Annotated in this window: 51 protein-coding genes, 1 pseudogene and 1 riboswitch (1 of these 53 cut by a window edge); of the genes and pseudogenes, 19 read left to right on the forward strand and 33 right to left on the reverse strand. The window is 62.4% G+C overall.

All coding sequences use genetic code 11. From position 1 onward, the window contains the following. Positions 1-190 precede the first annotated feature (190 nt). The gene (locus PCOSP_RS27110) at positions 191-859 is read left to right on the forward strand and encodes a polysaccharide lyase family 7 protein (RefSeq protein WP_464709878.1); all 669 of its coding nucleotides are present in this window, start codon (positions 191-193) and stop codon (positions 857-859) included. Between the two features lie 144 nt (positions 860-1,003). Here PCOSP_RS27110 and fba read toward each other — a convergent pair whose 3' ends face one another. The 6 genes from fba to tkt all read right to left on the reverse strand — a co-directional run bounded on the left by fba (position 1,004) and on the right by tkt (position 7,369). Continuing rightward, positions 1,004-2,068 carry a class II fructose-bisphosphate aldolase gene (fba, locus tag PCOSP_RS27115; RefSeq protein ID WP_024778835.1) on the reverse strand — a complete coding sequence of 355 codons (1,065 nt, stop codon included), beginning with the start codon at positions 2,066-2,068 and terminating at the stop codon, positions 1,004-1,006. 243 nt (positions 2,069-2,311) lie between these two features. Beyond that, positions 2,312-2,644: an MliC family protein gene (locus PCOSP_RS27120; protein ID WP_139640788.1), complete on the reverse strand. Its 333-nt coding sequence runs from the start codon at positions 2,642-2,644 to the stop codon at positions 2,312-2,314. Positions 2,645-2,701: 57 nt separating this feature from the next. After that, positions 2,702-2,923 (reverse strand): hypothetical protein, encoded by a 222-nt coding sequence (locus PCOSP_RS27125; protein WP_041020081.1) that lies wholly within the window; start codon positions 2,921-2,923, stop codon positions 2,702-2,704. Between the two features lie 31 nt (positions 2,924-2,954). Then, positions 2,955-4,118, reverse strand: coding sequence for a phosphoglycerate kinase (locus PCOSP_RS27130; RefSeq protein ID WP_139640790.1), 1,164 nt, complete (start codon positions 4,116-4,118; stop codon positions 2,955-2,957). Positions 4,119-4,142: 24 nt separating this feature from the next. Then, complete coding sequence (gene epd / locus PCOSP_RS27135; RefSeq protein WP_175362352.1) at positions 4,143-5,207, reverse strand: erythrose-4-phosphate dehydrogenase; 1,065 nt, start codon at positions 5,205-5,207, stop codon at positions 4,143-4,145. Between the two features lie 164 nt (positions 5,208-5,371). Continuing rightward, entirely contained in the window at positions 5,372-7,369 is a 1,998-nt protein-coding gene (gene tkt / locus PCOSP_RS27140; protein ID WP_139640794.1) for a transketolase, read from the reverse strand. Positions 7,370-7,624: 255 nt separating this feature from the next. Between tkt and PCOSP_RS27145 the strand changes: the two genes are divergently transcribed. Both PCOSP_RS27145 and metK read left to right on the forward strand, forming a co-directional pair. Next, positions 7,625-8,620, forward strand: coding sequence for an ArsR/SmtB family transcription factor (locus PCOSP_RS27145; RefSeq protein WP_139640796.1), 996 nt, complete (start codon positions 7,625-7,627; stop codon positions 8,618-8,620). Positions 8,621-8,639: 19 nt separating this feature from the next. After that, positions 8,640-9,830 carry a methionine adenosyltransferase gene (metK, locus tag PCOSP_RS27150; protein ID WP_139640797.1) on the forward strand — a complete coding sequence of 397 codons (1,191 nt, stop codon included), beginning with the start codon at positions 8,640-8,642 and terminating at the stop codon, positions 9,828-9,830. A gap of 89 nt (positions 9,831-9,919) precedes the next feature. Here metK and PCOSP_RS27155 read toward each other — a convergent pair whose 3' ends face one another. Beyond that, positions 9,920-10,540, reverse strand: a complete 621-nt coding sequence (locus tag PCOSP_RS27155) for a LysE family translocator (protein WP_464709879.1) — start codon at positions 10,538-10,540, stop codon at positions 9,920-9,922. Between the two features lie 207 nt (positions 10,541-10,747). Here PCOSP_RS27155 and ligB point away from each other — a divergent pair, with 207 nt between their 5' ends. Both ligB and PCOSP_RS27165 read left to right on the forward strand, forming a co-directional pair. Next, positions 10,748-12,421: an NAD-dependent DNA ligase LigB gene (gene ligB / locus PCOSP_RS27160; protein ID WP_464709880.1), complete on the forward strand. Its 1,674-nt coding sequence runs from the start codon at positions 10,748-10,750 to the stop codon at positions 12,419-12,421. Between the two features lie 89 nt (positions 12,422-12,510). After that, positions 12,511-12,906: a DUF1090 domain-containing protein gene (locus tag PCOSP_RS27165; RefSeq protein WP_139640803.1), complete on the forward strand. Its 396-nt coding sequence runs from the start codon at positions 12,511-12,513 to the stop codon at positions 12,904-12,906. Between the two features lie 91 nt (positions 12,907-12,997). Here the strand turns inward: PCOSP_RS27165 and PCOSP_RS27170 are convergent, their stop codons facing one another. Then, entirely contained in the window at positions 12,998-13,447 is a 450-nt protein-coding gene (locus PCOSP_RS27170) for a c-type cytochrome (protein ID WP_139640805.1), read from the reverse strand. 125 nt (positions 13,448-13,572) lie between these two features. Between PCOSP_RS27170 and mltA the strand changes: the two genes are divergently transcribed. Continuing rightward, positions 13,573-14,760, forward strand: coding sequence for a murein transglycosylase A (gene mltA, locus PCOSP_RS27175; RefSeq protein WP_464709881.1), 1,188 nt, complete (start codon positions 13,573-13,575; stop codon positions 14,758-14,760). 152 nt (positions 14,761-14,912) lie between these two features. On the opposite strand, the gene PCOSP_RS27180 is transcribed toward mltA, so the two are convergent. Together PCOSP_RS27180 and PCOSP_RS27185 are read right to left on the reverse strand one after the other, a co-directional pair. Then, entirely contained in the window at positions 14,913-15,296 is a 384-nt protein-coding gene (locus tag PCOSP_RS27180; protein ID WP_139640808.1) for an MAPEG family protein, read from the reverse strand. Between the two features lie 50 nt (positions 15,297-15,346). Further along, positions 15,347-16,180: an EamA family transporter gene (locus tag PCOSP_RS27185; RefSeq protein WP_139640810.1), complete on the reverse strand. Its 834-nt coding sequence runs from the start codon at positions 16,178-16,180 to the stop codon at positions 15,347-15,349. A 204-nt stretch (positions 16,181-16,384) separates the two neighbouring features. On the opposite strand from PCOSP_RS27185, the gene PCOSP_RS27190 reads away from it, so the two are divergent. After that, a complete protein-coding gene (locus tag PCOSP_RS27190; protein ID WP_139640812.1) occupies positions 16,385-17,554 on the forward strand; it encodes an MFS transporter in 1,170 nt (389 codons plus the stop codon). On the opposite strand, the gene PCOSP_RS27195 is transcribed toward PCOSP_RS27190, so the two are convergent. Together PCOSP_RS27195 and PCOSP_RS27200 are read right to left on the reverse strand one after the other, a co-directional pair. After that, entirely contained in the window at positions 17,505-18,386 is an 882-nt protein-coding gene (locus PCOSP_RS27195) for a formate/nitrite transporter family protein (RefSeq protein ID WP_139640813.1), read from the reverse strand. The two genes, PCOSP_RS27190 and PCOSP_RS27195, sit on opposite strands and share 50 nt — an antisense overlap. 192 nt (positions 18,387-18,578) lie before the next feature. After that, positions 18,579-18,983, reverse strand: coding sequence for an acyl-CoA thioesterase (locus PCOSP_RS27200; RefSeq protein WP_024778852.1), 405 nt, complete (start codon positions 18,981-18,983; stop codon positions 18,579-18,581). A gap of 190 nt (positions 18,984-19,173) precedes the next feature. Then, a riboswitch (S-adenosyl-L-homocysteine riboswitch) is annotated at positions 19,174-19,279 on the forward strand. Between the two features lie 23 nt (positions 19,280-19,302). On the opposite strand from PCOSP_RS27200, the gene ahcY reads away from it, so the two are divergent. From ahcY to PCOSP_RS27220, 4 genes are all read left to right on the forward strand, one after another. Further along, a complete protein-coding gene (ahcY, locus tag PCOSP_RS27205) occupies positions 19,303-20,712 on the forward strand; it encodes an adenosylhomocysteinase (RefSeq protein WP_024778853.1) in 1,410 nt (469 codons plus the stop codon). A gap of 183 nt (positions 20,713-20,895) precedes the next feature. Beyond that, positions 20,896-21,741, forward strand: a complete 846-nt coding sequence (metF, locus tag PCOSP_RS27210) for a methylenetetrahydrofolate reductase [NAD(P)H] (protein ID WP_175384739.1) — start codon at positions 20,896-20,898, stop codon at positions 21,739-21,741. Positions 21,742-21,945: 204 nt separating this feature from the next. Next, positions 21,946-22,725 (forward strand): substrate-binding periplasmic protein, encoded by a 780-nt coding sequence (locus PCOSP_RS27215; protein ID WP_175384788.1) that lies wholly within the window; start codon positions 21,946-21,948, stop codon positions 22,723-22,725. 260 nt (positions 22,726-22,985) lie between these two features. Continuing rightward, positions 22,986-24,842, forward strand: coding sequence for a DEAD/DEAH box helicase (locus PCOSP_RS27220; RefSeq protein ID WP_139640817.1), 1,857 nt, complete (start codon positions 22,986-22,988; stop codon positions 24,840-24,842). Between the two features lie 241 nt (positions 24,843-25,083). On the opposite strand, the gene PCOSP_RS27225 is transcribed toward PCOSP_RS27220, so the two are convergent. The 3 genes from PCOSP_RS27225 to PCOSP_RS27235 form a co-directional block, all read right to left on the reverse strand. Beyond that, complete coding sequence (locus tag PCOSP_RS27225) at positions 25,084-25,680, reverse strand: YceI family protein (RefSeq protein ID WP_139640819.1); 597 nt, start codon at positions 25,678-25,680, stop codon at positions 25,084-25,086. A gap of 32 nt (positions 25,681-25,712) precedes the next feature. Next, complete coding sequence (locus PCOSP_RS27230; RefSeq protein WP_464709882.1) at positions 25,713-26,264, reverse strand: cytochrome b; 552 nt, start codon at positions 26,262-26,264, stop codon at positions 25,713-25,715. 568 nt (positions 26,265-26,832) lie between these two features. Continuing rightward, positions 26,833-28,602 carry a flavin monoamine oxidase family protein gene (locus tag PCOSP_RS27235; RefSeq protein ID WP_464709883.1) on the reverse strand — a complete coding sequence of 590 codons (1,770 nt, stop codon included), beginning with the start codon at positions 28,600-28,602 and terminating at the stop codon, positions 26,833-26,835. Between the two features lie 222 nt (positions 28,603-28,824). Here PCOSP_RS27235 and PCOSP_RS27240 point away from each other — a divergent pair, with 222 nt between their 5' ends. Next, positions 28,825-30,231 (forward strand): adenosylmethionine--8-amino-7-oxononanoate transaminase, encoded by a 1,407-nt coding sequence (locus PCOSP_RS27240; RefSeq protein WP_464709884.1) that lies wholly within the window; start codon positions 28,825-28,827, stop codon positions 30,229-30,231. 131 nt (positions 30,232-30,362) lie between these two features. Beyond that, positions 30,363-31,081: pseudogene (locus tag PCOSP_RS27245) on the forward strand (16S rRNA (uracil(1498)-N(3))-methyltransferase). Positions 31,082-31,208: 127 nt separating this feature from the next. On the opposite strand, the gene PCOSP_RS27250 reads toward PCOSP_RS27245, so the two are convergent. Both PCOSP_RS27250 and PCOSP_RS27255 read right to left on the reverse strand, forming a co-directional pair. After that, the gene (locus tag PCOSP_RS27250; protein ID WP_139640829.1) at positions 31,209-32,111 is read right to left on the reverse strand and encodes a transporter substrate-binding domain-containing protein; all 903 of its coding nucleotides are present in this window, start codon (positions 32,109-32,111) and stop codon (positions 31,209-31,211) included. Between the two features lie 24 nt (positions 32,112-32,135). Beyond that, complete coding sequence (locus tag PCOSP_RS27255; protein WP_139640831.1) at positions 32,136-33,377, reverse strand: D-amino acid dehydrogenase; 1,242 nt, start codon at positions 33,375-33,377, stop codon at positions 32,136-32,138. A 105-nt stretch (positions 33,378-33,482) separates the two neighbouring features. Here PCOSP_RS27255 and PCOSP_RS27260 point away from each other — a divergent pair, with 105 nt between their 5' ends. Beyond that, positions 33,483-34,400: a LysR family transcriptional regulator gene (locus PCOSP_RS27260; protein WP_175362338.1), complete on the forward strand. Its 918-nt coding sequence runs from the start codon at positions 33,483-33,485 to the stop codon at positions 34,398-34,400. Here PCOSP_RS27260 and trhA read toward each other — a convergent pair. Beyond that, complete coding sequence (trhA, locus tag PCOSP_RS27265) at positions 34,397-35,014, reverse strand: PAQR family membrane homeostasis protein TrhA (protein ID WP_139640835.1); 618 nt, start codon at positions 35,012-35,014, stop codon at positions 34,397-34,399. The genes PCOSP_RS27260 and trhA overlap by 4 nt on opposite strands. Positions 35,015-35,167: 153 nt before the next feature. Here trhA and PCOSP_RS27270 point away from each other — a divergent pair, with 153 nt between their 5' ends. Continuing rightward, entirely contained in the window at positions 35,168-36,088 is a 921-nt protein-coding gene (locus PCOSP_RS27270; RefSeq protein WP_024778866.1) for a LysR family transcriptional regulator, read from the forward strand. 124 nt (positions 36,089-36,212) lie between these two features. Here the strand turns inward: PCOSP_RS27270 and madM are convergent, their stop codons facing one another. The 15 genes from madM to PCOSP_RS27345 all read right to left on the reverse strand — a co-directional run bounded on the left by madM (position 36,213) and on the right by PCOSP_RS27345 (position 54,038). Beyond that, positions 36,213-36,977, reverse strand: a complete 765-nt coding sequence (gene madM / locus PCOSP_RS27275; protein ID WP_139640838.1) for a malonate transporter subunit MadM — start codon at positions 36,975-36,977, stop codon at positions 36,213-36,215. A gap of 5 nt (positions 36,978-36,982) precedes the next feature. Further along, positions 36,983-37,375, reverse strand: a complete 393-nt coding sequence (gene madL / locus PCOSP_RS27280; protein WP_139640840.1) for a malonate transporter subunit MadL — start codon at positions 37,373-37,375, stop codon at positions 36,983-36,985. A 67-nt stretch (positions 37,376-37,442) separates the two neighbouring features. Continuing rightward, positions 37,443-38,363: a malonate decarboxylase subunit epsilon gene (gene mdcH, locus PCOSP_RS27285; protein WP_464709885.1), complete on the reverse strand. Its 921-nt coding sequence runs from the start codon at positions 38,361-38,363 to the stop codon at positions 37,443-37,445. Then, the gene (locus PCOSP_RS27290; RefSeq protein WP_464709886.1) at positions 38,360-38,980 is read right to left on the reverse strand and encodes a malonate decarboxylase holo-ACP synthase; all 621 of its coding nucleotides are present in this window, start codon (positions 38,978-38,980) and stop codon (positions 38,360-38,362) included. The genes mdcH and PCOSP_RS27290 overlap by 4 nt, the downstream gene beginning before the upstream one ends. Then, positions 38,977-39,780, reverse strand: coding sequence for a biotin-independent malonate decarboxylase subunit gamma (gene mdcE, locus PCOSP_RS27295; protein ID WP_464709888.1), 804 nt, complete (start codon positions 39,778-39,780; stop codon positions 38,977-38,979). The genes PCOSP_RS27290 and mdcE overlap by 4 nt, the downstream gene beginning before the upstream one ends. Continuing rightward, on the reverse strand, positions 39,777-40,628 hold the full coding sequence (locus PCOSP_RS27300) for a biotin-independent malonate decarboxylase subunit beta (RefSeq protein ID WP_464709889.1): 852 nt from the start codon (positions 40,626-40,628) through the stop codon (positions 39,777-39,779). Before PCOSP_RS27300 ends, mdcE begins: the two co-directional genes overlap by 4 nt. Beyond that, on the reverse strand, positions 40,621-40,920 hold the full coding sequence (locus tag PCOSP_RS27305) for a malonate decarboxylase subunit delta (protein WP_024778873.1): 300 nt from the start codon (positions 40,918-40,920) through the stop codon (positions 40,621-40,623). The genes PCOSP_RS27300 and PCOSP_RS27305 overlap by 8 nt, the downstream gene beginning before the upstream one ends. After that, the gene (locus PCOSP_RS27310) at positions 40,920-41,795 is read right to left on the reverse strand and encodes a triphosphoribosyl-dephospho-CoA synthase (RefSeq protein ID WP_139640851.1); all 876 of its coding nucleotides are present in this window, start codon (positions 41,793-41,795) and stop codon (positions 40,920-40,922) included. The genes PCOSP_RS27305 and PCOSP_RS27310 overlap by 1 nt, the downstream gene beginning before the upstream one ends. Further along, a complete protein-coding gene (gene mdcA / locus PCOSP_RS27315) occupies positions 41,795-43,465 on the reverse strand; it encodes a malonate decarboxylase subunit alpha (protein WP_139640853.1) in 1,671 nt (556 codons plus the stop codon). Before mdcA ends, PCOSP_RS27310 begins: the two co-directional genes overlap by 1 nt. A 387-nt stretch (positions 43,466-43,852) precedes the next feature. Next, the gene (locus PCOSP_RS27320) at positions 43,853-44,314 is read right to left on the reverse strand and encodes a chemotaxis protein CheW (RefSeq protein ID WP_139640857.1); all 462 of its coding nucleotides are present in this window, start codon (positions 44,312-44,314) and stop codon (positions 43,853-43,855) included. Beyond that, positions 44,307-50,240, reverse strand: coding sequence for a hybrid sensor histidine kinase/response regulator (locus PCOSP_RS27325; RefSeq protein WP_464709890.1), 5,934 nt, complete (start codon positions 50,238-50,240; stop codon positions 44,307-44,309). The genes PCOSP_RS27320 and PCOSP_RS27325 overlap by 8 nt, the downstream gene beginning before the upstream one ends. A 171-nt stretch (positions 50,241-50,411) precedes the next feature. After that, positions 50,412-52,466, reverse strand: coding sequence for a methyl-accepting chemotaxis protein (locus PCOSP_RS27330; RefSeq protein ID WP_139640860.1), 2,055 nt, complete (start codon positions 52,464-52,466; stop codon positions 50,412-50,414). Between the two features lie 180 nt (positions 52,467-52,646). Beyond that, the gene (locus PCOSP_RS27335) at positions 52,647-53,186 is read right to left on the reverse strand and encodes a chemotaxis protein CheW (protein WP_139640862.1); all 540 of its coding nucleotides are present in this window, start codon (positions 53,184-53,186) and stop codon (positions 52,647-52,649) included. 10 nt (positions 53,187-53,196) lie between these two features. After that, a complete protein-coding gene (pilH, locus tag PCOSP_RS27340) occupies positions 53,197-53,562 on the reverse strand; it encodes a twitching motility response regulator PilH (RefSeq protein WP_139640864.1) in 366 nt (121 codons plus the stop codon). Between the two features lie 47 nt (positions 53,563-53,609). Beyond that, positions 53,610-54,038: a response regulator gene (locus tag PCOSP_RS27345; protein WP_041023967.1), complete on the reverse strand. Its 429-nt coding sequence runs from the start codon at positions 54,036-54,038 to the stop codon at positions 53,610-53,612. A 224-nt stretch (positions 54,039-54,262) separates the two neighbouring features. Between PCOSP_RS27345 and gshB the strand changes: the two genes are divergently transcribed. The 4 genes from gshB to ruvX all read left to right on the forward strand — a co-directional run. Further along, complete coding sequence (gshB, locus tag PCOSP_RS27350; RefSeq protein WP_139640867.1) at positions 54,263-55,216, forward strand: glutathione synthase; 954 nt, start codon at positions 54,263-54,265, stop codon at positions 55,214-55,216. Positions 55,217-55,292: 76 nt separating this feature from the next. Continuing rightward, the gene (locus PCOSP_RS27355; protein WP_041023969.1) at positions 55,293-56,189 is read left to right on the forward strand and encodes an energy transducer TonB; all 897 of its coding nucleotides are present in this window, start codon (positions 55,293-55,295) and stop codon (positions 56,187-56,189) included. Between the two features lie 212 nt (positions 56,190-56,401). After that, positions 56,402-56,971: a YqgE/AlgH family protein gene (locus PCOSP_RS27360; protein WP_024778884.1), complete on the forward strand. Its 570-nt coding sequence runs from the start codon at positions 56,402-56,404 to the stop codon at positions 56,969-56,971. Continuing rightward, positions 56,971-57,244: the 5' portion of a Holliday junction resolvase RuvX gene (gene ruvX / locus PCOSP_RS27365; RefSeq protein WP_041023970.1), read on the forward strand. Its footprint extends 164 nt past the window's final position; 274 of the gene's 438 nt are visible here — the first part of the coding sequence; it begins with the start codon at positions 56,971-56,973; its stop codon lies off the right edge, out of view. Before PCOSP_RS27360 ends, ruvX begins: the two co-directional genes overlap by 1 nt.

Genomic DNA, 57,244 nt, shown 5'->3' on the forward strand with positions numbered 1-57,244 from the left:
GCCGACCAACGGTCATCCGTCTCGGGCACAAAAGCGGCAAACGCCACTCTGACGGACTGTTGACGCCAACCCTCCGCCGGACGAACGTACCAAGTACTCGGTCGAGCCCCCTTCTGGCCTCAGCAAAAGCGCGTCTTAGAGCCTCCGGCTGTGGCGTAAATCATTTCTTCTTTTCAGAAAGGATCCGAACATGGTCGATCTTGCAACCTGGAACCTGAGCATCCCTGAAGGCAGTCCGCCGAAAACCATCGAAACCCCTCGACTGGTGGATGGTTTCCAAGACAAATATTTCAACTCCGAAGGCAGCACGGTGTATTTCTGGTCACCTGTCACCGGCACCAAGACTGAAAACGCGATCTACCCACGCAGCGAATTGCGCGAGACCTACAAAGACGGCACCTTGCGCAACTGGGTCTATCCCGACGCCGACAATCAGCTACGGGCCACCCTCGTTGTCAATCAAGTGCCCAGCAGCGGCAAGATCGTGATTGGTCAGATCCATGCCAAGGACAGCAGCAGGCCCATGGTCAAACTGGAATACCAATATAAGGACGACAGCGCCACTGGCAACATCGTCGCCAAGGTCCGCATGCGTCCCGATGACAGCGAAGGCAGGGTCATTACCGTGGCCACGGGAGTGAAGCTGAACCGGTCCTTCTCTTACCGGATCCACCTCGATCGTACCGGCGACCTTGGTATTACCGCTGCCGGTAATAGTTGGTACACCACCGTCGGCGGCGCCTGGCGCGACAAGCCGTTGTACTTCAAGGCCGGGGTGTATGTGCAGGACAACACGGGCTATACCAGCGAAGGCGGGAAAGTGACGTTCAGCGTGCTGGATATCGATCACAACACCTGACTGAGTGCATCCGAAATCTCGTAGGACTTCGCACACCAAGACATAGAAATATCGCGTGCATATCCGTCCCGTGACAACGGATATACACACAAATCCATCCAATAAAAAACCCGCATCACTGCGGGTTTCTCACAACACTGAGGCTTAGTTGACCTTGGCGTTCAACTCACCTTTCAAGTAACGCTGGAACATCGCTTCCATGGAGATCGGCTTGATCTTCGAAGCATTACCCGCCGTACCAAAGGCCTCATAACGCGCAATGCACACATCACGCATCGCAGTCACGGTCGCGCCAAAGAACTTGCGCGGATCGAACTCGCTCGGGTTGGTCGCCATCAAGCGGCGCATGGCACCGGTCGACGCCAGGCGCAGGTCGGTGTCGATGTTGACCTTGCGCACGCCGTGCTTGATGCCTTCGACGATTTCTTCGACCGGCACACCGTAGGTTTCCTTGATGTCGCCACCGTACTGGTTGATGATCGCCAGCCACTCCTGCGGCACCGAGGACGAGCCGTGCATCACCAGGTGGGTGTTGGGGATGCGCTTGTGGATTTCCTTGATGCGGTCGATCGCCAGCACGTCACCGGTGGGCGGCTTGGTGAACTTGTAGGCGCCGTGGCTGGTGCCGATGGCGATGGCCAGGGCGTCGACCTGGGTTTTCTTGACGAAGTCGGCGGCTTCTTCCGGGTCGGTCAGCATCTGGCTGTGATCCAGCACGCCTTCGGCACCGATACCGTCTTCTTCACCGGCCATGCCAGTTTCCAGCGAACCCAGGCAACCCAGCTCACCTTCCACCGATACACCGCAGGCGTGGGCCATGGCAACGGTTTGTTGGGTGACGCGTACGTTGTATTCGTAGTCGGTCGGAGTCTTGCCGTCTTCGCCCAGGGAACCGTCCATCATTACCGAGCTGAAACCCAGTTGGATGGAGCGCTGGCAGACGTCAGGGCTGGTGCCGTGGTCCTGGTGCATGCACACCGGGATGTGCGGAAACTCTTCGATTGCCGCCAGGATCAGGTGACGCAGGAACGGCGCACCGGCGTATTTGCGGGCGCCAGCCGAAGCCTGGACGATCACCGGAGAGTCGGTCTTGTCAGCGGCTTCCATGATGGCGCGCATCTGCTCAAGGTTGTTGACGTTAAAGGCTGGGACGCCGTAGCCGAATTCGGCTGCGTGGTCCAGCATCTGACGCATGCTGATAAGTGCCATTGTGTGTCTCTCCCGTCGAGGGTCGTTAATCGTACCAGCCTGCCGTAGCGGCGGCGGCTATTCAAGTCATTGCGGGTCGGGGTTAGCCCTCGACCGCGAATTCGGTGTTACCTGTCTCTTCAGCGTTCACAGAACCCTGTGGGAGCGAGCCTGCTCGCGATAGCGGTAGATCAGTCGACATCCGATTGGATGATATATCGCTATCGCGAGCAGGCTCGCTCCCACATGAGTCCATGGGTTCAATTACTGCGCCTTGCAACCCCGACCAATCAAATCATTGGTGGCAACCCAGTACGCCAGGCCTTCGTCACCATTGATGTGGAACGCCAGCATGTCGTCGCTGTACAGCGCGCCCGACGCACCCGGCTCCTGCTTCAGGCGGTAAACCTGCTCGGCCCCGCCGAGGCGCACGTCGACGGCCTTGCGGGTGCCATCGGTATAGCGCCAGAGCACCTTGGCCTCGCTGTCACACGTCCAGGTCGTCCAACCTGCCACGGGCTCGGACGCGCTCGAAAAACCCAACTGCGCGCAACCGGCCAGCAATGCCAACGCCACAACGGCGATCAAGCCTTTCATCCGTGTTCCTCGACCGGCGACGCATGCCGCCAGCCATGAGTTAAAGGGTCAGACCCGTCAAGGACAACCATGTTCCTTGGTCGGGGTTTGCGTTTCGTATTTGTCCAGACCATCCGGCCCGGAACGCTTGTTCAGCACCGGGTTGGTTTCCGCCTGCCAGTCCGCCTGGTAGCAGCCAGGCTCCGGATCGCTGGCGGCCGGTTCCGGCGTCGCTTGCGGGTGACTCCCGCAAGCGGCCAGGGCCGCGGTCAACAACAAAAGAGTCCACGTCTTGACCATAAAAACACTCCCTTGCCTGGTCAATGCAGCCTCAGGCCTTGGCCCGGCTTTCCAGGACTTCAACCGCTGGCAGCACCTTGCCTTCGACGAACTCGAGGAACGCACCGCCGCCCGTGGAGATGTAGGAGATCTGTTCGGCCACGCCATATTTGTCGATCGCCGCCAGGGTGTCACCGCCACCCGCGATGGAGAACGCAGCGCTGTCGGCGATGGCCTGGGCCAGGACCTTGGTGCCGTTGCCGAACTGGTCAAACTCGAACACACCGACCGGGCCGTTCCACAGAATAGTCTTGGAAGATTTCAACAGTTCGGCAAAGTTGGCCGCCGTCTGCGGGCCGATGTCCAGGATCATGTCGTCGTCGGCCACATCAGCGATGGCCTTGACGGTAGCAGCAGCGCTTTCAGCGAATTCCTTGGCAACCACCACGTCCACTGGCAGCGGCACGCTGACCTTGGCGGCGATTTCGCGGGCGGTGTCCAGCAGATCCGGTTCGTACAGGGACTTGCCGACCGGGTGACCGGCTGCGGCGAGGAAGGTGTTGGCAATACCGCCGCCGACGATCAACTGGTCGCAGATCTGGCTCAGGCTGTTCAGCACGTCGAGTTTTGTCGACACCTTGGAACCAGCGACGATGGCGGCCATCGGCTTGGCCGGCGCGCCCAGGGCCTTGCCCAGTGCGTCCAGTTCAGCGGCCAGCAGCGGGCCGGCCGCGGCGACCTTGGCGAACTTCGCCACGCCGTGGGTCGAACCTTCGGCACGGTGGGCGGTGCCGAAAGCGTCCATCACGAATACGTCGCACAAGGCTGCGTATTGCTGGGCCAGCTCATCGGCGTTCTTTTTCTCGCCCTTGTTGAAGCGCACGTTTTCGAACAGCACGACATCACCGGCCTTCACGTCGACACCGCCCAGGTAATCAGCCACCAGCGGCACTTCGCGACCCAGGGCACGGCTCAGGTAGTCGGCCACGGGCTTGAGGCTGTTTTCGGCCGAGAACTCGCCTTCGGTCGGACGGCCCAGGTGGGAGCAGACCATCACGGCCGCACCTTTTTCCAAGGCCAGCTTGATGGTCGGCAGCGAAGCCAGGATACGCGCATCGCTGGTGACGACACCGTCCTTGACAGGGACGTTGAGGTCTTCGCGGATCAGTACGCGCTTACCTTGCAGATCGAGGTCGGACATCTTCAACACGGTCATGGGTCGCAATTCCTGGATAACTGTTTAGGGAGCAGATTGGTTGGAAACAGAGGCCGCCGTCTGCAGATAATGTTCGGCAACATCGAGCATTCGGTTGGCAAACCCCCATTCGTTGTCGAACCAGGCCAGGATGTTCACCAGCCGCGGGCCGGATACACGGGTCTGGCTGGCATCGACGATGGCCGAATGTGGGTCATGGTTAAAATCACAACTGGCATGAGGCAACTCGGTGTAGGCCAGCAAGCCTTTGAGCGGGCCGCGGGTAGCAGCTTCGCGCAGGATACGGTTGACCTCGGTGGCGTCGGTATCGCTCACGGTCTGCATCGTCATATCGAGGCAGGACACGTTGACCGTCGGCACCCGCACGGCTTTGGCCTGAATTCTCCCCGCAAGTTCCGGCAGCAGCCGTTCAATGCCTCGCGCCAGACCAGTGGACACCGGAATCACCGACTGGAACGCCGAGCGGGTGCGGCGCAAGTCTTCGTGATGGTAGGCGTCGATCACCGGCTGATCGTTCATCGCCGAATGGATGGTGGTGATCGACACGTATTCCAGGCCAATGGCCTGATCCAACAGGCGCAACAGCGGCACGCCGCAGTTGGTGGTGCAGGAGGCATTGGATACCAGCAGTTCGTGACCGGTCAGGCAATCCTGGTTGACGCCGTAGACGATGGTGGCGTCCACATCCGCCTCACTGGCCATCGGTTGGGAAAACAGCACCCGCGGCGCACCGGCAGCGAGGAAACGCTCACCGTCTTCGCGGGTGTGGTAGGCCCCGGAACACTCGAGCACCAGATCGACGCCCAAGGACGCCCAATCGATGCCTTCGGGGGTGGCACTGCGCAGGACTTTCACGCAGTTGCCCTTAATGTGCAGACAATCGCCCTCGACCCGCACTTCGCCGGGGAACCGGCCATGGGTGGAGTCGAAGCGTGTCAGGTATTCGATGCTGGCCATGTCGGCCAGATCGTTGATGGCCACAATTTCGAAGCCGGCCTCTGCCCCTCGCTCGAACAACGCACGCAAGACGCAACGACCAATCCGGCCGTAGCCGTTGAGTGCAACTTTGTAGGAACGCGGTTGGGGCATGGGGTCTCTGACCTGAGTGAATCCATGAATATGGCGCTGAACATTGGATTGCCATCGCGGGCAAGCCTTGCTCCCACAGGTTGGCATTTCCCTGTGGAAGTGCACATCCTGTGGGAGCAAGGCTTGCCCGCGATAGCGTCAGAACAGGCGATACATTCCTGGGCTTAGTCTTCCAGCAATTCTTCAGCCTGACCCAGGATGTTTTCCAGGGTGAAACCGAATTCCTCGAACAACGCCGGGGCAGGCGCCGACTCGCCGTAGGTGGTCATGCCGATAACGCGGCCTTCCAGGCCCACGTACTTGTACCAGTAATCGGCATGGGCAGCCTCGATAGCGATTCGGGCGCTGACCTGCAGTGGCAATACCGACTGCTTGTAGCCGGCGTCCTGGGCATCGAACACGCTGGTGCAAGGCATGGACACTACGCGCACGTTGCGGCCCTGCTCGGTCAGCTTGTCGTAGGCCTGGACAGCCAGGCCGACTTCGGAACCGGTGGCGATCAGGATCAGCTCAGGCTCGCCGATGCAATCCTTGAGCACATAACCGCCACGGGCGATCTCGTCGATCTGGCCGACTTCGCGGGCCTGATGCTGCAGGTTCTGACGGGAGAAGATCAGCGCCGACGGGCCGTCGTTGCGTTCGATGGCGTACTTCCAGGCCACTGCCGATTCCACGGCGTCGCATGGGCGCCAGGTGTCCAGGTTCGGGGTGCAACGCAGGCTTGCCAGTTGCTCGATCGGCTGGTGAGTCGGGCCGTCTTCGCCCAGGCCGATGGAGTCGTGGGTGAATACGTAGAGCACGCGCTTCTTCATCAAGGCCGACATGCGCACGGCATTGCGGGCGTATTCCATGAACATCAGGAAGGTGGCGCCGTAAGGCACCAGGCCGCCGTGCAGCGCAACGCCGTTCATGATCGCGCTCATGCCGAACTCACGAACGCCGTAGTACATGTAGTTGCCGCTGGCGTCTTCGGCGGTGACGCCCTTGCAGCCTTTCCACAAGGTCAGGTTGGAACCGGCCAGGTCGGCCGAACCGCCCAGCAGTTCCGGCAGCAATGGACCGAAAGCATTCAGGGTGTTCTGGCTGGCCTTGCGGCTGGCAATGGTTTCGCCCTTGGCCGCGACTTCGGCGATGTAGGCCGAGGCTTTTTCGGCGAAGTCGGCCGGCAGTTCACCGCTGAGGCGACGTACCAGTTCGTTGGCCAGCGCAGGGAACTCGGCGGAGTAGGCAGCGAAACGCTGATCCCAGTCGGCTTCGAGGGCACGGCCCTTTTCCTTGGCATCCCATTCGGCGTAGATGTCTGCCGGAATCTCGAACGGACCGTGCTCCCACTTCAACGCAGCGCGGGTCAGGGCGATTTCCTCGGCACCCAGGGGAGCGCCGTGGCAGTCTTCCTTGCCTTGCTTGTTCGGCGAGCCGAAACCGATGGTGGTCTTGCAGCAGATCAGGGTCGGCTGGGCGCTCTTGCGGGCCGTCTCGATGGCGGTCTTGATCTCTTCCGGATCGTGGCCATCGACATTACGGATCACCAGCCAGTTGTAGGCTTCGAAACGTTTCGGCGTGTCATCGGTGAACCAGCCTTCGACTTCACCGTCGATGGAAATGCCGTTGTCGTCGTAGAAAGCGATCAGCTTGTCCAGGCCCAGGGTGCCGGCCAGGGAAGCGACTTCATGGGAAATACCTTCCATCATGCAGCCATCACCGAGGAACACATAGGTGTGGTGATCGACAACGTTATGACCCGGACGGTTGAACTGAGCTGCCAGGACTTTTTCCGCCAGGGCGAAGCCCACGGCATTGGCCAGGCCCTGACCCAGTGGACCGGTGGTGGTTTCCACGCCTGGGGTGTAGCCGTATTCGGGGTGACCCGGGGTGCGGCTGTGCAATTGACGGAAGTTCTTCAGGTCATCGATCGACAGATCGTAGCCGGTCAGGTGCAGCAGCGAGTAGATCAACATCGAGCCGTGGCCGTTGGACAGCACGAAGCGGTCACGGTCAGCGAAGGATGGATTGCTCGGGCTGTGTTTGAGGTAGTCGCGCCACAGCACCTCGGCGATATCCGCCATGCCCATCGGGGCACCTGGGTGGCCGCTGTTGGCTTTCTGCACGGCATCCATGCTGAGGGCACGAATGGCATTGGCACGCTCACGACGGCTGGGCATCGCTGATCTCCTGGGTTTGAATAACGAAACTGAAAAAAGGCGTGCATTTTCCCTCACCCACCCGCCCGGGGCAATGAGAGATAGTCATCCAGAGCGGTTTTTCCGGTGGATAAAGTCGCTTTCGCCAGGTGAAACCTTTCCGCTGATGGTGTGTAGAGTAAAGCCCGTTTCCAGAAGTGCCATTTATCGAGCAATATCAAAACTTTTTGATATTGACCTTGCGGTGTTCCAGACCCATCACTAGACTGCCGCCCTATGAACTTACGCGTGCCGTCCATTCGCCATGAAGACAGCGATGAACTGGCGGCCCTTTGCAAGGCCGGCGGTGATCCGCTGCGGCTCAATGTATTGCGTGCACTGGCCAACGATTCGTTCGGCGTGCTGGAGCTGGCGCAGATCTTCGGCATCGGCCAATCTGGCATGAGCCATCACCTCAAGGTCCTGGCCCAGGCCGACCTGGTGGCAACCCGCCGCGAAGGCAACGCCATTTTCTACCGCCGCGCCCTGCCCCACACCGATCTGTTGGGTGGCAAGTTGCATGCGGCATTGCTGGACGAAGTGGACGAGCTGCACCTGCCGGCGGACGTGCAGGCGCGCATCGCCCAGGTGCATGGGCAACGGGCCGCAGCCAGCCAGGATTTTTTCGCACGGGTAGCGGAAAAGTTCCGGGCCCAGCAGGACCTGATCGCGGGACTGCCGCAATACCGTGAGAGCGTCGTGGCGCTGCTCGACAAGCTGAGCTTCGGGCCTGCCGCCACCGCCATTGAAGTGGGTCCCGGCGACGGTGCCTTCCTGCCGGAACTGGCGCGGCGCTTCAGCCAGGTGACGGCGCTGGACAACAGTCCGGCCATGCTCGAACTGGCGCGCCAGGTATGCGAACGTGAACAGCTGACTCATGTCAGCCTGCAACTGGCCGATGCCTTGGAAGGTGTAAGTCTGCAGGCCGATTGCGTCGTATTGAATATGGTACTGCATCATTTTGCCGCACCGGCCGATGCGCTCAGGCACATGGCCGGCCTGCTGCAACCAGGCGGTAGCCTGTTGGTGACAGAGTTATGCAGCCACAACCAGAGTTGGGCCAGGGAGGCCTGCGGTGATCTATGGTTGGGGTTTGAACAGGACGATCTGGCCCGTTGGGCCACCGCTGCGGGCCTCGTGCCCGGGGAAAGCCTCTATGTAGGCTTACGTAATGGTTTCCAGATCCAGGTTCGCCATTTTCAGCGACCGGCTGGCGACACTCACCATCGGTAACTTGTAGGAAAACATCGAGATGAGCGAATACTCCCTTTTCACCTCCGAGTCCGTGTCTGAAGGGCATCCGGACAAAATCGCCGACCAGATTTCTGATGCGGTGCTGGACGCCATCATTGCTGAAGACAAGTTCGCCCGCGTGGCGTGCGAGACTCTGGTGAAAACGGGCGTGGCGATCATCGCTGGCGAAGTCACTACCTCGGCCTGGGTCGACCTGGAACAGATCGTCCGCGACGTCATCCTGGGCATCGGCTACAACAGCTCCGACGTCGGCTTCGACGGCGCGACCTGCGGCGTGATGAACATCATCGGCAAGCAATCGGTGGACATCGCCCAAGGCGTTGACCGCAGCAAGCCGGAAGACCAGGGTGCCGGCGACCAGGGCTTGATGTTCGGCTATGCCAGCAACGAAACCGACGTGCTGATGCCAGCCCCGATCACCTTCTCGCACCAACTGGTGCAGCGCCAGGCCGAAGCTCGCAAATCCGGCCTGCTGCCGTGGCTGCGTCCGGATGCCAAGTCCCAGGTCACCTGCCGTTACGAAAATGGCAAGGTGGTGGGTATCGACGCCATCGTGCTGTCGACCCAACACAACCCTGAAGTTTCCTACAGGGACCTGCGCGAAGGCGTGATGGAGCTGATCGTCAAGCACGTGCTGCCTGCCGAGCTGCTGAACAAGGACACCCAGTTCCACATCAACCCGACCGGCAACTTCATCATCGGTGGCCCGGTAGGCGACTGCGGCCTGACCGGTCGCAAGATCATCGTCGACAGCTACGGCGGCATGGCCCGTCACGGCGGTGGCGCATTCTCCGGCAAGGATCCATCGAAGGTTGACCGTTCGGCGGCCTACGCCGGTCGCTATGTGGCCAAGAACATCGTCGCCGCCGGCCTGGCCGAGCGCTGCGAGATCCAGGTTTCCTACGCCATCGGCGTTGCCCAGCCTACGTCGATCTCGCTGAACACCTTCGGCACTGGCAAGATCAGCGACGACAAGATCATCAAGCTGGTCCGTGAAGTGTTCGACCTGCGTCCATACGCCATCACCACCATGCTCGACCTGCTGCACCCGATGTATCAGGAAACCGCAGCCTACGGCCACTTCGGTCGCACGCCGCAAACCAAGACTGTCGGTGGCGACACCTTCACCACCTTCACCTGGGAAAAAACCGACCGCGCCGACGCCCTGCGCGCCGCTGCCGGCCTGTAATACCTGCTGTCATGAAAAAGCCCCTGGCGACTTGGTCGCCAGGGGCTTTTTCATGTCTGGTATCAGCTGCCACAAGAGCCAGCAGACCTTCAGGAACGCCGCGCCACCAGCAGGAACGAAGCCGCGCTCGCCAACAACCCCGCACACATTCGGTTGAACAAGCGCTTGCCACTGGGCTGGGCAAACAGCTTTCGCGCATAAATGCCCATGTAGCAATACAACCCGATGGCAATGCACTCCAACGTCAGGAACAGCCCACCCAATACGGCGAATTGCTGGGTGACGGTGCCCGAGCGATCAACGAACTGCGGCAAAAACGCGGTAAACAACAGGATCGCCTTGGGATTGCCAATTGCCACCAGGAACTCCTGGCGTGCCAGTTGCCCCATGCCCCTCGAACCCATCGCGGCTTCGCTACCGGCCTCGGGTCGAGCCAGCCACAACTGCACGGCGAGGTAGAACAGGTACCCGGCCCCCACGAGCTTGATCCCCAGGAACAACAACTCCGAGGTATGCAGCACAGCCGTCAGCCCCACCGCCGCCAAGGCGATCATGATGGCGAACGCCAGCAGCCGACCAATACCGCCGCCGCACGCCCGGACGAAGCCATAACGCGAGGCGTTGCTGATGGATAACAGGTTATTCGGCCCTGGCGCCATGTTCAGGGCGAAACAGGCCGGAATGAAAACAGCGAGTGTCGTCAGCTCCATCGGGGGCACTCCTGGCAGCGCGGATCGGGAGGTCCATTCTGCGCCGGCCAGCAATGGGTTCAAGAGACAGTTTCGCAATCAAATCGCGCCCCACTGTACCGCCGTAGCGGAGCCATCAGCCTTGGCAAAATCCGGTAACCATCCAACCCTCGCCTCCTCTGCGTCAGTGACTAGCCTTCAGGCACATCACCCAGCAAGGATGCTTCGATGCTGCCGCTATTGTGTGCACTCACTGTTCTGATCCTCTTCCCCATCCCCGTCATTGCCGCACCTTGCCCCGATTGGCCCGAGGAGCGCGCCCGGTCGGAAGTTGCGGCCCTGCAACGGCAAATCGACGCCTGGGACGATAGCTATCACCGTCTCGGCCGGGCACTGGTCGTCGATGAACTTTACGATCAGTCCCGCATGCAACTGGGCCAGTGGCGCACCTGCTTCGATCTTGCGGCACCCACCGACCCGCTGCGCTCGGCGGGTGGCAAAGTCCGGCATCCGATCCCTCATACGGGCCTGGACAAACTGAAGGACGCCGACGCCGTGCGGGCCTGGCTGCAAAATCGGGAAGACATCTGGGTCCAACCGAAAGTCGACGGTGTAGCGGTCACCCTGATCTATCGTGAAGGTCGCCTGCATCGGGCGATCAGCCGCGGCGACGGCGTTCAAGGCCATGACTGGACGCCGACGGCGCGCAAGATCGACGCCATTCCCCAGCGCCTGCGCCAACCTTCCGACCTGCTCGTTCAAGGGGAGTTGTACTGGCGACTGGACAATCATGTGCAGGCCAGGGATGGCAGTCTCAATGCCCGGTCAACCGTGGCGGGCTTGATGGCCCGCGAAGACCTGACGACTGAAGAGGCCTCGGGTATCGGCCTGTTCACCTGGGACTGGCCCGAAGGCCCCGCCACCCTGCCCGAGCGCGAGGCCGCATTGAATGCCCTGGGCTTCGCCGGCACCAGCGGCTACAGCCAGCCCATCCAGGCAGCGGCCGACGCCGAACGCTGGCGCGACCACTGGTATCGCTCGGCGCTGCCGTTCGCCAGCGACGGGATCGTCCTGCGCCAGAGCCGCCGACCACCCGCCGACCGCTGGCAGGCCAAGGCGCCATTCTGGGGCGTGGCGTGGAAATACCCTTACGCCCAGGCACTGGCCGAGGTACGCAAGGTGCACTTCAAGATCGGACGCACCGGACGCATCACACCGCTGCTGGAGCTCGATCCCGTCATGCTCGACGACCGACGGATCCGCCGGGTGAGCGTCAGCTCCCTCAAGCGCTGGGAGGAGCTGGATATTCGTCCGGGAGACCGGGTTGCCATCAGCCTGGCCGGGCTGACCATCCCGCGACTCGATGACGTTGTGCTGCGCAGTGTCGAGCGGCCGGACATCACTGCGCCCGTGGCGGCGGATTATCATCCGCTGAGTTGCTGGCAACCGACGCCCGGCTGCGAAAGCCAGTTCCTGGCGCGCCTGAGCTGGCTCAGCGGCAAGCAAGGCCTCGCCCTGCCCCATGTCGGCCGCGGAACCTGGGAAAAACTCCTGGCGGCGGGCCGACTCGACGGATTGCTGGATTGGATGACCCTCGATGCCGCCGAGCTTGCTAACATGAGCGGCTTCGGTGAACGCGCCAGCGCCCGCCTGCTCGTCAGCCTGCACAGCGCCCGACAACGTCCGTTCGGTCAATGGCTCAAGGCCCTGGGTTTACCGCCCGCCGGAGCGGCCAGCCTGGAGGGGCCATGGCAGGTGCTGGCCGAACGGACGACCGAACAATGGCAAGCCGAAACTGGCATCGGGCCGGGACGCGCCGCGCAACTGAGCGCTTTTTTTCGCGACCCGCATGTGCTGGCGTTGAGTGAAGTATTACGCGCTGCCGGGGTCGACGGTTTCTAACATTGTCCCGCGCAGTTGAACCCAAGGGGCGAACGTGCGTTCCAACAGCGCATCTGGACCGACCGCTCGCAAGTTTTTACGGAGTTGCTATGAATTTCCTGCCCCCTTTTGCCCTGCTGGTGTTGTGCGCCACCCTGGCCGCGCCCCTGATGGCGGACGAGCAAACCCCGGAACTTACCGGTTGCGCAGCCAAGCGCCAGGGCATCATCAACCAGATCGAACTGGCCAAGTCCCGAGGCAATGCAGAGCAGCAGGCAGGCCTGGAAACCGCCCTGAATGAAGTCACCACCCATTGCACCGACGCATCCTTGCGCAAGGAGCGTGAAACCAAGGTGCTCGATGCCAAGCACGAAGTCAGCCGCCGCCAGGCCGACCTGGAAAAAGCCATGAAAAAAGGCGACCCCGAGCGGATCAACAAGCGCAAGGACAAACTGGCTGCCTCCCGCAAGGAACTGCAGGAAGCGGTGGATGAGTTGGATAAATAAGCGGCAAGCTTCGAGCTACAAGCTTCAAGTAACGGCAGACCGTGAGCCCTTTATTTGCAGCTTGTAGCTGGCAATTTGAAGCTGCCTCACCTCAATGATCCCGAAACTCCTTATGACAGGCACTGCACGCATCCTCGACCTTCTGCACCGCAGGCCCCAAGTAACTGGCGCTGTAGGGCTGAACCTTGCTGGCCGTTACCAACTCCCCGGTGGCCGCTTCAAGATTGTGAGCCAGTTCCTGGAAACGTGCCTGCTTCTGCCAGACTTCATCTTTGGCGCTGGTGTGGTCCTGCTCGCGTACTGGCGGGAAGTGTTTCCACGGTTCATGGGACAGTTGGTCAAGCTGCACGGCACCCTCGGCGAAGCGCGCACCGTCGAACGGAACCCGGCCACGCAACATGCCGCCCAACTCTTCATTGGTCTTGAGCATTTGCTTGAAAATAGCCTTGCGCTGGCCCAGTGGGGAGTTGGGATCGACACCGCCGCAGGCGGACAGCATCAGACAGACCAGCATGACCATGGAAAATCGTTTTACAAGCATCTTGGCCTCGGGACAGGAAACGGCGGTTAGTATCCTCGGGTCATCGGCAAAGACCAATGGCCTTATTTACAATACGGGTTGTTCGAATGCCTGACAGCGCTCGAATGACTGCAAGGAAAAATTTCATGAACAGCCGCTTCAAGACCTGGCACAAAGGCCTGGCGTTGACCCTACCGCTGATCGCACTGTTGGCCGGGTGCAATCGCGGCGAAAAGGTCGAAGAGCCTCGGACACATGCCCTCGCAACGTATGTCAGTGCCCCCTGGGAAGCGCTGCCGGTGGTATCAGATGAAGACCTGCTGGCCGGTTTCGGCTCCTGGCGCAGCGCATGCACCCGGCTCAAGGCCGACACGACCTGGGGACCGACCTGTGCGGCGGCTACCAATGTGCCGCAGACCGCTTCCTCTGTGCGCAATTTCCTGAAACAGAACCTGGACGTCTACGGCCTGCGCTCGGGGGACAACAGCCCCAATGGCCTGATCACTGGTTATTACGAGCCGGTCTACCCGGGCAGCCTCACCCAGACCGCCAGTGCCAACATTCCGGTGTACGGCGTACCGGAAGACATGATCATCGTCGCGCTGGACAGCCTCTACCCCGAGCTCAAGGGCAAACGCCTGCGCGGTCGCCTCGAAGGCCGGGTGCTCAAGCCCTACGACGACGCGGCCACCATCGAAACCAACGGCGTGAAGGCCCCCGTCATCGCCTGGCTGACGGACCCGATGAACCTGCAATTCCTGCAGATCCAGGGCTCGGGCCGTATTCGGCTCGATGATGGTCGCCAGTTGCGCATCGGCTATGCCGACCAGAACGGTCACCCTTACCGGCCAATCGGACGCTGGCTGGTCGAACAGGGCGAACTGAAGAAAGAAGACGTGACCATGGGCACCATCAGTGCCTGGGCCAAGGCCCATCCGACCCGCATCCCCGAGTTGCTGGGCAGCAACCCCAGCTATGTGTTTTTCAACCGCAACCCCGACAGCAACGAAGGTCCGCGGGGCTCGTTGAATGTGCCGCTGACCGCCGGCTATAGCGTAGCGGTGGATCGCAAGGTCATTCCGCTGGGCAGCCTGCTGTGGCTCTCAACGACCCGCCCCGACGGCAGCGCATTGAACCGACCGGTCGCGGCCCAGGACACCGGCGGCGCCATTGCCGGTGAAGTACGGGCGGACCTGTTCTGGGGCACCGGCGACGCCGCGGGGCAATTGGCCGGGGACATGAAGCAACAGGGGCAGATCTGGATGTTGTGGCCCAAGGGCATGGCGTTGCCGCAAGTGCCACAGGTGGCGAATGCCGTCACCACCAATCCCTGAGGAGGGTATTGTCTGTGCCGACGCCTTCGCGAGCAGGCTCGCTCCCACAGTTGATCTTCAGTGGACAACGATTTTGTGAACACCCGAAATCAATGTGGGAGCGAGCCTGCTCGCGAAGGGGCCTCCACGGCCCCGGGACTCAACAGCCAGGCTCAGACAGAAACACAGAAGAAACTGACGATCAGCCCCACTCCCACGAACCACACCAGCGACCGCAGAATCGCCCAGTCCGCCAGGTAGCAAATGATGTACAGCAGGCGGCTGGTGATGAACAACACCGCCAGCACATTGATGGTCACCAGCTCGGCGTTGCCGGCCAAGTGCGCAACAATCACCGCGGCAGCGAATGCCGGGGCAATTTCAAAGCTGTTGAGCTGCGCGGCGTACGCGCGCCGGGGAAAGCCCTCTAGCGTCTCCAGGAAGTCCCGCGGATCGTGGTTGTCTCGCAGCCGGTATCGTCCACCGATCTTGGCGATGGCGATACACAGGTAAGGCAGGATGATGGCGATCAAAATACACCACAGGGCAACCGTCATGACGCAGTTCCTTCTTTGAGTTTATGGAGAATCGAAAATCGGGAAGTTGCTCAGAATTTCATCACCAGCATGCCAATCAGCACCAGCCCGCAGGCTAAGAGCCGCGGCCGACCGAAAGGTTCTTTCAGGTAGCGCATACCGAACAGCACCACCAGGATCACACTGATCTCCCGCAGCGCCGCCGCTTCGGCGATCGACCCCAGTTGCATGGCCCAGAGCACCAGAGCGTAGCTGAACAAGACGCAGAGTCCGACCGCCAACCCGAGCCGCCACTGTTCGCGCCAGAACCGCACGAACGCCGGTCGTTTGCTCACCACGGCCAATAGCGGGAATGGCCAGGCGCAGAACAGGGTGATCCAGACCAGGTAGTCCAGCGGATGGGACCAGCGCCGCAGGGCCTGGCCATCGATGTAGGTGTAGCAGCCGATGCACAAGCCGATCAGCAACACCACCGGCAGCATCGACCAGGGCAGTCGCTCGCCACCCCCACCCTGCCACAACAGGCACAACATGCCGAACGGGATCAGCAGAATGCCGAGGGTCTGCTGAGTCGTCAGCACTTCGCCGGCAAAGACCAGTGTCAGAGCCAATACCACCAGCGGCGACAAACCGCGCATCAACGGATAGACCAGCCCCAGGTCCCCGACCCGATACGCCTGGATCAGCAGATAGCGATACAACAGTTCAAAGGCTGCCGACGCCAGGATCCACGGCCAGATTTCCATCGGCGGCAGCACCACGAAGCCCAGGGCCGACACGGCGAACAGCAGCGCGACGCTGTCCATGCACGCCACCACCAGAAGACGCTCGCCACTGAATTTGATCAACGTATTCCAGGCGGCATGCAGCAGCGCAGCCACCAACACCAGAGCCGTTGCAAGCACGGCACGCTCCTTATCCCCACGGGCAGCGGGGCGATGAATTGATTCGCGATCCGTCCGCAGCTGTTTATACTGCAAGCGACCACGCCGCATTCAGTTGCGCATAGCCAATTCCAATAATTCTGTCGTTGCCCCTCTTATGTTATGCGGGCCACGGCATGCGTATGCCTGATCAGAGCGTCAAGACTACAGACAGAGACCTCGCGCATGCCACTCGCCTTGCTTGCTTTGGCCGTTGCCGCTTTCGGCATCGGCACCACTGAATTCGTCATCATGGGGTTGCTGCCCGATGTCGCCCGCGACCTGGCGGTGAGCATTCCCCAGGCCGGCCTGCTGATTACCGGCTATGCCCTGGGCGTGGTGTTCGGCGCGCCGATCCTGGCGGTCGGCACCGCCAACATGCCGCGCAAGGCGACATTGCTGGGCATGACGCTGATGTTCATTCTGGGCAACATGCTCTGCGCCCTGGCACCGAACTACGCCACGCTGATGGCCGCCCGCGTCATCACCGCACTATGCCATGGCGCATTTTTCGGCATCGGCTCTGTGGTGGCGGCCGGGCTGGTAGCGCCGAACAAACGTGCCCAGGCCATCGCAATGATGTTCACCGGCCTGACCCTGGCCAACGTCCTCGGCGTCCCCTTGGGCACTGCGCTGGGCCAATACGCCGGCTGGCGCTCGACCTTCTGGGCGGTGTCGGTGATCGGCGTCATCGCCGCCATCGCCCAATGGGCGTGGCTGCCCAGGGAGATCCCCATGGAGAAGGCCAACCTGGCCAGCGAATTCAAGGTGCTGGGCAAGACCAGCGTGCTGCTGGCCCTGGGCATGAGTGTGCTGGCGTCCACCAGCCTGTTCAGCGTGTTCACGTACATCGCACCGATTCTCCAGGACATCACGGGAGTCAGCCCCCACGGCATCACCCTCATGTTGCTGCTGTTCGGGGTCGGCCTGACGGCAGGCAGCTTCCTCGGCGGGCGCCTGGCGGACCGGCGCCTGCTGCCGTCACTGGTGGGCATGGCCCTGGCCGTGGTGCTGGTGCTGGCCGCGTTCAGCCAGACCAGCCGCTCGGTGATTCCGGCCGCAATCACGTTGGTGCTGTGGGGGATCTTCGCCTTCGCCCTGTGCCCGATCCTGCAGCTGCTGATCATCGATCAGGCCCATGAGGCACCGAATCTGGGCTCGACGCTGAACCAGAGTGCCTTCAACCTGGGCAACGCGGCTGGCGCCTGGATCGGCGGGCTGGTGGTCGGCAGCGGCGTCGACCTGGCCGAGCTGCCCTGGACTGGAGCCCTGGTGAGTGGGTTGACCGTGCTGACGGCCCTGTACTTCATTCATCACCAACGTCGCCTGGGCGCTCCGATGGGTGCGACCGATTAGGCGTGCCGCTCTCGCTGCGCACTTGCGCGTGGCTGAGCAACGCGAAGATGAAGCTGCCGCCGATGATGTTTCCCGCCAGGGTCGGCGCGGCGAACACCAGCCAGAAGTCTTCCCACGACAACTGCCCGGCGAATACCAGATACGACACTTCGGCGGAGCCGACGACAATGTGGGTGAAATCCCCAAGCGCCATCAGGTAAGTGATGAGGATGATGATCCACATCTTGGCGCTTTCCATGGAGGGGATCATCCAGACCATGGTGGCGATCATCCAGCCGGAAATGATGCCCTTGGCAAACATCTGGCCGGTGTCGTTCTCCATGACCTTGCGACCGATCTCGAGGAAAGCCAGGTCGGTGCGCGGGTCGAAGATCGGCAAGTGCAGCATCACATAGGCCACCAGCAAGGTGCCGCACAGGTTGCCCACCAATACGACGCCCCACAGCCGCAACAGCCGACCGAAATTGCCCAGGGTGGGTTTGCTCATGATCGGCAACACAGCGGTCAGGGTATTTTCGGTGAACAACTGCTGGCGGGCCAGGATCACCGCGAGAAAACCGGCGCAATAACCAAAACTGGCGATCACCTTGAAGGCCTCGCCCTCCGGCAATCGGGAATTGAGCAACCCCATCGCCATCAGCGACAGGCCCATGGTCAATCCGGCCGCCAGGGCCGACCACCAGAGCGCGGCGATACTGCGCTCCAGCTCCTGATTGCCCTGGGTGCGAATGATTTCATGCAGCACCGCCGCCCGCGGCGGCTGGTTGCGGTCGACTTCGTGCTTTTCCTGGGCGGAAAGGTCGGGGGTCTTGCCGTCGTCGTGGGTGTCCATACAGTTCCTGAACCGGTGGCGTGATGAATCTACGACACGTGGCGTTCGGAGCTGTTCAGTGCTGACTCAAGCTTGATTGGGACTTGGGATTTTCAGTGTTTGAAAAACCGCTATCGCGAGCAGGCTCGCTCCCACAGGAGAATGGGGGCTTATGTGGGAGCGAGCCTGCTCGCGATGGGTACACCGCCCATCTCACTCGCTGGCAATATCGTCCTTGAACTGATCCTTCACGTACTTGATCTCGGTCCGCCCATGGGGCGCCGGCAGACCATCCTCGCCAAGATTGACGAAAACCATTTTCTCCACGGTCAGGATGCTCTTGCGGGTGATCTTGTTGCGCACCTCACAAGTCAAGGTAATGGAGGTGCGACCAAATTCGGTCGCGGTAATGCCCAGCTCGATGATATCGCCCTGGCGCGAGGCGCTGACGAAGTTGATTTCCGAGATGTATTTGGTCACCACGCGCTGGTTGCCCAGCTGGACGATGGCGTAGATCGCCGCTTCTTCGTCGATCCAGCGCAGCAGGCTGCCACCGAACAGCGTGCCATTGGGATTGAGGTCTTCGGGCTTGACCCATTTGCGGGTGTGGAAATTCATGATCGCTCCTGAGCGTCTGGCCAATGAATGCCTGCATCATGGCAGACCGGACAGGCAGGCTCTACGCCGCTGCTTCAATAACGGTCATCGGCAATTTTGATTTGCCGACAGAAACCCTTTGGAAGATCCGATTAGCCCGCTATAATCGCCCTCGCTTTACCCGGTCCACGCTTTGGACCGTTCCCGCCACCTGTCCGAGGGGCGCTGCAGCAGGCAAGACCTGTCAGGCTCGGATGGGGCGTTGTTCGTTCGGGGCTCCCGCATGGACACTAAACGCACAACGGCGCCCATTCGCATACATTACGAATGGAGGCTCTTCATGAGCGCTGTTATCACGCCTGCAGATTTTACCGATTACAAAGTCGCCGATATGTCCCTGGCCGCCTGGGGCCGCCGCGAAATCATCATCGCCGAATCCGAAATGCCGGCCCTGATGGGTCTGCGTCGCAAGTACGCCGGTGAACAACCGCTCAAGGGCGCGAAGATCCTCGGCTGCATCCACATGACCATCCAGACCGCCGTGCTGATCGAAACCCTGGTCGCCCTGGGTGCCGAAGTGCGCTGGTCGTCCTGCAACATCTTCTCGACCCAGGACCAGGCCGCTGCCGCCATCGCCGCCGCCGGTATCCCGGTGTTCGCCTGGAAGGGCGAGACCGAGCAGGAGTACGAGTGGTGCCTGGAGCAGACCATCCTCAAGGATGGCCAGCCGTGGGACACCAACATGATCCTCGACGACGGCGGCGACCTGACCGAATTGCTGCACAAGAAATACCCGGCCGTCCTGGACAAGGTCCACGGCGTGACCGAAGAAACCACCACCGGCGTGCACCGTCTGCTGGACATGCTGGCCAAGGGCGAGCTGAAGATCCCGGCCATCAACGTCAACGACTCGGTGACCAAAAGCAAGAACGACAACAAGTACGGCTGCCGTCACAGCCTCAACGACGCCATCAAGCGCGGCACCGACCACCTGTTGTCGGGCAAGCAGGCGCTGGTGATCGGCTACGGTGACGTGGGCAAGGGCTCGGCCCAATCCCTGCGTCAGGAAGGCATGATCGTCAAGGTGTCCGAAGTCGACCCGATCTGCGCCATGCAGGCCTGCATGGACGGTTTCGAACTGGTTTCGCCGTTCATCGACGGGATCAACGACGGCACCGAAGCCAGCATCGACAAGGCCTTGCTGGGCAAGATCGACCTGATCGTGACCACCACCGGTAACGTCAATGTCTGCGACGCGAACATGCTCAAGGCCCTGAAGAAGCGCGCCGTGGTGTGCAACATCGGTCACTTCGACAATGAAATCGACACCGCTTTCATGCGCAAGAACTGGGCTTGGGAAGAAGTGAAGCCGCAGGTTCACAAGGTTCACCGCACCGGCACCGGCAGCTTCGACCCACAGAACGACGACTACCTGATCCTGTTGGCCGAAGGCCGTCTGGTGAACCTGGGCAATGCCACCGGTCACCCGAGCCGGATCATGGACGGTTCGTTCGCCAACCAGGTCCTGGCCCAGATCTTCCTGTTCGGCCAGAAGTACGCCGACCTGTCGCCGGCCCAGAAAGCCGAGCGCCTGACCGTGGAAGTATTGCCGAAGAAACTCGACGAAGAAGTGGCCCTGGAAATGGTCCGCGGTTTCGGCGGCGTGGTCACCAAGTTGACCAAGCAACAGGCTGACTACATCGGCGTGACCGTCGAAGGCCCGTTCAAGCCGCACGCTTACCGCTACTGATTGGCATTGCATGCCCCTGATGTGGGGCCTGTGGGAGCCGAGCTTGCTCGCGATGCAGACACCTCGTCCTGTCTGTCGGACCGAGGCGATTCTGATCGCGAGCAAGCTCAGCTCCCACGCAAGCCCGCTCCCACATTGTGATGTGCAAGGCTTCCAGGCTTACGAGTTTCCAAGGATATGACCATGTCCCAAGACCGTCGCTACAGCTTCGAGTTCTTCCCGACAAAGACCGATGCTGGACATGAAAAACTGATCGCCACTGCCCGTCAGCTGGCGAGCTACAACCCCGACTTCTTCTCCTGCACCTATGGCGCCGGCGGCTCGACCCGTGACCGCACGATGAACACCGTGTTGCAGCTGGAAAGCGAAGTCAAAATCCCGGCCGCCCCGCACCTGTCCTGCGTAGGCGACAGCAAGGACGACTTGCGCACCCTGCTGGCCCGGTACAAGGCCGCGGGCATCCAGCGTATCGTGGCCCTGCGCGGTGACCTGCCCTCGGGCATGGGCATGGCCAGTGGCGAGTTGCGCCATGCCAACGACCTGGTGAGTTTCATTCGTGAAGAAACCGGCGAGCACTTTCACATCGAAGTCGCCGCTTATCCGGAAATGCATCCCCAGGCGCGTAATTTCGAGGACGATCTGCGCAATTTCGTCAACAAGGCCAATGCGGGCGCCAACAGCGCGATCACCCAGTACTTCTTCAACGCCGACAGTTATTTCTACTTCGTCGAACGCGTGCGCAAGATGGGCGTGGACATTCCTGTCGTGCCGGGAATCATGCCGATCACCAACTACAGCAAGCTGGCGCGCTTCTCCGACGCATGCGGTGCAGAAATCCCACGCTGGATTCGCAAGCAGCTGGAGGCCTATGGCGACGACACCTCGAGCATCCAAAGCTTCGGCGAGGAAGTCATCACGCAAATGTGCGAGCGCTTGTTGCAGGGCGGCGCACCGGGGCTGCATTTCTATACCCTTAACCAGGCCGAGCCCAGCCTCGCGGTATGGAACAACCTCAAGCTGCCGCGCTGATTGTCTTATACGCGGCGGTACAAAGAGGCCTTGGCGAGAACCAAGGCCTTTTTTCATTCAGTTGTCCGCGCCCCAAGGTAAAGGCGTTCGCATTGGGTGAACGCCGCGAGGCATCCGTGCGCACCAAAGGCAAACAAAAGGCAGTCAAGGTGCAGGCCAGAGCGCTCTAGCTATTTGATGAGCTCTCGTCGTAACCTCAGGCCCATGCCCGCCATTGTCCAGCTGCTGACCGCCCTTATCCTCTCGTGCCTGAGCCTGACCGCCCAGGCCGAGAAGTTGCGCATTGTCACCGAGCCCTGGGCCCCTTATGTCTACGAAGAGAACGGCAAGATGCTTGGCCTGGACTACGAAACCACGGCCGTTGTGTTCAAGCGCCTGGGCATCGACGTGGAATGGCAGTTCCTGCCCTGGAAGCGTTGCCTGGCGATGCTGGAACAGGGATTGGCGGACGGTGCACTGGACATCTTCCACAGCGATGAGCGCGATGCGATGCTGCTTTACCCCAGCGAACCGCTGTCGGACGTGGAGTTCGTGATGTTCTACGCCAACGCCCGGCCCCACCCGTTTCGCACGCTCGATGATCTGGGCGGCCTGACCGTCGGCACCTCGCCCGGTTACCTGTACAGCCAGGCTTTCAGTGAGTCGACCCTGTTCAAACGTGAAGCGGCGCCCACCCACGAAGCCAATTTCGGCAAGTTGCAACTGGGTCGGATCGACCTGCTCATCACCGACCGCAGGGTCGGCCGGCATGTGCTCGAGCAAATGCAATTGGGCGACCAGATCACCGAAAACTCGGTGGTGGTAAGTCGTCAAAGCCAATACCTGGCCGTGCGGCGCAATGCCGGGATGGATTTGCTGGTGCAGCGTTTCAGTGCCGAACTCAAGCGTTTCAAGCGAGAACCGGCCTATGCCGAGCTGAGCGCACGCTACGGCGCAGGTGCCATGACCAAGGCTCCTCGCCCAGCCAGGCCAGTGCAGAAATAAACCGTTGAGCAGCAGGAAAGCGGCGCACGGCGTTTGCTCTGTTATACTCGCGCCTTCCCGCCAGGCTCACGCCCGGACGCCCGGTCTTGCAAAAGGCATCCCGACACCGCTACAGCGCAGCTTCCAGCCAGCGCGAGCCTTGTCCGGAGCTGTCTTCCAGACCCGGCAGGACCGGACGGGATGACGTCTTCTTTTGAACGTCATTCGCGCCAGGCAAGACTATCCCATTGGGCCAGGCCCTCACTAAAACAGGATTACTCATGTCCTTTGCTTCCCTCGGTCTCTCCGAGGCTTTAGTCGGCGCCATCGAAGCCGCTGGCTACACCGAGCCTACCCCGGTGCAACAGCGGGCCATTCCCGCCGTGTTGCAAGGTCGCGACCTGATGGTCGCCGCGCAGACAGGTACTGGTAAAACCGGCGGTTTCGCCCTCCCGATCCTGGAGCGGCTGTTCCCTAACGGTCACCCGGACAAATCCCAGCGTCACGGCCCGCGCCAACCGCGCGTGCTGGTCCTGACCCCGACCCGGGAGCTGGCTGCCCAGGTGCACGAGAGCTTCAAGATCTACGCCCGTGACCTGAAATTCGTCAGTGCCTGCATTTTCGGCGGCGTTGGCATGAACCCCCAGGTCCAGGCCATGGCACGCGGCGTCGATGTGCTGGTGGCCTGCCCCGGCCGCCTGCTGGATCTGGCTGGCCAGGGCAGCGTCGACCTGTCCCACGTTGAAATCCTCGTGCTGGACGAAGCCGACCGGATGCTCGACATGGGCTTTGTCCATGACGTGAAGAAAGTCCTCGCCCGCCTGCCCGCCAAGCGGCAGAACCTGCTGTTCTCGGCAACGTTCTCCAAGGACATCACCGACCTGGCCGGCAAGCTGCTGCACAACCCGGAACGCATCGAAGTCACGCCACCGAACACCACGGTCGAGCGCATCGAACAGCGCGTATTCCGCCTGCCAGCCAGCCATAAACGCAGCCTGCTGGCACACCTGATCACCACCGGTGCCTGGGAACAGGTCCTGGTGTTCACCCGCACCAAGCACGGCGCCAACCGCCTGGCCGAGTACCTGGACAAGCATGGCCTGCCGGCCGTGGCGATCCACGGCAATAAAAGCCAGAACGCTCGCACCAAGGCCCTGGCCGACTTCAAGGCCGGCGAAGTCCGGATCCTGGTAGCCACCGACATCGCCGCCCGCGGCCTGGACATCGACCAGTTGCCCCACGTGGTCAACTTCGAACTGCCGAACGTCGATGAAGACTACGTGCACCGTATCGGTCGTACCGGCCGGGCCGGTCGTTCGGGCGAAGCGATCTCGCTGGTCGCACCGGATGAAGAAAAGCTGCTCAAGAGCATTGAGCGCATGACCCGGCAGAAGATTCCCGATGGCGACCTGATGGGCTTCGATGCCAGCACCATCGAGGCCGAGAAGCCTGAAGTGCGTGAGCGTCCGGACGTGCGCAACCCGCGCAATCCACGCGGCCCACGGGGCGACGGTCCGAATGGCGGCGGTGGCGGTCGCAAGGACAAGGGCAAGGACAAAGGCAAGGAAAAGCCGGCCGGCAGCAGTCGTGGCGAACGCCCGGCGCGCGAGCAGAAGCCTCGCGAAGGCACGCCAGCCCGTGAGCAACAGCGCCCAGCCCCTCGTGCCGCCGCTGATCGCGCCCCGGACGAGTTCCTGGATGACGATATCGACAACTTCGGTAACCGCGTCGACTACGTGCCGCAGCAGAAACCGGCCCAGGGTCGTGGTCGCCGTCCGGGTGCCCCGGCCCAGGGTGCTGGCGCAGGCGCGCCACGCAGCGGTCAGTCGCAGGGTCGCCAGAACGGTCCGCGCAACAGCAACGGCTCGACCACCGGCACCCCGCCCGCCAAGCGCAACGGCCCACGCAATGGCGGCCCTCGCGATGGCCAGGCGCGTCGCGAAGACTCCCGCCCTCGCCGCCCGGCCCGCGATGACCAGGCGAGCCAGGAACCTGCAGTGCAGAACCCTCGTGGCAACCAGCCGAAAATCATGCACAAGGAATCGAAGCTCGATCGTTTCCCGACGCCTGAACAGCTGGACCAACTGCCAAGCCGCCCACGGGGTGAAAAACCTGCATTGCTGACTCGCAATCGCTGAGTTCTTCCAAACCGTAAAATGCCCCTGATCTCACGATCAGGGGCATTTTTTTCGGTCGCGACAAAATCCCTTGTGAGAGCGAGCCTGCTCGCGATAGCAATCCAACTTTGACGACTATGTTGACTAACGCACTGCTATCGCGAGCAGGCTCGCTCCCACAGGAAAGCTCTGTGGAAGGAATCCGGGGCAATAAAAAACGCCCCCGATCGCAGGATCGGGGGCGTTTTTTTAGGCGCGAATATTACTTCGCCTTGACGCCTTCAAACGAAACGTACAGCTCGACCACGTCGGACGATGGGCCCAGGTCTTTTTGCTTGCCGAAGTCGGAACGCTTGATGCTGGTGGTGCCTTCGAAACCGGCACGGTAGCCGCCCCATGGATCCTTGCCTTCGCCCAGGAAGGTAGCCTTGACCACCACTGGCTTGGTCACGCCCAGCAAGGTCAGGTCGCCGGTAACATCGGCAGTTTCCTTGCCATCGGCGTTCTTGCCTGTGGATTTGACGCTGGTGGAAACGAAGGTAGCCTTGGCAAACTTGCCCGCGTTCAGGAAGTCAGGGCTGGCGATGTGCTTGTCACGTTCGGCGTGGTTGGTAAATACGCTGGCGGTGTTGACGTTGAACTCAACCTTGCTGGCTTCAGGCTTGGCGGCATCGAAGCTGAACTTGCCGTCGATATCCTTGAAAGTACCGGTGATGTAGCTATAGCCCAGGTGGCTGATCTTGAAGTCGACGAAGGCATGCTGGCCTTCCTTGTCGACCACATAGTCGGCAGCCATGGCCTGGCCGGCCGACAACAGTGCAGAACCGATTGCCAGGGCGGCGAGCGTCTTTTTCAACATGCTTTCTATTCCTTTGGAGTCGAGGTTGAACATCAGGCTTGGCGCCCTAGCATTCGCTTGAGGGTCGCGTCACGGTCGATAAAGTGGTGTTTCAGTGCTGCCAGTGCATGAAGGCCGGAAAAAACGACCAGCGCCCATGCCAGGTACAGGTGGATCTGGCCGGCGACGTCTGCCTGGTCTGGCAATCCGGACACCAGCGCGGGTACTTCAAACAAGCCGAACACCGGGATCCCGACACCGTCTGCGGTGGAAATCAGGTAACCGGCAACCATCACGGCAAACAACCCGAGATACAGGGCACCATGACCGAGCTTCGCACCGATACGGGTCATGCGCCCATAGGTGCCCAGGGTCGGTGGCGGTGGGCTGACAAAACGCCAGATCACCCGCAGCAGCATCACCGCCAGCAACACCAGGCCAATGCTCTTGTGCAGGTCCGGCGCGTCTTTGCGCCAGGTGCTGTAGTAATCCAGTCCGACCATCCACAGCCCCAGCGCGAACAACCCGTACACCACCAGCGCGACGCCCCAGTGCATGACGATGCTGACCCAGCCGTAGCGAGAAGAAGAGTTGCGTAGCTGCATTGCTCATATCCTGTAAAAACTGCGACCAAGACTAGCGAGTTATCTATCGATTTAAAGCGGAAATTTTCGCTTTGAAATATCGAGAAATACGATCATCAGTCTGGGTGGGATGGGTTAAGGAAAGATTAAAGCGAATGGATGGTGTCACGGCGGATAAGACAGGTCTTTCGGTAGCCATCGCGGGCAGGCCCCGCTCTGCCGTGGGCCGTGCCGCCCGGGCTCCCGATCCGCTCAGAACATCAATTGACCGAGCATTCAGGCTTATAGGGGTCTATCTCGCATCTATAGGCTAATTGAGGGTCCCGCTTTGGAATCATTTTTGCCTTTGTAATGAACTCATCAGATACGCAACCAGCAAGAGCCGCCAGGATTATTACGATTGTTGTTACTTTCATGTTCAGTGCTCCGGTTTTCTACGCAGCCTAAAACCTGCGATCCGGGCCAACCCATCATTCCGTTCCGATTCCCCTGTGGGAAGTATCTGATATACCCAATGCCTGAACATCGAGCTTGATAGCAGGCAAAAAAAAGCGCGACCCTTGGGCCGCGCTTTCTTTACGCCTGGACGTTACTGAGCCGGGGTCTCAGTGGTTGTCGCCGGTTTGGCCGCTGGCTTCTTCGCCGGTTCAGCCTTTTTCGCTGGCGCCTTGGCCGGGGCTTTTTTTGCCGCGGGTTTGGCTGCCGGCTTCTTCGCCGTGGCTTTGGTCGTGGCCTTTTTGGTCGGCTCGGCTTTTACCGGCGCGGCAGGCTTCGGCGCTTCCACAGGCGCTGGGGCCGGGGTTGGCGCTGGAGCAGGGGCCGGGGTCGACGGAGCGACCGGCTCGGATGCCTTGGCCGGCTCTGGCTTCTTCTCGTCATCCGAACCACCGAACAGGTTGGTGAAGAAGTTGCCTTTCTTCGCTGCCACCGCACCTGCAGCCGCCGCTGTCGCGGCCGGTGCGACCTTGGCCGGCTCGAACGACTTGCCCGCCGCCAGGTCTTGCACTTGGCTGGCCGCGCGCTGGCCGCTGCGCAACGCGCCTTCCAGGGTGCCCGGGTACAAGGCGTCCGTGTGTTCGCCGGCAAAGGCTACGCGCTGCAATGGTTTTTCCCACAGACGCCAGTACTTGCTGATCTGGCCCGGACCAAAGGCCAGGTACGAACCGCCCGTGGACGGGTCGGTGCTGTAGCGGCGGATTTCGTACCCGGTGAAAGCCCCCCGAGCCTGTGGATAGAACGTGTGCAGGCGGATCAGTACCTGGTCGACCATCTGCTTGTCGCCAAAAGCCTGCATCACCCGGGCACTGTCGCCCGAGAGATTGATGATCACATTGGCACCGCCCTTCACGGCCGGTTCGATCCACATCATGCCCAGGCCGGTATTGCTGAAGATTTCACCCGACATGCGCGCCTTGCTGTCCCAGACCGGGGTCTTGAACTTGAGCATGATCTGGTCGCGCCAGCCGTAGTTGGTGCTCTTGATCGCGCCAAGGTGCTGGGCGTCCAGGGCCGGGGTCAGCTGGATCTTGTTCAGGGCGCGCAGCGGTACGGCCAACACCACGTAATCGGCCTGGTAGCCGACGCTGCCGACCTTGACGGTCACGCCGTCCTTGTCCTGGGAAATGGCTGACACCGGAGAATCGGTCTTGATGGTTTTCAGCTGCTTGAGGAAAGCCTGGGCCAGCACCTGACTGCCGCCGAGCAAACGCGAAGCCCGCAGGTCGCGGTCGGATACGCCGCGATTGACGCGGTTCTGCTGTGCGAAATACAGCAGCGACAGGCGCGACGGTTCGTCGTAACGGGTACGGATCTCCTGATTCACCAGCTGACGTGCAGTGGCCGGCAGTTGCAAGCGATCGAGCCAGGCAGACACCGTCATCTGGTCCAGGGCGTGCAACGTGCTGGTGGCCGTCGGGTTCAGCGGGTCTTCGATGGAGCGCGCCAGCTCGTCCAGGGTGGTTTCGTAGCGCTTGATGGCTTCGGCGGTGGCTGGCTGCTTCGCGGCCAGGTCAGCGGCGGTGAAGTAAGTGCCGTCGATCAGATAGCTGGGGGTGCGCACGAACTCGGGGGCCGGGGTGGTGCCCAGCTTGAACGTCGAGACATATTTGTTGAGCACCGGCTGTGTCTTTTCGTTGCCGATCCACTCACTGGTGGCCATGCCCGAACGACCGCCCACGCTGGGTTTGGCTTCCAGCAGGGTCACCACCCAGCCTTTGTTCTGCAACTCATAGGCCGCTGTGAGCCCTGCCAGGCCGCCACCGATGACGATGGCCGTCGGTTGCTTGTCCTTCGCCAGCGCCGTAACGCTGAACAGCCCTATCATTACCAACGCACACGCGCGCAGCCAACCAGCAGACATTCAGCGAACTCCGGAATAAAACAGGGAAATTTCAGGTTTCGAGCCAGTCGGCTCAGAGAACGGCGAAGAATACGCCAGCCATCAAAACGCCGCCAGCGACGTCTATCGCCTCGCTCAAAGCAGCAGGAACGACACAATGGGTTGTTCGCAGGGCCGTCATTGCATAGGCTTGCCCGATTGTTTGGCCCGCGCCCGCCGCGAGCCGCCTCGAGGAGACTGTAAATGGGCCTGAATAACCAGTGGATGCAACGCGACCTCGCGGTGCTGTGGCATCCCTGCACCCAGATGAAAGACCACGAACAACTGCCGCTGATCCCCATCAAGCGCGGTGAGGGCGTGTGGCTGGAGGACTTCGAAGGCAAGCGCTACCTCGACGCCGTCAGCTCCTGGTGGGTCAATGTATTCGGCCATGCCAACCCGCGCATCAACCAGCGGATCAAGGACCAGGTCGACCAGTTGGAGCATGTGATCCTCGCCGGTTTCAGTCACCAACCGGTGATCGAGCTGTCCGAGCGCCTGGTGAAGATGACGCCTGAAGGTCTGACACGGTGTTTCTACGCCGATAACGGCTCGTCCTGCATCGAAGTGGCGATGAAGATGAGCTTCCATTACTGGGTCAATCGCGGCCGTTCCGACAAGAAGCGCTTCGTCACCCTGAGCAACAGTTACCACGGCGAAACGATTGCGGCGATGTCGGTGGGCGACGTACCGCTGTTTACCGAGACCTACAAGGCGTTGCTGCTGGACACCCTCAAGGTACCGAGCCCCGACTGCTACCATCGCCCCGAGGGCGTGAGCTGGGAAGAGCATTCACGCACGATGTTCGCCGCCATGGAACAGACCCTCGCCGAACACCACGACACCGTGGCTGCGGTGATCGTCGAGCCGCTGATCCAGGGCGCCGGCGGCATGCGCATGTATCACCCGGTGTACCTGAAGCTGCTGCGCAAAGCCTGCGACCGCTATGGCGTGCACCTGATCCATGACGAAATCGCCGTGGGCTTCGGCCGTACGGGAACGATGTTCGCCTGCGAGCAGGCCGGTATCACGCCGGACTTCCTTTGCCTGTCCAAGGCCCTGACCGGTGGTTACCTGCCGCTGGCGGCGTGCCTGACCACCGACGACGTCTACAGCGCGTTCTACGACGATTACCCCACCCTGCGCGCCTTCCTGCATTCCCACAGCTATACCGGTAACCCGCTGGCCTGCGCGGCCGCCTTGGCCACGCTGGATATCTTCGAAGAAGACCACGTCATCGACAACAACAAGGCCCTGGCCCAGCGCATGGCGAGTGCCACCGCGCACCTGGTCGATCACCCGAACGTGGCCGAAGTGCGCCAGACCGGCATGGTGCTGGCCATCGAGATGGTCAAGGACAAGGCGAGCAAGACCGCCTACCCCTGGCAGGAGCGGCGCGGCCTGAGCGTGTTCCAGCATGCCCTGGAGCGCGGTGCGTTGCTGCGGCCACTGGGCAGTGTGGTGTATTTCCTGCCGCCGTACGTCATCACCCCCGAGCAGATCGACTTCCTGGCACAAGTGGCCAGCGAAGGCATCGACATCGCCACCCGGGATACGGTCAGTGTGGCGGTGCCGAAGGACTTTCATCCGGGTTATCGCGATCCGGGCTGAGCCTGGGCCACCGCCATCGCGGGCAAGCCTTGCTCCCACAGAGAAATGCGAAACCACTGTGGGAGCAAGGCTTGCCCGCGATGAGGCCGGGCGCTTCAACCACGATCATTTTTTTCTTGCAGAGACTCCACATGAGACTGTCCCGCTTCTTCATCGACACCCCCTGAGCCTCGGCGATCACGAGTTGCCCGAAGCCCAGGCCCATTACATCGGCCGTGTGCTGCGCATGGCCGAAGGTGATGCGGTGCAGGTGTTCGACGGTTCGGGCCAGGAGTTTCGCGGTAGCCTGGCTGAAGTCGGCAAGAAGCGCGTGCGGGTGCAACTGGACGAACAGTTCGCCGGGCAGCCTGAATCGCCGTTGCGTATCCACCTTGGCCAGGGCCTGTCCCGGGGCGAACGCATGGACTGGGCGATTCAGAAAGCCACCGAGCTGGGAGTCAGCGAGATCACACCGATTTTCAGCGAACGCTGCGAAGTGCGCCTCAAGGACGAGCGCGCCGACAAACGCCTGCTGCACTGGCGCCAGGTGGCGATCAGCGCCTGTGAGCAATGCGGACGCTCGACCGTACCGGTGATCCATCCGCCGTTGCTGCTGGCCGACTGGCTGAAGCAGGCCGACGCCGAGCTGAAGCTGGTGCTGCACCCGGTGGCCGAACCGCTGGTCAGCCACGCCAGACCCTCGACGCTGGCGTTCCTGATCGGCCCCGAGGGCGGTTTGTCCGAGGCCGAAGTCGAACAGGCCCAGAGCGCCGGTTACCACGCCGCCCGCCTCGGTCCCCGTGTGCTGCGTACCGAAACCGCGCCGGTGGTGGCGCTGGCAGTGGCGCAGCAGTTGTGGGGGGATTTCTAGACCCGTCGAAGTTTCACTTGTGGGAGCGAGCCTGCTCGCGATAGCGGTGTATCAGTCAATCACCTCCTGATTGACACGCCGCCTTCGCGAGCGGGCTCGCTCCCACAATGGTTATTGGCATTGCCGATTATTGCACCGGATCACTCACCGGCCTGGCGATAATCGCCTTCAGCTCGCTGGTCATCGGGAACTCCAGGTTCAGGCCCTTGGGGGGAATCGGTTTCTGGAACCAGCGGTCGTAGATAGCGTTGATCTCACCGGACTTGTACAGGTCCCCCAGGGTCGCATTGACCAGTGCCAGGAATTGCGGATCATCCTTGCGCACCATGCAACTGTAGATTTCCCGCGACTGTTCTTTGCCCACCACGACCCAGTTGTGTGGATCGCGTGCCTTGGCTCGTTCGCCATAGAGCAGCGCATCGTCCATGTAAAAAGCCGCCGCCCGGCCGGTCTCGAGCATCTGAAACGCCTCGCCATGGTCTTTCGCACTGATGATGAACATGTCGGCCTGGTTGTCCTGGTTGTAGCTTTTCAGGAAACGCTCGTTGGTGGTGCCTGCGGTGGTCACCACGTTCTTGCCGCGCAGGTCGGCAAAGCTGTGGATGCCGCTGTCCCTGGCCGTCAGCAACTGGCCCTTCACGTAGATGAAACCGTAGGAAAACGCCACTTGCTTCTGCCGCTCGGCCGTCACCCCGGTGGAGCCACATTCCAGGTCGACGGTGCCGTTCTGCACCAACGGGATGCGGGTCTGGGAGGTGACCAGGTTGTACTTCACCTCCAGTTGCGGCAGCGCCAGTTGGGCCTTGATCCGCTCGACGATTTTGTTTGCCAGGTCCACCGAGTAGCCCATCGGTTTGCCGCTGCTGTCGCCTATGTAGGAAAACGGCACCGAAGCGTCGCGATACCCCAGGGTGATGCCATGGGTGCTGGCGATTTTCTCCAGCGTGCCGCTCGGAGGTGCTTGTGTAGCGTGGGCATGGGCGCTCAACAACAGGCTCAGGGTGCAGCCGATCAACGTGATTTTTTGCATTGTTATTCTCCGTTGCGGGGTGGGTCAGGCGGCGCGGGGCGTGAGGCCCTGCAAATCTATGGACGGTGTGCGCTGGCGGATCAGTTCGCTGAGCAGGCGAGCGCTGCCACAAGCCAGGGTGAAACCCAGCGCCCCATGGCCGAGGTTGAGCCACAGGTTGCGATAGCCGGTGGCGCCGATCAGTGGCACACCGCTGGGAGTGGCCGGGCGCATGCCGGCCCATGCGATGGCGTGCTCGTAATCCCCGGCCAGGGGAAAGGTTTCCTGGGCCTGGCGCTTGATCAGGGCCAGGCGTCGCGGATCCGGCGTCGGGTCGAAGCCGACGATATCCACCATCGCCGCCACCCGCAAATACTCGCCGATTCGCGCATAGACAATCTTGCGGTCATAGTCAGTGATGCTCAGGTCCGGGGCCCGATGCGCTGCGCCAATCGGCACGGTCAGGCTGTAACCCTTGAGCGGGTACAGCGGCATTCGCACTCCCGGTAACGCCAGAGTCGCGCTGCGGTGACCGGCGGCAATCACGAGGCTGTCCACCGGCAAGCGCTGTCCATTCAATTCGATGGCGTGCACCTGTCCATCGGCGTGGCAAATGCCGGTCACCGTCTGCCCCAACAAGAATTCACAGCGCCCCGACGCCTGCAGGCGTGCGGCCAGTTGCTGGCAAAAAGCGTGGCAATCGGCGACCTCCTCGTCCGGCGTGTAGATCCCGCCCACCAACGGCACGCCCGCCAGCGCCGGCTCCAGGCTCGCGCACTCGGCGGGCCCGAGCACCTGCTGGTGCACGTTGTCCGCCAGTCGCCGCCGGGCATGGTGGAAATGGGCTGCGTCACGAAACGTCACCAGCTTGCCATTGCGCCGCCAGTCGAAGCCATCGAGGCGATCGTCTTCGCGCCAGCCCTGCATGGTGGCCTGGCTCAGCAGTGCCAGGCGTAACAGGTGGGCGCTGTTGCGTCGGTTGATCGACGTCCGGCACGCCGCGATGAACGCAGCCATCCAGCGCCACTGGGCAGGATCCAGGCGGGGCCGCAACCTGAGTGGCGAATCCCCGCGCAACATCCAGCCGAGCGCCTGCCAGGGCACCCCAGCATCCGCCAGGGGGGCAACGTAGCGATAGGACAATTGGCCACCGTTGGCAAAGCTCGTCTCGCTGCCCAGCGCATCCCTGGCTTCCACCAGCGTCACGTCGACGCCGTCGCGAACCAGTGCATAAGCCGTCGCCAGCCCGACCACGCCACCGCCGATGATGCACACCCGTTGTCCCATGTCCGCCTCACATCCGTTTCCGATCAGTCGAGATTAGGGGCAGGTGACAGCCTCGGAACAATGAATAAAGATGGAGCACCTATAAACAAAGGTTATGGGCCCGCCATGCGCCTTCGTCATATCGAAATTTTCCAGGCCATACGCCAGGCCGGCTCCATCAGCGGCGCCGCGCAGTTGCTGCACGTTTCCCAACCGGCGGTGACCAAAGTGCTGCAGCACGCCGAGCAACAGCTGGGATTTGCCCTGTTCCTGCGGGTGCGCGGCAAGTTGCAGGCGACCCCCGAAGCCCTGGAGCTGGAGCGCGAAGTCGACAAGGTCAGCGAAAGCCTGCAAGGCGTGCGGCGACTGGCCCAAAGCCTGCGCCGCGAGCCCGGTCACAACCTGCGCATCGGCGCGACCCCGGCCCTGGCCCTGTCGCTGCTGCCGGCGGCCATTCATCAATGGACCCGGCACTACCCGGACATTATCTGTGAACTATCCAGCGCCCACAGCCGTGAACTGGTGCAGAACCTGTTGATGCGCGAGATCGACGTCGCCCTGACCTTGCAGCCACCTGATCATCCGGGGCTCAAGGCCCAGCCCCTGGCCAGCGGGGTGCTGGTGGCGCTGGCGCCAAAGGGGCACTGGAGCGACGCGGCGGTGGGTAAACCGATGTCGTTGCAGGAACTGGCCGGCGCGCCCCTGATTGGCCTTTCCAGCGCCGATCCGCTCTCGGCCCGACTGGACGGCTATCTGGAAGCGGTGGACCCTGCGCCACGCATCAGCATCGCCGTGCAGACCTATTCGCTGGCCCGGGCCATGGTGGAATCAGGCGCCGGCATGGCGGTGATCGACCCGTTCACGGCCCTTGGCGCCTCGAAGACCTGCACGGCGATCCGACCGTTGTCGCCACCGCTGCCCATCTCGCTCTACGCCGTGACCCGGGCCAATGAAGCGCCGGCACATACCCTGGGCGCCCTGCTGGAGATTTTCGCCAGTCAGGCCCAGGAGCAACTGGATCGGTTGTTCACGGCTGCCCACTAAAGGACGTAGAACAGAATCGCCACGAAGTGCAGCAGGCTGCCGGCGATCACAAACAGATGCCAGATGCCATGGGCATGACGCAATCGTTTATCGAGGGCGAAGAAAATGATGCCCACGGTGTACAACACCCCACCCGAGGCCAGCCAGGCGAAACCGGCGCTGCCCAGGGCCGCCAACAGCGGCTTGACCGCCACCAGCACGATCCAGCCCATCACGGCGTAGATCACGATCGACAGGATCCGCGCCTCGGAACGCGGCTTGATCTCTTGCAGGATGCCGATCAATGCCAGCCCCCAGACGATCCCGAACAACGTCCAGCCCCACGGCCCACGCAGGGTCACCAGACAGAACGGTGTATAACTGCCTGCGATCAGCAAGTAGATCGAAAAATGATCGACCTTCTGCATGATCGCTTTCTTGCGCCCGCGCACGCTGTGGTAGACCGTCGAGGCGCTGTACAGCACCAGCAGGGTAAACCCGTAGATCGCCACGCTGACGATCTTCCATGGATCGCCGGTCAGCCCGGCAAGCACCACCAGCCACACTCCGCCGATAAACGCCGCAATCGCTCCAACCAGGTGGGTCCAGGCGTTCAGTCGCTCCCCGTGATACATCGATTCCTACCCCTCCATGATGAAACACGCGCCAAGGCTCAGGCCTGGGGCGCAAAAGTGCAATGGTTTGCTGTGAGTTGCGATCATCTGTAAATCTCCTCGCACCCAGGTTCATTGGGGCACAATCGGATGACACGAATAAGAGTCCGCCCCATGCTGATCGACGAAGAATTGACCCTGAAGAAACTCGAGGTGTTCCTGGCCTTCATGCGCACCGGCAACCTGGCGCGGGCAGCGGCGGAGTTGCAGACCAGCAATGTCAGCGTGCACCGGGCGATTCATTCGCTGGAAAGCGCCCTGCGCTGCCCGCTGTTCAAGCATGAAGGCCGCAACCTCACACCGCTGGAAAGCGCCTATGTGCTGGAGGAGCGGGCGCAGAAGCTGATCCAGGATGTGGTCGAAAGCGTACGCCTGACCCGCGAAGCCGCCGGGTTCTCCGCCGAGCGCTTCAAGCTGGGGTCGCTGTACTCGCTGACGGTCAAGACCGTGCCGCAGTTGATCATGGGCCTGAAGATCCGTCGCAGTGAACTCAACATCGATCTGATCATGGGCTCGAACATCGACCTGCTGTACAAGCTCAAGAACATGGAAGTCGATGCCATCCTGGTGTCCCTGGACGACAGCGTCAACGACCCGGATTGCGAACACATCGCCCTGTTTTCCGACGACATATTCCTCGCCACGCCGGCCGACTCACCGTTTGCCCAACGCAGCGAAGTCGACCTGGCCGAAGTCCGTGACGAGACGTTCATCACCCTGACCCAGGGCTTCGCCACCCATCAGGACGGGATACGGGTATTCAGGCAGGCGGGGTTCGAGCCGAAGGTGGCGATGCAGGTCAACGACATCTTCACCCTGCTGAGCATGGTCAGCTCAGGGGTGGGTTATGCCTTGCTGCCGGGCAGGATTGCGGCCGTGTACGAGAACCGGGTGAAACTGATCCCATTGCAGGAGAAGTACCGCTTGCAGCAACACATTGGCGTGGTCTTCCTCAAGGCCAAGGAGCGCGATCCGAACCTGCTGGCGTTGCTTGCCGAATGCCGGATGTATGCCAATCGCCAAGCCATCCCATGATCGTCCCCACGCTCTGCGTGGGGATGCTGCCCGGGACGCTCCGCGTCCCAAAAGCGTGACGCGGAGCGTCAAAAGAGGCATTCCCACGCAGAGCGTGGGAACGATCAAACTGCAGCCTGCAAAACTAGCCCATCAGCCCGCGCATGATCAGGAACAACACCGAAGGGCCCAGCAAACAACCCAGCGCGGTATAGAACGCCGCCGTCAGGCACCCATACGGCACCAGCTTCGGATCGGTCGCCGCCAGCCCGCCGGCCACGCCGCTGGAGGTGCCCATCAACCCGCCGAAGATCACTGCACTGCGTGGATTGTTGAGGCCAATCATCGGTGCCACGAAAGGCGTCGCCACCATCACCAGGATCGCCTTGATCAGCCCGGCGGCAATGGACAGCGCCATCACCTCGGAACTGGCGCCAATGGCCGCTCCGGTAACCGGTCCGACGATGTACGTGACCGCCCCAGCGCCGATGGTAGTCAGGCTCACCGCATCGGTGTATCCGAAGGCCATCGCCACACCCACGCCGGCAATGAACGAGGTGCCCACACCGACAAACAGCGCCAGCACCCCGACGAAACCGGCACGCTTGAGCTCCTCGACACTCACCCCAAAAGCCGTGGCGACAATGGCAAAGTCCCGCAGCATGGCGCCGCCCAGCAAGCCAATTCCGGAAAGCAGTGGAATATCCACCACGCCCTTTTGCCCCCCGGTCATCGCCCCGCCGATATACGACAGTATCAACCCCAGCAAAATCGCGATGGCCGAACCGTGCAGGCGGCCCTTGGTGAACGTGTTGCTGATCCAGTACGACACCCACATGGTGATACCGACAATCGCAAAACCACTGATCAGGCCGTAGCCGGTAATCACTTTCATCATTGATTCGTACATGGCGATCACCCTACCGTCTTCACGGAAACGTTGGCTTCAGGCCCTTTGTTGCCGATGCGCACCAGCACCGGCACCAACGCAAAGGCAATCACCACCGCCAGGGTCCCGGCCAGAATCGCCATCGGTCCGCCCTTGAGCGCACCATAGACATTTTGCTGGGCCGCCATGGCAACCACGATGGGAATGTAGATCGCACTCCAGAATTCCACGCCGGCCTCGGATTTGCCCTTGAACAGACCGCGCTTGCTCAGATAACTGCCCAGACCGATCAACAGCAGCATCGCAATGCCGACGCCGCCGACGTTGGCCGGCACGCCGATCAGTTTGCCCAGCAGCTCACCGATGAAAATACCCGTCAGGGTACAAAAGGCCAGAAATGCCACACCGTAAATAATCATTGTCGTAGTCCTCAAAGTGCATCGTCGAAGTTGTTGTTTTTGTGCTTCGCCAGCTTGAGTCGGTGGTCTAGGGTTGGCGGCTTCCCTCCTCTGCGAGCAGCGCTTGCAGGGTATCGAGCCGGGCACCGTCGAAGGCCATGACAGTGCCCTGCTCGAACACACGGCGTGCCAGCCCGGTCAGCACCGCACCGGGTGGCAGCTCGATCTGCAAGCGCACGCCTCGCTCATAGGCACTTTGCACCGTACCGCGCCAATCGACGACGCGGCACATGTTGAAAGCGAGGTCGTCACGCAAGGCGTCGGGCTTTGTCACCGGCCGGGCGCGGCTGCCGCTGAGATAACCCAATGCGGGGGTTCGCAACGATACGTCGGCAAATGCCTCGGCCAATGTTCGCGCGGGTCTTTCCAACAATGGGCAATGGGATGGCACGCTCACTGCCAGGCGGCACGCCTTTCCGGCGCCCTGGCGGCGTGCGTGGCTGGCAACGACCGCCATGGCCTCGTCGCTGCCGGCGATGACCACCTGGCTATCGGCATTGATATTGGCCAGGTAGACCGGTGTTGCGTCGCTGTGTACCTGGGCCAGCAACCCTTCCACGGCGGCGAGGTCCAGGCCGATGATCGCGGTCATGCCATAGCCTTGCGGATAGGCCTGCTGCATCAGTTCGCCCCGCAGGCTGACCAGTTGCAACGCATCCTCGAACCCCAGCGCACCCGCCACCACCGCCGCCGGATATGCGCCGATGGACAGCCCCGCCACGTAGTCCGGCGCCGGGGCTTGCTCCAGCAAGCGGCGCGACGCCGCCACACCCGCGATCAACAGACACAACTGCACGGCGCGGGTCGATTGCAAGGCCTCGGCGCCGTCCAGTTGCAGCACGTCTTCACCGAGCACATCGCTCGCCTCGGCCAACACATGCGGCGCCAGGCCATGGAGCATGCCCGTGCGCTGCGCACCCTGGCCGGGGAATACCAGGAGGCTGCTCATGCGACCTGCTCCAGCGACGGCTGCCAGGGATTGCTCACCAGCCGGGCCTGGACGTCATCCTTGAGCAGCACCCGGCGTGACGAACCCGCCCACTCGCGCAGGGCTACAGCGCCGAACGGGGTCTGCAACTGCATGTCCAGGGCACACGCCGAGCCCTCCAGTCGCGCCAGTAAATCCCTGGCCTGGACGCGATCCATCGGCTGCGGCATGCGCAGGATCAGATCCAGGTCGCTGCGCTCATGCAGTGCCTCGATGCCGCTGGCGAGTTCGAATCCGGCGCTGCCGCTGATACCCCAGGTCCAGCCGCAGGCGTCGAGCATCGGCCGCAGGCGGGACAGCGCCCGCAGGGCCGGCAAGTCCCGTTGGCAGTCGATGTGGCACAGGTCTTCCGGACGTACCCGACGCTGGATCGCTGACAGCTGCATCAACGTGGCGTAACGCTGCTCCCGAGTCCGACCACGAACACCCACCGCCACCTGTCCCGGCGCCGTCAGCGCCCGCCGCACCACCACCGGTTGGCCGAGGCCGAGGGCTTGCACAGCCCACGCCGGCGCATCCGCTGGCAACTGCTGCGGGGTCATCCCCCAGAGCAGGTCGTGCGCCAGGAAGGTGTTCACCACTGCGCGCTCAGCAACTGGCGAACATGGCTGGAAGCGGCCCGATGGGGCGCCCCGAGGCGGCTGCTCAAATTTCGAGGCGCATCGGCCACATCGTTGATCGCTTGTTGCAGGCAATCGGTGACCCGGGCCAGATCGGTCGCCGATGGCTGTTCGATCTGCTCGACCGACAGGGTTTCCCACAACAACCCCAGACTGGCATAGCTGTCGATGTCATAGGCCATCGGCGGCACGCTGGCAGCCAGGGCTTCCAATTCCTCGACACTGCGCAGGGTCACCCGCGCCGCCGAGGCCTTGCCCATGGCGTGGACCATCACCCCAGGATCGCGCAATGCAATCAGCCGGTTGGCCTGGTAGCCGTGGGCCAGGAACGCCCCGGACATCGCCTTGCCCACCAGCAAGCCGATCACCGGGTGACCGGCCAACCGGGCACGGGCATAACTGTCCACCGCACCAGCCAACGCCTGATGGATGCCCAGGGCTTCTTCCCGGCGACCATAAGCCTGGCTGGGTACATCGACAATGGCGATCAGCGCACGCTTGCTGGACGCGTCGCGGTCAGCCTCGATGGCGTCATCCACCGCCTTGGCCAGGCCCCAGCCTTCCAGCAGACCGACCTCTCCGTTGCGAGCCCGGGGAAAACGATTATCGGGATCGGCCACCACCGCCAACAGGCGCACGGTCTGCCCGTCCAACCTGGCATCGGCCGCCCTCACCGAAGCGGGCAGTCCCGACAGCGGCTCGGCGCCACCACTCAAGGCTTCGAACCAGCGCAAGCCTCTCAATGAATACGAACTCATGGGCGTTCTCCCTGATACAACTGGCGAACCGCTGCCGGTTCGATCTGCACGTCAGTGTCCAACCGGGCCAGGCGTTGCAGGAACAACTCGGCCTGGCCGCTGCGGTGCTCGGCGGGCACGCCCAGATGCAACAACTGGCTGACCTGCTGGCGGATCTGCTGCACATCATCGGCGCAATAGCGATCCACCAATCCCGTGGCGAAGCGTTGCTCGCCACCGGTCAGGCTCCAGATAAACGGGCGATCCCGGGCGTCGTATTCCTCGATTCCGGCCTCCTGCTCGATCACTTGCGGGCCGTTCAATCCCAGCCGCGCTTCCTGGGTCACCAGCAGATAACTGCACAGCCCGGCGGCGATGGACATGCCGCCAAAGCAACCGACACTGCCAGCCACTACACCGACCACCGGCTGGTACTGACGCAAGTCGACAATTGCCGAATGAATTTCGGCGATGGCCGCCAAACCCAGATTGGCTTCCTGCAGACGCACACCGCCGGTTTCCAACAGCAGCACCGCACGGGTCGCAATGCCCTTGCGGTTGTCCTCGGCGGCCAGCTCCAGGGCGCCGGCGATCTTCGCCCCACCCACTTCGCCAAGGCTACCGCCCTGGAACGCGCCTTCGATGGCGGCGAGCACCACCGGCAGGCCGTCGAGGCTGCCTTTGGCAATCACTACGCCGTCGTCGCTTTGCGGCACCACGCCTTGACGCAGCAGCCACGGCGACATGATTCGCTGGAACGGGTCGAGCAGTTCGCGAAACGTACCGTCATCAAGCAAGGCTTTCGCCCGTTGCCGGGCACCGAGTTCGACGAAGCTGTGCTTGTTGAGCAACGCTGTACTGTCAGTCATGGCCGATCTCCTCGAAGCCCTGCTCCAGGCGCAGACGCACCACGCCGGGGGTGGCGCCGAAATCATGGATGTCGATGGACAGCGCGGGTGGCGTCTGGCCGTCGAACATCCGGCTGAAGAGATGCTGCCAGCGTTGTTCGCTGCCATTGACCGAGGTCTGCACCTGGATGGTCAACTTGCCCGCCAGCCCCGGCTCGATCAGCACTTCCAGGTCGCCCGAGCCGACACAGCCCACCAGCGCCCGGCCCCGTGGCGGCTGTCCGGCGGGAAATTCAAAAGATAAGGTTTCCATCAGCAAACTCCCTGGATGACGCTATCACCCGACTCGATACGGTCGATGAACAGGCAGGCCGCGAGCAGGTCGGCGGCGCCGCCGGGCGAGGCGTTCAATGCAATCAGTTGTTGGTCCAGTGCGTGCAATCGGCGACGGCCGTCGAGGCTCGCACTGCCACCGGCATCCAGCACCGCCTGGGCACCGGCCTGCATGGCCCGCAAACCGGGTTCGCCGGCGCGGTACAGCACACAGGTGTCCGCCAGTTGGGTCATGATCGCCAGTAAGGCGTCGAGCCGGGCGTTCTGCTCGCCATGGGCCTGGGTGCGGCTGCGTCTGAGTTGCGGCAGTGCGCGTTGCATGATCGAAGGAAAGCCCAGCTGCGCTTCTTCCCTTGCGCCGCGTGCGCCGTAGCGCTGGGCCACTTGGGCGCCATGGCTGAGGGGTCTTGGCGCGTAGCGATCTTCAAGCAGCGCCAGACGTGCGGCACGCAACGTGACGGCACCGGCGGCGCTGGATTCAGGCTCCAGCGCCGCCGCCGCCACCAACAGGCCCAACGCCCAGATCGCGCCACGATGGGTATTCACGCCGTCGGTGGTGGCGAGCATCGCCGCTTCGCCTTCACGACCGATGCGCCCTAGGGCCTCGCGCAGCGGCAGGCCCACTTCACCGAACGCCAGCGCCGCATCAGCCATTTCCTTGAAGGCGGGCCACAAGGAAAGCGCCGAGGCGTGCATCAGCCCCAGGTGCAGATCGGTATGGGCGCCATTGCCGCGGCGGTCCACCAGCGCCGGTTTGGGTGACAGGTCCGCTTCGTCGATCAGCGCGTCCACCGCCAGGTCCGCCAGCCGTTCGGCCAGGCTCAGGGTTTTCGGTTGCAGGTTGAGTGCGTGCATTACCAGCTCCTGAACTTGGCGGGTGGGTTGTAGAGGCCACCGGACCACTCCACCAGGTCGGCCACGCTCTTGGCGGCGAGCAATTCGCGGGTGGCGTCGGTGCGGCGGATACCCAAGTCTTCGGGCAAGGCGATCAGCCCTTCGCGGCGCATGCGGGCAGTGTCTTTCGGGTTGTGGCGCAGGCCGATGGCGGTGACCCCGGCAACCGCCGCGATCATCGCCTGGCGCTCTTCCAGGGAACGAGCCTTGTACAGATAGGCGATGCCCTCTTCGGTCAACAGATGGGTAACGTCGTCGCCGTAGATCATGATTGGCGCCAGGGGCATGCCGGCTTTCTTCGCCACATCCACCGCATCGAGGGTGTCGACGAACGTCGGTTTGCCGCCCTCCTGAAAGGTCTCGACCATCTGCACCACCAGCTTCTTGCCGCGTTCGAGCAACGGCGCTTCGCCGTCGCCGTGGCGCATGTCGAGCCAGGCCGGGGTGCCGTGGCGGCGACCACGGGGATCGTGGCCCATGTTTGGCGCACCACCGAAACCGGCCAGTCGGCCTCGGGTAACCGTCGAGGAATGACCATCACCATCCACTTGCAGGGTGGCACCGATGAACAGGTCCACCGCGTATTGGCCGGCCAGTTGGCAGACCATGCGGTTGGAGCGCAGCGAGCCATCGCGGCCAGTAAAAAACACGTCCGGCCGGGCGGCGATGTAATGCTCCATGCCCAGTTCAGTGCCGAAGCAGTGCACGCTGTCGACCCAGCCGCTTTCGATGGCCGGAATCAGCGTCGGATGAGGATTGAGGGTCCAGTTGCGGCAGATCTTGCCCTTCAGGCCGAGGGATTCGCCATAGGTCGGCAGGATCAGCTCGATGGCGGCGGTGTTGAAGCCGATGCCGTGGTTGAGGGACTGGACGTTGTGTTTTTCGTAGATCCCACGGATCGCCATCATCGCCATGAGCACGTGCACAGGCTTGATGTGGCGCGGGTCGCGGGTGAATAGCGGTTCGATGTAGAACGGCTTGTCGGCCACCACCACGAAATCCACCCAGGACGCCGGGATGTCCACGCGTGGCAAGTCGCTGACGTCATCCACCAACTGGTTGACCTGGACGATGACGATGCCATCGCTGAACGCCGCCGGCTCGATCAACGCCGGGGTGTCTTCGGTGCTGGGGCCGGTGTAGATATTACCGGCGCGGTCGGCCATGAAACCGGCCGAGAGCACCACGTTGGGAATCAAGTCCACCACCAGCCGGGCGTAGAGTTCGATGTAGGTGTGGATCGCGCCGATTTCCAGCAGACCGTCTTCCAGCAACTGGCTGATGCGCAGGCTCTGGGTCCCGGCGAAGGAAAAATCGAGTTTGCGGGCGATGCCGCGTTCGAACAGGTCCAAATGCTCGGAGCGGCCGACGCTGGGCATGATCATGTGCAGGTCGTGCAACTTCGAAGGGTCGGCTTTGGCCAGGGAACGCGACAGGAAATCCGCCTGTTTCTGGTTGTTGCCTTCCAGCACCACACGGTCGCCAGGTTCGATCAAAACCTGCAACGCCTCGACGATCCGGTCGGTGGGCAATACCACACCATCGACCATGCCCTTCACCTGTTCGAGACGCCGCTGCTTTTCGCCGCGCCGCCGCGTCCAGCGCGAGTCGGGGGATATTGTTGTTGTCATGACCACTCCACGGGTTCGCTGTCGTGGAGACCACCTTAGGAGTGATGGGACGATGGCATCAATCAAGCTCGACGGTGGATCGTTACGCTTGGAGTAATGGTTGAAATGAATCTGTATGGGGCGAGAGGCTCTGTGGGAGCGGGCTTGCTCGCGAAAGCGGCGGGTCAGCTTGCATTTGTACTGGATGTACCACGCCTTCGCGGGCAAGCCCGGCTCCCACTGGTTCTGGAGGTGTTCTCCACTATCCCCTGTGGGAGCGAGCCTGCTCGCGATAGCGGTGGGTCAGGCGCCCTTTGCATTGACGGTTCCGACGCCATCGCGAGCAGGCTCGCTCCCACATTCGGTTGAGGTGGTTCGCAAACTGTGCACCCGCCATATTCCCGCGGGCTAGGCTTTTACCAGGCCGGCGGCGATCACCAGTTCTTCCAGGGCCAACAGATCCGGCACCTTCGCCACATGCTCGCCCACCTGTACAGCCGCCTGCTCCAGCCCGCACAACGGCACGTCGACGTAACTCAACTGGCTATCAAGTTTGTAGGAGCGCGGGATGCCCTGCACCAGCAGGGCGATGAACTTCAATTCCGCGCGACCGCCCAGGGCGTTGAGCACGGCGATGCGGGCGCGCTCGCCAATCACGGTTTTCTGGTCGCAAGCCGATTCGAAACTCAACAACGGGATCTGCCGCTCACGCCAGGTGACCCAGCCCAGGAACCACGGCGGGGTGTCCATATCGAAGGTGCCGCTCTGATAGTCGATCAGCTCGGCCACCGCCACGTTGGGCAGCACCAGGTGTCGGTCGGCCAGGGGCAACAGCAGCCCGGTCAGGTAGCGGGTGCGATGGTCATGCATGGGGCTTGCTCCAGTGGGCGATGCTCTCGAGCAGCACCGACTCCTGATAAGGCTTGCCCAGGTAGTCGTTGACGCCGATGGCCATGGCCCGGTCGCGGTGTTTCTGGCCGGTGCGGGAGGTGATCATGATGATCGGCAGGTGCGCCAGGCGCGGGTCGTCGCGTACTTGCGTCGCGACCTCGAATCCGTCCATGCGCGGCATCTCGATGTCCAGCAACATCAAGTCCGGGGTGTGCTCGCTCAGCAGCGCCATGGCATCCACGCCGTCCTTGGCGGTCAGGACGTGCATGCCGTGACGCTCCAACAGACGACTGGTGACCTTGCGGACCGTCACCGAGTCGTCCACCACCAGCACCAGCAACGGCCGCAGGTGCTCGCCCTCGCCTTCGGTCAGCACCGGGCGACGTGGGGCCTGGTTGGGCATGGCGCGGATCGGTGCCAACAGGTCGAGAATCAGCACCACCCGGCCGTCGCCGAGAATGGTCGCGCCGGACAGGCCCTGCACCGCCGAGAATTGTGGACCGAGGCTCTTGACCACGATCTCCCGGGTCCCGACGGTGGCATCCACCTGCACCGCGACATGCCGTTCGTTGCACTGCACCAGCAACAGCGGCAAGGGCTGGCTCTGGCCCAGCAGTTTCGGCCGGGGCGCGGTTTTCAGCAGCTCGCCCAGGTAGCACAACTCATACCGCAGCCCAGCGTAGCTGTAGGTCGGTGGATCGAGCTGGTAATAAGCCTCCAGCTCGGCGGGCAGCACCCGCACGATGCTTTCGATGGTGTTCAACGGGATCGCATACTGGTCTTCGTGACACTGAACCATCAGGGCCCGGTTGACCGACACGGTAAAAGGCAGGCGGATGCGGAAATGCACGCCCTGTCCCGGCGTCGAGTCAATGACCATGCTGCCGCCCAGTTGCCGAACCTCCTCGTGGACCACGTCCATGCCGACGCCGCGCCCGGAGATCTGGGTGATTTTTTCGGCGGTGGAGAACCCCGGCTGCAGGATGAACTGCAACACGTCGCGGTCGCTGATGTCACTGTCCGGCGCCAGCAGCCCACGCTTGATCGCCTTGCGCCGCACCGCGTCCAGCGGCACACCGGCGCCGTCGTCGCGGATATCGAAGACGATGTCGCCACCTTCCCGGGACAGGTCGAGACTGATACGCCCACGGGCCGGTTTACCTGCGGCGATGCGCACGTCGGCCGGCTCCAGACCATGGTCGACGGCGTTGCGCAGCATGTGTTCCAACGGCGCGGCCATGCGCTCCAGCACGTTGCGATCCATCTCGCCTTCGGCATTATCGACGACGAACTCCACGTCCTTGCCCAGCTCCTGCGCCACCTGCCGGACGATGCGCTGGAGCCGCGGCACCATGCGTTCGAACGGCACCATGCGGGTGCGCATCAGGCCTTCCTGGAGCCGGGTGTTGATGCGCCGCTGTTGCTGCAGCAGGTTCTCGGCATCATGGTTGCTGCGGTCCAGGGTTTCCTTGAGGTCGAGCAAGTCCGAGGCGGACTCGAACAGCGCGCGGGACAACTGCTGCAATTGGGAATGCCGGTCCATCTCCAGCGGGTCGAATTCTTCGTAGCCCAAGCGCTCGGCTTCCACTTGCTGGCGGCTGAGAATCCGCCCCTGGGTTTCGGTGTCCAGGCGTCGCAACTGGTCGCGCATGCGCTCGATGGTGGTTTCCATTTCGCTCAGGGCCACGTGTGCATCGTTGACCTGCTGTTCGATACGGCCACGGAAGATCGACGTTTCCCCCGCCAGGTTCACCAGGTCGTCCAGCAGTTCGGCGGACACCTTGACCATGTCCGCACCATCGCTCGACGCAGTTGGCTCGGGTTTGGCGGGCGCGGGTGCCGTGGCCGGACCTACGGGCATCGCCGGGGCTGCGGAGGGCTCCGTAGCCGGCGTCTCGCTGTTCTGCGGGTGGTTGACCGCCTGGATCTGCGCAATCAACCGGTCCGCCGGCGGACATGCCAGGCCGGCCCGTACAGCATCGAGCATGTGGGCCAATCGATCATGGCTGCTCTGCAGCAGGACGAACAACGCCGGAGTCGGTTGCAACAGGCCCGCGGACAAGCCTTCATAGAGATTTTCCAACTCATGGGCCAAGTCGCCGATGGGCCCGATCTCCACCATCCGCGCGCCGCCCTTGAGGGTGTGCAGGTCCCGCAGCAGGGTTTCCACCGCCTGGCGGTTCGATGGTTCGGCCTGCCAGCGCAGCAAGGCCGCGCCGGAACTGTCGAGGATGTCGAAACCTTCCTCGAGAAAGATCTCCAGCAGTTCGGGATCATGGCTGGCCGCGTCGCCTGGGATCGACCCGACGCCCTCAATGGCGTTCGGCTTGTCCTGACGGAACCGGCGGATGGCGTCGATCAGCGACACCGGATCGCCCAAGGTCTGGCCCTGCTGCAATTGCCCGAGCAACAGGTCGAGGCGCTCGTGGCTGCCGTTGAGCAGATGAGCCAGCTCATCGCTGTAGCTGTAGCGGCGATCCACCAAGCCTTCGTAGAGGTTTTCCAGTTCCTGGGCCAGATCGCTGATCGGCCGGATATCGGCCATGCGCGCACCACCCTTGAGGGTATGCAGGTCCCGCTGCAACGAGGACAGCGGTGCCCCGTTGTCCGGGTCCGCCAGCCAGCGTTGCAGGGCCTGGGCGGCACTTTCCAGGATGTCCTGGGCCTCTTCGAGGAAGATCGAGGTGATGTCGTCGTCCATCGATGTGTCAGCAGGCACGTCGCGTTCGAGCTCGGCGGTTGCATGCCCCAGCTCGCGGATGCTCAAGGTGCGGCTGCCATCGCTGCGGATCAGGCCGGTGGCCGACGGATCTAGACCAGCCTCGAGCAGCGCATGCAGGGCCTGGATCCGCTCGGGTCGTGGATGCACATGCTGACCGGCCGCCAACTCATCGAGCATGTCGATCAACGCTTCGTGGGCACGTTGCGCCTGCTGGAAGAATTCGTCGCTGACCACCAGGCTGCTTTCTTCCACGGCGCCATAAAGATCGAGCAAGGCTTCGCAGAGCTCGTCCACCGGCTGCAGGTCGGCCAGGTGCGCGCCTTCGCCAAGGGTCGTCAACTCATCCAGCAAAGCGCTTAACTCCTGGCCTTCGCCGGGGTGCTGCTGCCAGCGTTGCAACAGATTTTCGGCGTCCAGCAGGATGTCCATGCCCTGGGCCAGGAAATCGTTGATCAGTTGCGGGTCGCGCTTGTTTCGCGCGCCAGTGTCCGAAGTGCCGCTGACCGCTTGCAGGCGCTCGGCCACCAGGGCCTGGGTTCGCCGGATCAAGTCCGCGGCCCCGGGAATCGGCGCCAGTGGATCATCGTGCAACTGGCGCAGGCCCAGGCGCAGCAGGCCTTCGGCTTCCAGCAGGCACTCGACTTCATCCAGGTCGAGGGCTATCAGGTGCACCCTGTACTCCCGGGCAAGTTGGTCCATCGCCCCGGCCAGCTCGGCAATCGGCAGCACGCCAGCCATGGATGCGCTGCCCTTGAGGGTGTGCAGGGCACGCTGCAATTCGTCACTGGCCTGCAAGGGCAGGTGTTCGGCGGCCTGCTCGAGAAAACGATTGAGACCGGCGAGATGCCCCTGGGCTTCCTTGTCGAAGATCTTCAACAGCAGCGGGTCGAGGGCGGCCACGTCCCCCTGGTCTTCATCGAGCTCATCGCTGCCCTTGGCCAGGGCGTGGGCGCGTGCGGCCAACCGGTCGACATCGTCACGCTGGCGCTGGAGATGGGCGGCAAAATCGGCCACCAGCGTGGGCAGCAGCCGTACTGTGTCGTCCACCAGTTGCAGGACCGTAGCACTCGGCTCGACGCTGTGTTCCAGCACCCGGTTGAGCAGGTTCTCCACCGCCCAGGCCAGTTCCCCCAGCACCAGTGCCCGGACCATGCGGCCGCTGCCCTTGAGCGTGTGGAAGGCCCGGCGCACTTCGCCCAGGGCGACCTGGTCGGCAGGTTGAGCGGCCCAGCGCGGCAGATACTCGTGCAGCACCTCCAGCACCTCGCCGGTTTCCTCGAGGAAGACCTCACGCAATTCTTCGTCGACCGGGTGCTCATCCACCGGAGGCGGCAGCAGACTGCCCGGCGTGCTCCTGGCCGGCGGATTGACCGCCGAGACCGGGCTGGCCAGCATGTCGGCGAGGGACTGCACGGTCTGCGGATCATCCAGCTCCTGCAAATCCTGCATGACCTGGGCTTCGTTGGGGCTCAGCACATCGTCGAGCAAGGGTACCCGGGCCTCATCTGGGAAATAGCCGAGCGCGGCCAGGCTCCGCTCGACCCCATCCAGCAACGGCTCGCCGGGTGTTTCCGGATCTTCGCTCAAACGCTCCAGGTAATATTCAAGACCGGTGATCACGTCGGCCAGATGGTCGAGCTCTTCCCAACCCGGTCGGGCCTGGTCCAGCAACAGGTGGTCGCGAATGAATCCGTTGCAGGCCTCCACCAGGCCGGCAGCGCGACTCAGGGGGATCATCGCCAGGGCGCCGCGGACCTGGGTCAGCAGGGTCGGCAAGGTCTGTAGTTGTTCGCTGTTCCAGTCGGCGTCGATGTAGTCGACGATCATGTCCTTGGCCTGCTGCAGGCAGGTGTGGGCTTCCTTGATGACAATCTGGTGGATCTGGGTCAGGTCGGTGGTGGGCAATTGGCTGTCTTCACGACTTTCAGGCTCGACGGTGCCCACCATGCCGGCCAGGTTGGCCTCGACATAGAGCAAGGCCCCGGCGACGTCCATGAGGGTCGCGTCATCGGGCTCCCGTTGGCCTTGCGAGAGGCTCAGGACCACCGCCAATTGATCGATGATGACCTTGCGAGGCTGGCCGAAACCCAGCACCGCCAGGGTATCGGCGATCTGCCGCAAGGGCGCCAGCAGGCTGTCCAGCTCCGAGGCGTGCTGGCGGTCACTGCGCACGAACAGGTCCAGCCGCTCCTTGACCCGCACCAGTTCCTCGCAGAGCGCGGTGAGCACCGAGCGCATGGCATCGCGGTCGGGCCCGGCCAGGCGCGCACGCTCTTCGTCGAGCATGGCGCTGTCGGGCAGCGCATCGTCCAGTGAGTAGCGTTCTTTCATGATCTGCATCTGCCCGCTGGGGTATTCGGCCTTGGCAATATAGAACAACAAGCTCTTGAGCAGGTGCGGCGGTGCCGGTTGATTGATACCGGGCATGCCCTGGTCGAGCAGGCGCTTGAGTTCCTTGTCGGCTTCCTTGAACAGGCTGCGTAATGCCGGGCTGTTGGCGATACGCCCGTCACGCATGCCTTCGATCAACGCCGAAGCCACCTGCCACAGGGCATTGAGCGGCGCGCCTGCGCAGAGCCCTTCGAGGCGATGGAAGACTTTGGCCAGGTAACCGAGGTGGGTGGCATCGTCCTGTTCGCGCAACAGACCCACCAGGGCCACTTGCAAGGTCTGGCGCAATTTGCGCAAGGTGCCGGGCAGGTCCGCCGGCTCGAGCCGTTTCAGGGCCGCATCGCCGAGGGGCGCGATATCGGGCAATTCCGGGCTGAACAGGCTGGTTTCCGACAACAGGCTTTCGCCCCGGGCACTGCGCAAGTCGTTGATCAGCGGCAAGACCACCAGCGGCAGGTCGCGACGGGCACCCTGGATGCGGTCCAGGTACATCGGCAGCTGTCCCAGGGCCTGGCTCAACAGGCTGATGGCTTCGTCGCGATGGGCGATGCGATTGTCCTGCAGGGCGACGCACAGGTGCTCCATTTCTTCGGCCAGCAACGCCGCGCCATAGAACTCGACCATCTGCAGGCCACCATGTACCTGGTGAATGCAGGCCAGGCATTGCCCAAGGGCATCCGCCGCCTGAGGGTCATCCACCAGCCGGTTGAGGGCCAGATGGGCCTGCTTCAGCGTTTCGGCAATCTCGCCCTTGACCCATTCCAGGGCCACGTAGTCGTGCCGATCACCCATAACCGCTCCAATCCGGCAAATACACCCTCCTTTTGGCGGGAGGACTCATCTGTGGGAGCAAAGCCTGCTCGCGATAAAGGCAACTCGATCTCCGGCCTGACGCGTCGCTCTCATCGCGGGCAAGCCTTGCTCCCACATGATTCCCCTCGCCCCGTATACCGCCTCCAACAATCAAGACTTGTCCTCATCCTTAGCCGCCGGCAACGTGAACCCGGACACCGACCGGCGCAGCTGGCTGGCCATTTTCGCCAGGTTGCCGATGCTCTCGGCGGTGGCGGTGGAGCCGGACGAGGTCTGGGTGGTGATCTGCTGGATCACGTTCATCGTCAGGGAAATCTGTCCCGCCGAAGTGGTCTGCTGCTGCGCGGCGTTGGAAATGCTCTGGATCAGCGCCGCCAGGGTCTTCGACACGCCCTCGATCTCCTCCAGGGCCACGCCGGCATCCTGGGCCAGACGGGCGCCGCGCACCACTTCGCTGGTGGTCTGCTCCATGGAGATCACCGCTTCGTTGGTATCGGCCTGGATCGCCCGCACCAGCGTTTCGATCTGCCGGGTCGCCGCCGAAGAGCGCTCCGCCAGCCGTTGTACTTCATCGGCCACCACCGCGAAGCCGCGCCCCGCATCACCGGCCATGGACGCCTGGATCGCGGCGTTGAGAGCCAATATGTTGGTCTGGTCGGCAATGTCGTCGATCAGGCTGACGATGTCGCCGATTTCCTGGGACGACTCGCCCAGGCGCTTGATGCGCTTGGCGGTGTCCTGGATCTGCTCGCGAATGTTGTCCATGCCATGAATGGTGTTGTGCACCACCTCGTTGCCCTTGTTGGCGATCTCCACGGAGCGCTCGGCCACCGCCGACGACTCGGCGGCGTTGGCCGATACCTGGTCGATGGACTGGGCCATTTCATTGATTGAAGTCGAAGCTTCGCTGATCTGCTGGGCCTGGTGCTCGGAAGCCTGGGCCAGGTGCATGGCGGTGGCCTGGGTTTCCTGCACCGCGGCGGCGACCTGGCCAGCGGTGAGGTTGATGGTGGCGACCAGGTCGCGCAGTTGGTCCACCGAATAATTGATCGAGTCGGCAATGGTGCCGGTGAAGTCCTCGGTGACCGACGCGGTGACGGTCAGGTCGCCGTCGGCCAGATCGGCGATTTCGTCCAGCAGGCGCATGATCGCGTTCTGGTTGCGCTCGTTCTTTTCCGCGGTTTCGTGCAACTGGCGGTTGGTTTCACGCACCATCACCAGGCCGATCAGGATGATCGATGTCAGCGCCAGCAGCCCCAGCACATAACCGCCGATGGCGTGGACGGACCGACCGCTGGCCAGGTTCTCCAGTGCGGTGGTCAGGTGCGAGGCTTCGTCCAACAGGGTCTGCGACAGATTGAAGATGTTGCCCGCCGACTCGCGGACCTTGAACAGCTCCGGCGAGGTTTCGAGGATTTCGTCCACCGAGCCCGAGACGAACTCGAACAGTTCACTGATTTCGCTCAGGCGTGCCCGGGCATCGCGATCCTGGACCTGGGAGATCTTCAAGGCCGGGTCGCCTTGCAACATCCCGTTGAGCACCTGGCCGAAACGCGCGGCATCGCGGCCAAAGGTATCGGCGGCCTGGCTGGCGTTCTCATCCCCCGCCAGCACGGTATTCACTGCACCCAGTATGCGCTCGGCCAACAGCGACTGGCGCTGGGCCATGGCCACCTGGGCCGCTGGTGCGCCCCGTTGCAGCAGGATCTCGACGACTTTCTCATATTCGACCTGCAACTGCGGCACGGTTTCGGCCAAGGTCGCCGCCACCTGATGCAGCGACAGCACAGTCTGCTCGCTGGACAGGATGGCGTCGGTGTTCTTGAGCAGGCGCTCCCAGTCCAGTTGCACCGCGCGCATCTGCGGTCGCAGGGTCGAGGGCGCCGGTGGCAGGCCGGTCACCGGGTCACCCTGCTTGAGGTAGCCCCAGCGCTGGGCAAAATCGTTGCGTGCATCGCTCAGCAACTTGAACGCCGCAGCCTTGCCGGCGGCGGCCTCGGTGGCGTTCTTGGCAATGCGCTGGGACAACACCCGCAACTCACCGGCATGGCCGATGTACTGTTTATCGTAGGTGGACTGGGTGTTGAGGTACGCGAAATTGGCGAACAGCAGCATGATGAAGATGATCAGCGCGACGAACAGCACGATGATCTGCGAACGACTGCGCGACGCTTCCAGTGGCTTGCCTGTGTGTGCTTTGCTCATCGATTTTCGCCTGTACTGCCCAATCCAACTCGCCATGGGTGACTGATCTCAGGGCGGCTCTGTGGGAGCAAGGCTTGCCCGCGATGACAACAACACGGTTTGCTGCCGACCGAGGCGTCTGCATCGCGAGCAAGCTTTGCTCCCACAGGCTCGCTCCCACAGGAGGCTGCGCGGTGTCTGTTAAATAGCCACATCCATGAACCCCTCAGACTGCGTCAACGCAAAAGGGCTGAACACCTGCCACTGTCGCTCGCCACGAAACCGGCCCTTGACGAAGGCGGCTTCCGGACAGTCGCGATCGTTTGCCTGCATCGGCTCCAGGCTGTCCTGGGCGAAATGCTGCAATCCGAGGACTTCATCCACCAGCAACCCGGCGAACACCTCGCCATGATCCACCACCAGCACCCGCCGCTGCTTGCGCACCGTCGACAGTTCATGACCGAAAAAACCGCACAGGTCCATCAACGGCAACAGTCGCCCACGCAGGTTGGCCACACCACGCACCCACGGCTTGACCCCAGGCAGATGCGTATGACGTGGCTCGTGCAGCACTTCGCTGACTTCTTCCATGGGCGCCACGTACCAACGCTCGCCCAGGCGAAAGCCGATACCACTCCAGGCATGACGGTGGGTCGGTTGGGACGGCAGGTCCGCCGCCAGCGACCGGCAGCGTCGATCGATCTGCAGCAGCAGCTCGAACGCAGTCAGGGATGGGCTCATGGCCGCGCCGTCAACCCGCCAGGACGTTGTTCAGGGTCTTGATCAGGGTTTCTTCGTCGACCGGCTTGGTCAGGTAGTCCTTGGCGCCTTGGCGCGTGCCCCAGACCTTATCGGTTTCCTGGTCCTTGGTGGTGATGATGATGACCGGGATATGCCCGGTTTCCGGATCCTTGGTCAATTGGCGTGTCGCCTGGAACCCGTTGAGGCCGGGCATGACGATGTCCATCAACACTGCGTCGGGCTTTTCCTGGCGGGCCAGGGCCACGCCGTCGGCGCCGTTCTCGGCCTTGAGGACCAGGTGACCGTGTTTTTCCAGCATGCCGGTCAGCTTGTACATTTCAGTCGGCGAATCATCGACGATCAGAATTCGTGCCATGGTGTTCCCCATTCTTGTCGACCCCAGGCTCTGCGGCCGGGCGTCATTTAATGTGCCTGGTGCGGCTGGACGGCGGCAAAGCCCGGAACATGAGCTTGTATCGCGCCCAGCAGTTCTTCCTTGCTGAAAGGCTTGGTCAAAAACTGATCGGAACCGACGATACGTCCCTTGGCCTTGTCGAACAGCCCGTCCCGGGACGACAGCAGGATCACTGGCGTGGCCTTGAAGGCGCTGTTGTTCTTGATCAGGGCGCACGTCTGGTAACCGTCCAGACGCGGCATCATGATGTCGACAAAGATGATGCCCGGGTGATGGTCGGTGATCTTGGCCAGGGCATCGAAGCCATCGACCGCCGTGATCACCTCGCAACCCACATTGCGCAGCAAGGTTTCGGCGGTACGGCGAATGGTCTTCGAATCGTCGATGACCATGACCTTCAAGGCGCTGGGTTGCTGCTGCGTAGGATGCTCTGCCATTGCCACTGCGAACCGGTTTTAAACGCGTAAATGCGACCGACGGCGCAAGCCCTTGATGTTCAAGGCCCGCGCGCCACATGGCAGCCTTTTTAGCACAGTCTCCAGCGCCGGGCTATCGGCCGGACGGTACGGTGGTTTTTCCTTGACCGCGAATCCGGCGGGCGCCACTCTGACGCCACTTTTTCACGCCCTTTGTGCCCCATCAGATTTCGAGGAACCAAGCCATGAGCGTACGCGTCGGCATTGTCATGGACCCTATCGCCAGCATTTCCTACAAAAAGGATAGCTCGCTGGCCATGCTGCTGGCCGCTCAAAAGCGCGGCTGGGAATTGTTCTACATGGAACAGCGCGATCTCTACCAGGCCGAAGGCCAGGCCCGGGCGCGCATGAAACCGTTGAAAGTCTTCGCCAACCCGGAAAAATGGTTTGAACTGGGCGACGAAAACGATGCGCTGCTGAGCGACCTGGACGTGATCCTGATGCGCAAGGATCCGCCGTTCGACATGGAATTCGTGTATTCCACTTACCTGCTGGAACAAGCCGAAACCGCCGGCGTGCTGGTGGTCAACAAGCCCCAGAGCCTGCGCGACTGCAACGAGAAGCTGTTCGCCACCCTGTTCCCGCAATGCACGCCACCGACCATCGTCAGCCGCCGTCCGGATGTACTGCGCGAGTTCGCCGATCATCACGGCGACGTGATCCTCAAGCCCCTGGACGGCATGGGCGGTTCTTCAATCTTCCGCCACACCGCCGGCCACCCGAACCTCTCCGTGATCCTGGAAACCCTGACCCTGCACGGCAAGCAGCAGATCATGATCCAGGGCTACCTGCCGGCCATCGTCGATGGCGACAAGCGCATCCTGATGATTGATGGCGAGCCGGTGGACTATTGCCTGGCGCGCATTCCGGCAGCGGGCGAAACCCGCGGCAACCTGGCCGCCGGCGGCCGTGGCGAAGCCCGCCCGCTGACCGAGAAGGACCGCTGGATCGCGGCCCAGGTCGGCCCGACCCTGCGCGAGAAAGGCCTGCTGTTCGTGGGCCTGGACGTGATCGGCGAACACCTGACGGAAATCAACGTCACCAGCCCGACCTGCATCCGCGAGATCGATAATGCCTTCGGCACCGACATCGGCGGGATGCTGATGGATGCCATCGATCAGAAGCTCAAGGCTCGTTGATCCAGATCTGATGAAGGGAACCCACATTGCGTTATCATGCCCGGCCTGAAAAAAACGCGATGTTGGTTTCCTTGTCATGACCCTCCCGTCCGATCTGCCCCTAGAGCTCGCCCACCGTGGCGTGCGTCCGGCTGATCGCCTCGGCTTTACCCTGTTCCTGGCGGCGCTGATCCACCTGGCGCTGCTGCTGGGCGTCGGGTTTGCCACGGTCGAGCCCAAGCAGATCACCCAGACCCTCGAAATCACCCTGGCCACCTTCAAGAGCGAAACCAAGCCGAAGCAGGCAGATTTCCTCGCCCAGGAAAACCAGCAAGGCAGCGGCACCCTGGAAAAAAAGGCGGTTCCCAAGACCACCGAGATCGCGCCGTTCCAGGATAACCAGGTTCAGAAGGCCACCCCTCCCCCGGCCGCCAAGCCCGAGGTGCAGGAAACGGCCCCCAAGGCCGCCGTGACCACCGTGGCACCGAAGCCGAAAAAGGCACCGGTCAAGGAAGAGGTCAAGCCTGATCCCAAGCCCAAGGCCCCGGCACCGACCTTCGACAGCTCTCAGCTGTCCAGCGACATCGCCAGCCTGGAAGCCGAACTGGCCCAGGAACAGCAGCTCTATGCCAAACGCCCGCGTATCCACCGCCTGAGCGCCGCCTCGACCATGCGTGACAAGGGCGCCTGGTACAAGGACGAGTGGCGCAAGAAGGTCGAGCGCATCGGCAACCTCAATTACCCCGACGAAGCGCGGCGCAAGCAGATCTACGGCAACCTGCGGCTCATGGTCTCGATCAACCGCGACGGTTCCTTGTATGAAGTGCTGGTGCTGGAGTCCTCTGGCCAGCCGCTGCTGGACCAGGCGGCCCAGCGTATCGTGCGCCTGGCGGCGCCGTTCGCGCCGTTTACCGGAGATTTGTCGGACATCGACCGACTGGAGATCATCCGCACCTGGAAATTCTCCCGCGGTGACCGGCTCTCCAGTAACTGACCCACTGCCCAAGCCCCTTGTGGGAGCGGGTTGTGTGGGAGCAAGGCTTGCCCGCGATGAAAACGCCGCGGTCTCTTGAGGACCGCAGCGCCTGGATCGCGAGCAAGCTTTGCTCCCACGAAGCCCGCTCCCACATTTGATCGGTGTCGCCAAGGTATTTCCTGCACATCCCCAGCTTGTCAGTTCGCCCCTGCGCCGCCACACTATCGCCTATGAAAAACGTCAGCCCCACCTACCTCAAGCATCATTTCCTGATCGCCATGCCGCATATGGCCGATCCGAACTTCGCCCATACCTTGACCTACATCGTCGAGCACACGGCCAATGGCGCCATGGGGCTGGTGATCAATCGCCCGCAGGAGCTGAACCTGGCGGACATTCTCGAGCAGCTGCGCCCTGAGGTAGAGCCGCCCATCCTGTGCCAGCACGTGCCGATTTTCATCGGCGGGCCGGTGCAGACCGACCGCGGTTTCGTGCTCCATCCATCGGGGCCGAGCTACCAGGCCACCGTGGACCTCAATGGCGTGTCGCTGTCGACTTCCCAGGACGTGTTATTTGCCATCGCCGACGGTGTCGGTCCGGAAAAAAGCCTGATCGCCCTCGGCTATGCAGGTTGGGAAGCCGGGCAACTGGAGGCCGAACTGGCCGACAATGCCTGGCTGACCTGCCCGTTCGACGCCGACATCCTGTTCAACACCAGCAGTGAACTGCGCCTGGAAGCGGCGGCCAACCGCCTGGGGATCAACCTCAGTCTGCTCACCAGCCAGGCAGGACACGCCTGATGGCCCTGCGCCTGCTGCTGGGTTTCGATTACGGCACCAAACAGATCGGCGTCGCAGTCGGCCAGGTCGTTACCGGCCAGGCCCGCGAGCTGTGCACCCTCAAGGCGCAGAATGGCGTTCCGGACTGGAACCAGGTCGAAGCGCTGATCAAGGAATGGAAGCCCGACGCCGTGGTGGTCGGCCTGCCGCTGAACATGGACGGTACGCCCAGCGACATGTGCGTGCGCGCCGAAAAATTCGCCCGTCGGCTCAATGGCCGCTACAACCTGCCCT

The organism is Pseudomonas sp. MAFF 730105 (assembly GCF_055380705.1).

Coding starts and splice junctions, on each gene's coding strand:
- PCOSP_RS27110 (WP_464709878.1), top strand. CDS start 191: ATGGTCGATCTTGCAACCTGGAACCTGAGCATCCCTGAAGGCAGTCCG.
- fba (WP_024778835.1), bottom strand. CDS start 2,068: ATGGCACTTATCAGCATGCGTCAGATGCTGGACCACGCAGCCGAATTC.
- PCOSP_RS27120 (WP_139640788.1), bottom strand. CDS start 2,644: ATGAAAGGCTTGATCGCCGTTGTGGCGTTGGCATTGCTGGCCGGTTGC.
- PCOSP_RS27125 (WP_041020081.1), bottom strand. CDS start 2,923: ATGGTCAAGACGTGGACTCTTTTGTTGTTGACCGCGGCCCTGGCCGCT.
- PCOSP_RS27130 (WP_139640790.1), bottom strand. CDS start 4,118: ATGACCGTGTTGAAGATGTCCGACCTCGATCTGCAAGGTAAGCGCGTA.
- epd (WP_175362352.1), bottom strand. CDS start 5,207: ATGCCCCAACCGCGTTCCTACAAAGTTGCACTCAACGGCTACGGCCGG.
- tkt (WP_139640794.1), bottom strand. CDS start 7,369: ATGCCCAGCCGTCGTGAGCGTGCCAATGCCATTCGTGCCCTCAGCATG.
- PCOSP_RS27145 (WP_139640796.1), top strand. CDS start 7,625: ATGAACTTACGCGTGCCGTCCATTCGCCATGAAGACAGCGATGAACTG.
- metK (WP_139640797.1), top strand. CDS start 8,640: ATGAGCGAATACTCCCTTTTCACCTCCGAGTCCGTGTCTGAAGGGCAT.
- PCOSP_RS27155 (WP_464709879.1), bottom strand. CDS start 10,540: ATGGAGCTGACGACACTCGCTGTTTTCATTCCGGCCTGTTTCGCCCTG.
- ligB (WP_464709880.1), top strand. CDS start 10,748: ATGCTGCCGCTATTGTGTGCACTCACTGTTCTGATCCTCTTCCCCATC.
- PCOSP_RS27165 (WP_139640803.1), top strand. CDS start 12,511: ATGAATTTCCTGCCCCCTTTTGCCCTGCTGGTGTTGTGCGCCACCCTG.
- PCOSP_RS27170 (WP_139640805.1), bottom strand. CDS start 13,447: ATGCTTGTAAAACGATTTTCCATGGTCATGCTGGTCTGTCTGATGCTG.
- mltA (WP_464709881.1), top strand. CDS start 13,573: ATGAACAGCCGCTTCAAGACCTGGCACAAAGGCCTGGCGTTGACCCTA.
- PCOSP_RS27180 (WP_139640808.1), bottom strand. CDS start 15,296: ATGACGGTTGCCCTGTGGTGTATTTTGATCGCCATCATCCTGCCTTAC.
- PCOSP_RS27190 (WP_139640812.1), top strand. CDS start 16,385: ATGCCACTCGCCTTGCTTGCTTTGGCCGTTGCCGCTTTCGGCATCGGC.
- PCOSP_RS27195 (WP_139640813.1), bottom strand. CDS start 18,386: ATGGACACCCACGACGACGGCAAGACCCCCGACCTTTCCGCCCAGGAA.
- PCOSP_RS27200 (WP_024778852.1), bottom strand. CDS start 18,983: ATGAATTTCCACACCCGCAAATGGGTCAAGCCCGAAGACCTCAATCCC.
- ahcY (WP_024778853.1), top strand. CDS start 19,303: ATGAGCGCTGTTATCACGCCTGCAGATTTTACCGATTACAAAGTCGCC.
- metF (WP_175384739.1), top strand. CDS start 20,896: ATGTCCCAAGACCGTCGCTACAGCTTCGAGTTCTTCCCGACAAAGACC.
- PCOSP_RS27215 (WP_175384788.1), top strand. CDS start 21,946: ATGCCCGCCATTGTCCAGCTGCTGACCGCCCTTATCCTCTCGTGCCTG.
- PCOSP_RS27220 (WP_139640817.1), top strand. CDS start 22,986: ATGTCCTTTGCTTCCCTCGGTCTCTCCGAGGCTTTAGTCGGCGCCATC.
- PCOSP_RS27225 (WP_139640819.1), bottom strand. CDS start 25,680: ATGTTGAAAAAGACGCTCGCCGCCCTGGCAATCGGTTCTGCACTGTTG.
- PCOSP_RS27230 (WP_464709882.1), bottom strand. CDS start 26,264: ATGCAGCTACGCAACTCTTCTTCTCGCTACGGCTGGGTCAGCATCGTC.
- PCOSP_RS27235 (WP_464709883.1), bottom strand. CDS start 28,602: ATGTCTGCTGGTTGGCTGCGCGCGTGTGCGTTGGTAATGATAGGGCTG.
- PCOSP_RS27240 (WP_464709884.1), top strand. CDS start 28,825: ATGGGCCTGAATAACCAGTGGATGCAACGCGACCTCGCGGTGCTGTGG.
- PCOSP_RS27250 (WP_139640829.1), bottom strand. CDS start 32,111: ATGCAAAAAATCACGTTGATCGGCTGCACCCTGAGCCTGTTGTTGAGC.
- PCOSP_RS27255 (WP_139640831.1), bottom strand. CDS start 33,377: ATGGGACAACGGGTGTGCATCATCGGCGGTGGCGTGGTCGGGCTGGCG.
- PCOSP_RS27260 (WP_175362338.1), top strand. CDS start 33,483: ATGCGCCTTCGTCATATCGAAATTTTCCAGGCCATACGCCAGGCCGGC.
- trhA (WP_139640835.1), bottom strand. CDS start 35,014: ATGTATCACGGGGAGCGACTGAACGCCTGGACCCACCTGGTTGGAGCG.
- PCOSP_RS27270 (WP_024778866.1), top strand. CDS start 35,168: ATGCTGATCGACGAAGAATTGACCCTGAAGAAACTCGAGGTGTTCCTG.
- madM (WP_139640838.1), bottom strand. CDS start 36,977: ATGTACGAATCAATGATGAAAGTGATTACCGGCTACGGCCTGATCAGT.
- madL (WP_139640840.1), bottom strand. CDS start 37,375: ATGATTATTTACGGTGTGGCATTTCTGGCCTTTTGTACCCTGACGGGT.
- mdcH (WP_464709885.1), bottom strand. CDS start 38,363: ATGAGCAGCCTCCTGGTATTCCCCGGCCAGGGTGCGCAGCGCACGGGC.
- mdcE (WP_464709888.1), bottom strand. CDS start 39,780: ATGAGTTCGTATTCATTGAGAGGCTTGCGCTGGTTCGAAGCCTTGAGT.
- PCOSP_RS27300 (WP_464709889.1), bottom strand. CDS start 40,628: ATGACTGACAGTACAGCGTTGCTCAACAAGCACAGCTTCGTCGAACTC.
- PCOSP_RS27305 (WP_024778873.1), bottom strand. CDS start 40,920: ATGGAAACCTTATCTTTTGAATTTCCCGCCGGACAGCCGCCACGGGGC.
- PCOSP_RS27310 (WP_139640851.1), bottom strand. CDS start 41,795: ATGCACGCACTCAACCTGCAACCGAAAACCCTGAGCCTGGCCGAACGG.
- mdcA (WP_139640853.1), bottom strand. CDS start 43,465: ATGACAACAACAATATCCCCCGACTCGCGCTGGACGCGGCGGCGCGGC.
- PCOSP_RS27320 (WP_139640857.1), bottom strand. CDS start 44,314: ATGCATGACCATCGCACCCGCTACCTGACCGGGCTGCTGTTGCCCCTG.
- PCOSP_RS27325 (WP_464709890.1), bottom strand. CDS start 50,240: ATGGGTGATCGGCACGACTACGTGGCCCTGGAATGGGTCAAGGGCGAG.
- PCOSP_RS27330 (WP_139640860.1), bottom strand. CDS start 52,466: ATGAGCAAAGCACACACAGGCAAGCCACTGGAAGCGTCGCGCAGTCGT.
- PCOSP_RS27335 (WP_139640862.1), bottom strand. CDS start 53,186: ATGAGCCCATCCCTGACTGCGTTCGAGCTGCTGCTGCAGATCGATCGA.
- pilH (WP_139640864.1), bottom strand. CDS start 53,562: ATGGCACGAATTCTGATCGTCGATGATTCGCCGACTGAAATGTACAAG.
- PCOSP_RS27345 (WP_041023967.1), bottom strand. CDS start 54,038: ATGGCAGAGCATCCTACGCAGCAGCAACCCAGCGCCTTGAAGGTCATG.
- gshB (WP_139640867.1), top strand. CDS start 54,263: ATGAGCGTACGCGTCGGCATTGTCATGGACCCTATCGCCAGCATTTCC.
- PCOSP_RS27355 (WP_041023969.1), top strand. CDS start 55,293: ATGACCCTCCCGTCCGATCTGCCCCTAGAGCTCGCCCACCGTGGCGTG.
- PCOSP_RS27360 (WP_024778884.1), top strand. CDS start 56,402: ATGAAAAACGTCAGCCCCACCTACCTCAAGCATCATTTCCTGATCGCC.